This window comes from Lentzea xerophila (genome assembly GCF_051094245.1).
GTDB classification, from domain to species: domain Bacteria; phylum Actinomycetota; class Actinomycetes; order Mycobacteriales; family Pseudonocardiaceae; genus Lentzea; species Lentzea xerophila.
On the sequence record NZ_CP194934.1, the window covers coordinates 1,071,809 to 1,127,475 of the forward strand.

A 55,667-nucleotide genomic window follows, 5' to 3' on the forward strand; every position below is an offset into this window, starting at 1 on the left:
CCGGCGCGGACCATCTCGGCGTTGAGGCTCTCCAGACCCTGCTGCACGGTCGCCTCCTCGCCGATGGTGCCGAAGGCGTTGCGCAGGTCCTGCAGCGTCACGACACCAGCGGTGAGGGCGGGCGAGGTGAGATCGGCCGACGAGACGCCGCTCGCCTGGTCCGTCCACGACGCGTACAGGTCACCCTCCTTCACGACGAAGGAACCGTTGTCGCGCACCACACCCAGCCGGTTGCCCGACAGGGTGACCTCCTTCGCGCCGCCGAGCTGGTTGACCCAGCCGGCGTAGAGGTTGCCCTCCTTGACGGTCACCTCGCCGTTGCCGAACACCACGCCGATGCGGTCCCGGGTGAGCTCGAAGTCCTTCACACCACCGGTTTGCTCGGTCCAGCTCTCGTACAGAGTGCCGTCCTTCACGGCGAGGGTGCCGTCGTTGCGCAGCACGCCGATGCGGCTTCCCGCCAGTTCGACGTCCTTCGCGTTGCCGAGCTGGTTGACCCAGCCGGCGTAGAGGTCGCCCTCCTTGACGGTCACCTCGCCGTTGGCGAAGACGACGCCGATGCGGTTCGAGGTGAGGCTGAAGTCCTTGACGCCACTGGTCTGCTCCGTCCACGGGGCGTACAGCGTGCCGTCCTTCACAGCGAGGCTGTCGTCGTTGCGGAGTACACCGATCCGGTCGCCCGCCAGGTGGAAGTCCTTGACGCCGCCGACCTGGTTGGTCCACCCCGCGTAGAGGTCGCCTTCCTTGACCAGCACGTCACCGCCGGTGGTGAGGACACCGATTCTGTCGCCGTCGATCTCGAACTTGGCGACGCCGCTCATCTGGCCGACCCAGCTCGAGTACAGGTTCCCCTCCTTGACCGAGAGGGTGCCGCCCACGAGGACACCGACGCGGGGGCCGGTCTCCGCGGCCTGTGCGGCGGGGGAGCAGATCATGGTGGTGGCGATCGTCGCGCCGAGCAGCGACGCCGCGATGGTCTTCTTCATTGCGGTTTCCCTTTGCCCTGGGCGCGGATCAGCGGTGGGCGAGGTCGGCGGACGTGACGCCGCTCGCCTGCTCGGTCCAGGAGGAGTAGAGGGTGCCTTCCTTGACCGAAAGGACGTTGTCGTTGCGCAGCAGGCCGACGCGGTCAGCGGAGAGGTCGATCTCCTTGATGCCGCCCATCTGGTTGACCCAGCCCGCGTACAGGTCGCCTTCCTTGACGGTGGCCTCGCCGTTGGTGAACACGACGCCGATGCGGTTGTTCGTCATCTCGAAGTTCGCGACGCCACCGGTCTGCTCGGTCCAGGAGGAGTAGAGGGTGCCGTCCTTCACGGCGAGCGTGTTGTCGTTGCGCAGCACGCCGATCCGGCCACCGGCCAGTTCGACGTCCTTCGCGTTGCCGAGCTGGTTGACCCAGCCCGCGTACAGGTCGCCCTCCTTGACCGTGACCTCGCCGTTGGTGAACACCACACCGATGCGGTTCGGCGTCAGGTCGAAGTCGGCCACGTTGCTCGTCTGCTCGGTCCAGGCCGCGTAGAGGGTGCCGTCCTTGACCGCGAGGCTGTTGTCGCTCCGCACGACCCCGATCCGGTCACCGGCGAGGTGGAAGTCCTTGACGCCGCCGACCTGGTTGGTCCAGCTCGCGTAGAGGTCGCCTTCCTTCACCAGCAGGTCGCCCGTGGTCGTCAGCACACCCACGCGGTCGCCCTCGATCTCGAACTTGGCGACGTTGCTGATCTGGCTCACCCACGGCGCGTAGAGGTTGCCCTCCTTGACCGAGAGCGTGCCGCCCGTGACGACGCCGACGCGGCCGACCTGCTGCGCGGCCTGCGTCCACCACGACGTCTGCTTGTGCGCGCCGGCCCAGCTGAAGCTGATGTGGATGTGGTCCGTGTGCGGGCTGTCGCCGTTGTACGGCTGCCAGCCGAGGTTCGGCCGGTACGACTCCCAGATCCGGTTGTTCCAGATCAGGTACATGACACCCAGCCGGCGGGCCATGGCGTGCGCGTTGCCGTGCTGGTCGGTCGCGAGCAGCCAGGCCAGGAAGTCCTCGGCCTTGGCGCGGTCCGCGGTGTCGTAGTAGTTGAAGTGGTAGTCGAGCGCCCTGCCCTCGTGGTGCTCGCTGACCGTGCCGTTGCAGTTGCGGCTGATGCCGGCCACATGCGTGCCGTAGGTGCTGTTGAGCAGGTCCCGCACTCCGATCGGCCCCGCCTTGGCGGACGCCTCACACGTCGTCTGCCCGTCGTAGGACGAGTACGGGTCGATCCCGGAACCGAAGGCCGGCGTGGCGGGCGCCGCCTGGGCCGGGACCATGCCCAGCGCGATGCTCGCCACCACGGCGGCGAGAACACTCTTCATTCCACGCATGTTCATTCCCCTAAAATTTCCGTTGCGATTGATTCGGCCTGTTCCCGGTCAGCCGCCAGCACGCTGGCGACTAATTGGAAGCCGGATTCGTCGACGCGAACCCTGACGTTCTCGAGCCCTTTTTGCTCGAGTGCGTACTGATTCACGTTCTTCTTCAGGTGTCGTTCGACGAGGAACATCGTGGAATGCAGATTGCCCTCGGTTTGCCGAGGTCACAAGGGTTTCCGGCTGTCCTGAAGCGCCCTGGCCGGATCAGGACACGGGCGTCCAGGTCTCGTCCAGGTCCGGTGCGGATGCCGTGCAGGTCGCGGCGCTAGTTTTTCGGCATGCGAGCAGACGATGTGCAGGAAATGGCGATGCGAGCACAGGCGGGGATCGATCTGTGCATGTCCGGCGGGCCGGCCGACCTAGTCGACCTCCGCTTTCTCCCGCGGGGAGTTCCGGTCCGCGTCCTCTACCCGGACGACGTCGACCGCGACGTGGTGCCCGCGTACCTGCGTGGCGACGACCAGGTACGCGTGTGCGCCGGTCTGCCGACGGGGCTGGTGTTGTGCGACCAGGCGGCTGTGGTGCCCGGTCCCGCCGCGGTCACCTCACCCGAGACCGTCGCCCTGCTGAAGGCATGGTTCGACCACCTCTGGGCAGGCGCCATGAGCGCCGGCGCCCGCCCGGTCGCGGGGCTGACCGACCAGGAACGCACCGTTCTGCGGTTGCTGGCGGCGGGCGCGACGGACGACGCGGCGGCGGCCAGGCTGGGCACGTCCGCCCGCTCGGTCCGGCGGGTGATGTCGGGGGTGATGGGCAGACTCGGGGCCAGAAGCCGTTTCCAGGCAGGGCAACTGGCCGCGCGCCGTGGCTGGCTCTAGAAAACGGCCAGGAGCACTACGGACGCTGGCAGACCAGGTGCAGCGACTCCTCGGGCGTCGCGCCGGGGAACGACGGCGTGAAGACCGGACGGCTCCGGCGCACCACCCGCAGGCCGACGTCACCGAGGTGCTTCTCGAAGTTCTCCTCGGAGAACGAGGACACCTCGATCTCCTGGCCCATCCAGGGCAGAGTGACCTGTTCGACGTCGATCGCCACGGTGGCGAGGAAGAAGTGGCCTCCCGGCCGCAGCCAGGTGGAGATCTGGCCGAGGGTCTGGATGATCTCGGCCTGCGACATCTGCAGCAGCGAGAAGACGGCGCAGATGACGTCCCACGAGCCGGGAGGCGACTCGAAGTCGCGGATGTCGATCTTGTGGAACGTGGCGTCGGGGACCTGGGAGGACGCGATGTCGACCATCACGGGCGAGACGTCCAGGCCGGTGACCTTCATGCCCGCCTTGGTGAGGGTGCGCGCGACCGGGACGCCGGTGCCGCAGCCGATGTCCAGCACGCGCGAGCCCGAGGGCTGCGTCGCGGCGAACCAGGCGAGCGTGCCGTGCAGTGCGGGCTGGTGTGACCAAGCGCGCTGGTACTCAAGCCCGAGCGTGTCGAAGACCTCGGCCGCGTTCATACCCCGCCCCTCATTTCGACCCAACTCACCTGAGTGAAGTGTGGAGAACCTCTCTGCACGGACTCTGGATGGCTTCTGGACGAAAACTGACGGTAGGTTGCTAGCTGACTGCGGACAGCGACGAAGTGAGAAACACGGTGCAGAACGAGTTGCGCGTCAGCTTGCTGGGCGCGCTCGCGGCCACGGTGGACGGCAAGGAGCTCACGCTCGGTCCACCGCGGCAGAGGGCTGTGCTCGCGGTCCTCGCGTTGCGCGCCAACCATGTCGTGTCGCGCAGTGAGCTGATCGACGCGGTCTGGGGCGACGACCCGCCCGCCAGCGCCGACAACGGCATCCACACCTACGTCGCTGGTCTGCGGCGCCTCTTCGAACCGGGCAGGGCCTCGCGGGCACCGAGCTCCGTGCTGCTCTCCACGGACGCTGGATACTTGCTGAGGCTCCCATCCGGCAGTTCCGACGCGGCCGTGTTCCGCACTTATCTGGACGACGCCGGGCGTCTGCGCGCCGAACCGGCCGAGGCCATCGCCGCGTTCGACGCGGCGTTGGGGCTGTGGCGGGGCGTCGCTCTGGAGGGCGTGCCGGGGCCGTTCGCCGCGGTGGAACGCGCGCGCCTGACCGAAATGCGGCTCACGGCCGTGGAGCAACGTGCCGCGTTGATGCTGACGGTCGGGCGTGAGGCCGAGGTGGCCGGGGAGCTCACGACGCTGGTCAGCGCGCATCCGCTGCGGGAGCGGCTGCACGGCCTGCTGATGTCCGCGTTGTTCCGCGGCGGCAGGCAGGCGGAGGCGCTCGCCGTGTACACGGACCTGCGCCGGTTGCTGATCGAGGAGCTCGGCATCGAGCCCGGCCCCGAACTGCGCCAGCTCCACGAGCAGGTCCTCGTCGGCCGGCACGATCCGCAGCCGGCCCCCGCGGCGCCCGCGCTGGTGCCGGTCCAGCTGCCGCACGAGATCCGCGACTTCACCGGCCGCGAGAAGGAGCTGGCGAAGCTCGCCGAGGTCGTGCCGCACGACCACTCGCCGGTGCTCGTCGCGATCACCGGCACCGGTGGCGTCGGCAAGACCGCGCTGGCCGTCCGCTTCGCCCACCAGGTGGCGTCCCGCTTCCCGGATGGCCAGCTGCACGTCGACCTGCGGGGGTTCGACGCGTCCGCGCCGCCGGTGCAGCCCGCCGCCGCGTTGCACCAGTTGCTGCAGAGCCTCGGCGTGCCGGCCGAGCGCATCCCGGACGACCTGCCCGCGAAGTCCGCGCTGTACCGCAGTGTCCTTGCGGGCAAACGGGTTCTGGTGCTGCTCGACAACGCGCGGCTGGCCGAGCAGGTCCGTCCGCTGCTGCCGGGCCGGTCGACGTCGATGGTGCTGGTGACGAGTCGCAACCACCTGGGTGGCCTCGTCGCGCGGGACGGCGCGCATTCGCTGACGTTGTCGATCCTGACGCGCGACGAGGGCCTGGCGCTGCTGACGTCCGCGGTCGGCGCGGACCGTGTCGCCGCCGAACCCGTTGCCGCGGCGAAGCTCGTCGAACTCTGCGGGCACCTGCCGCTGGCGGTCCGGATCGCGGCCGAACGAGTCGTGACCCGGCCGCACCTGACGCTCGCCGACCTGGCCGGTGATCTCGCCGACGAGCGCGACCGGTTGAATGTGCTGGCCACGGGCGATGACGAGGACACGGCGGTGCGGGCGGCCTTCTCGTGGTCGTACCTGGCGCTGAAGCCTGACGCCGCACGGATGTTCCGGCTCATCGGCCTGCATCCGGGTGCCGAGATCAGCCTCGCCGCCGCCGCCGCGCTGGCCGGTGTGCCGGTGTCGCGGGCCCGCACGTTGCTCGACGTGCTGGCGGGCGGGCACATGCTGGAGGAGGTCGCGCGCGGCCGGTTCCGCCTGCACGACCTGCTTCGGTTGTACGCCACGGAGCTCAGCGCCACCGAGGAGTCGTCGGACGGCCGTGACCAGGCTGTGCAGCGGCTGCTGAGGTGGTACTTCGACACCGCGAACGCCGCGGGCACCGTCATCGCGCCGCCCGACCACCCGGCGTTCCTGTTACCCCCACTGTCCACTCAGGACTTCGCCTCGCACGACGAGGCGTTCACCTGGTGCCGCACGGAGTCCTCGAACCTGCTGGCCGTCACGCGGCTCGCCGAGGACGAGCACTCACCCGCCGCGTGGCAGATTCCCGTGGCGCTGTGGAACTACTTCGTCGTGTCGAGCGCTCTGGACGAGTGGACTCGCGCGTACCGCGTCGCCGAACGCACCGCCGCCCGCGACGGCAACCAGGCCGCCCGCGCGTGGGCCGTGCACGGCCAGGGACTCTCGGCGGTCCGCGGCCAGCGCTTCGCCGACGCCCTCGAACTCTTCGACCGCGCGCTGGCGATCCGCCGCGAGATCGGTGACTCCGTCGGTGCCGCGTGGAGCCTCACCGGCCTGGGCATGGCGTACGGCGGCCTGCGCCGGTTCGACCTCGCCGTCGACAGGTTCGGCGAGGCCCTCGACCGGCACGCGGAGGTCGGTTCGTGGTTCGGGGAGGGCGGCACCCGGCTGTTCCTCAGCGACATCCTGCGCTCGGCGGGCCGGTTCGAGGCGTCGCTGGAGTCGGCGCGGACGGCGTTCGAGTTGATGGACGCGCACGACGCCGTGCACGGCAAGGCGATGGCGCTGGTCAGCATCGGCTGGGCACAGCTCAAGCTGGGGCAGCGGGTCGAGTCGCGCGAGGAGTTCCGGCACGCGATCGCGATGCTGCGCGTGCTCGGCGATCGCAAGAGCCTCGCGGAGGCGTTGCACGGGCTGGGGGAGGCGAGCGCGGGCCAGCCAGAGGTCGCGCGGACGCATCTGCTGGAAGCGCTGACGATCTACGAGGACTACGACCACCCGCTCACTCCCGAGGTGCGCGCGAGGCTGCACGAACTTTCCTGAGCGGTCCGAAACGCGGTGCTCACTTCGCTGTGCGGGTGCTGGCCGCGAGGTCGCGGATGCCCGCGAGGAGCAGGCTCAGGCCGAACTCGAACTGTTCGGCTGAACCGGTCGCGGGGAGTTCGGCGCCAGGTGGTGTTCCCGGCAGAGCGGACAACGTGCCGCTGACCTGGTGCCAGCGCTGGTCCCGGGTGCCTGCCTGCACCGTCATGGCGAGAGCGGAGGCGGTGTAGGTGACGAGGGCCTGGCTCGTCCGGACCGCGTTGTCGGGGGAGAGTCCGGCCTGTCTCAGCGCGGTCATCATCGTGGCGCCCAGGCGTCGGCCGTGTTCGGCGAGCGGTGGCCGCGCGGCGACGTGCGGGGCGATGCCGGGGTGGCGGAGCGCGGCGTCGCGGATGCCGGTGATCACCGCGCGCAGCCGCTGGTCCCAGTCCGTGGCGGGGTCGGGGTCGGGGACGTGGGCCATCGCGAGGTCGGCGACGGCGTCCAGGAGTGCCTGCCGGTCGGGGAAATGCCGGTACAGCGCCATCGGGTCGCAGCCGAGTTCGGTGGCGATGCGCCGCATCGTCATCGCCTTGGCGCCGTCGCGGTCGCCGACCCGGAGCGCGGCTTCCGCGATCGTGGACGGTGTCAGTCGCTTGGCTCTCGGCTGTGCCTCCGGCATGTCCACATCGTGCCCTACCCGCAGGGCATGTCTACGCCGTAGACATCGGCGGAGCACGCAGTCTACGGTGTAGACATGACGATGACCTCGCAACCTGTCCGGGCCGCCGCAATCGTGATCAACCTCGGCCGAGTGGTCGCGGTGACGCTGAGCGTCGGGACCTTCGGCTTCCTGTTCGTGTCGGACGCGTGGCGGGCCGGCAACCTGTTCCTGGTGCCGGACCTCGTCCTGTGCACGCTCCTGGTCGCGGCCGCGTCGGTGCGCGGCCGGCTGGTGGTGCCTGCGCTGATCTTCGCGTTGGGTCTGGCCGCCGGTGTGCTCATCACGTCGGTGTCCGCCTACGCGGTCGACGGGCGGCTGGGTGTCGCGAGCCTGGCCGGTGCGCTCGGCGCGGTGGTGGTCGCCGTCGCGCTGGCCCGCGTCAGATCATGACGCGGCGCAGTGGCGCGCTGGTCTTAAGGGACATCCCTGATGCGCCTGCCGTGATGCGTAGGCAAGCTACATGTCATGCAGAAGCGCGCGCGAAACTTGTTGGTGTGGCTGCACGTCATCACGTCCGTCGGCTGGTTGAGCCAGGCCCTGGCGCTGTTCACCCTGCTGCTGTACGGCCTGAACACCGGTGACGTCAACGCGTTCAAGATGGCGCGGGTGCTCGACCATCACGTGCTCGCGTTCATGGGGGCGACCAGCGCGTTCAGCGGCATGATGCTCAGCGCGACGACGCCGTGGGGTTACTACAAGCACTGGTGGGTGCTCACGAAGTTCGCGATCACCGTCGGCCAGCTCTACGTCGGCATCTTCCTGCTGAGCGGCAGACTCGAAGCCGCCGCGAACGGCGACGTGAGCGGGTGGACGCCGGTCGGCACCGCCTGCATGGTCGGTGCGTTCGCGTTCCAGACGTGGCTCAGCGTGGCGAAACCGTGGGGGCGCACGCCGTGGGCGGACCCGAAGGTCAAGCTGCCCACGGCGAGCACCAAGGCGTTCGTGCTGGCGCTGACGATCCCGCTGGTCGATCTCGCGCTCGGGCTCTACCTCGGCCACCCGATGCCCATGACCATGCTGGTCACGGTGATCGCCTACTCGATCAGACGGGCCGCCAGGGGGAGGAACCGGTCGTCGGACGCGTCGGGTCGTGGAACTTCGGCACGTCCGGCTCGTCGAGGCGCAACGGAACCAAGCCCTCGGTGATCGCGAGCATGATCCGCTCGTGGGCGCGGCGGGCGTCGCCCATGGTCTCGGCCCTGAGGTCCGACAGCTCGACCGGCTTGCCGAAGTGGACCTTGAACGTCGGGCGCCTGCGCACCGCGGACAGCCAGGACGTCAGGTACGGCAGGAAGTCCTTCCAGCCGCCGACGCGCAGGTTGCCCCAGTAGACCGCCTCGTGAGCGCCCCACTGGCTGATCGGGATCACCGGGATGCCGCCGCCGAGCGCCATGCGGGCGACGCCGGTCTTGCCGCGCTCCGGCCACATGCCGGGGTCCAGGGTGATCTTGCCCTCGGGGTACACGGCGATCGGGTCGCCGCCCTTGCGCAACGCCTCGACGGCGCGGTGCATCGCCTCGCCGGCGTTCGCCGACCGCCGGTCGACGCGCAGGTGGCCGCACGCCTTCAACGCCGGACCCATGACCGGCGCGTCGAGCAACCCGCCCGCGAGCATGAACCGCGGGTTGATCCCGATCTCGCGGCACGCCGCGATGAGCACCATCGGGTCGAGGTTGCCGATGTGGTTGGAGGCGAGCAGCAACGGCTTGCCGAGCAGCTCCGGTGGGATGTCGCCGGACACCTCGAGCTTGCCGGTCAGCGCGATGAGGCCCCGGTCGATCGCCATGAGCACGCGCCAGAAGAGCGGTGTGGACACGCGGGGCAGCGTACGGCGTGTCGAAACGACACAGTGCCCGATCCGGTGAACCATGAGGTTTCGCACGCGTCCCAGTTGCAAACGGGGCTGGTGAGACGCGAGGGACTACCTTATACACATGGCCGGGCGCACAGGGACTTCGAGAAAGACCACGTCACGCGGCAAAGCACCAGCCAAGCCGCGGGCGCGATCCACCGCGTCCAGAAAGCCCGCCGCACGCAAGAGCGGCGGCGCGATCAGCGCCGTGTGGGGTGCCTTGGGACGCGGTGTCGGCAGTCTCGTGCGCACCGTCAGCCGCACCAAGGATCTCGACCCCGAACACCGCCGTGACGGCCTGGGGCTGCTGCTGATCGCGCTCGCGGTCATCACCGGCGCCGGTGTGTGGTGGCAGGCCGGTGGACCGATCGGGCAGTGGGTCGACGTCGCCGTGCGCAGCTCCGTCGGGTTCCCCGCGGTGATCGTGCCGGTCGTGTTCCTCGGCATCGGCATCACGTTGATGCGCACCGACCCGAAGCCAGAGGCGCGGCCGCGGCTGATCATCGGCTCGTTGCTGATGATGATCGGTGTGCTGGGCATGTTCCACCTCATCGGTGGCCTGCCGATGGACCCGCTGGAACGCCGCAGCGCCGGTGGTGCGCTGGGATACCTGGCCGGAGGGTTCCTCGCCCAGGGCCTGACCCCGTGGGTCGCCGGTCCGCTGCTGTTCCTGATCTTCGCCTACGGCCTGCTCGTCGTGACGCACACGCCGATCCGCCAGGCGCCCGAACGCATTCGCTCGTTGCTGCACCCCGGCACGTCGTCGAAGGACGAGTCAGCGGACGAGGAAGAGCCGGAGGAGGAGCCGAAGCCGGCTCGCCTGCGCCGTCCGTCCCGCCGCCGCCAGGCCGCCGCGCCCGTCGAGGACGAGCCGCAGGCCGAACTGCCGCTGGAGGAGCCCGCGGAGCCCGTCGCCGCGAAGCCCGCCGCGAAGGAGAAGAAGGCCGCCGCTCCGGCGATGGCCGTGCGCGCGGTCGAGGGCGAGTACCAGCTGCCGCCGCCGGACGTCCTCAAGGACGGCGACGCGCCGAAGACCCGCAGCAAGGCCAACGACCTCATGATCGAGGCGATCTCCGGCGTGCTGGACCAGTTCTCGATCGACGCCCAGGTCACCGGCTTCACCCGCGGTCCGACGGTCACCCGCTACGAGGTCGAGCTCGGCCCCGGCGTGAAGGTCGAGAAGATCACCGCGCTGACCAAGAACATCGCGTACGCCGTGGCGACGGACAACGTGCGCCTGCTGGCGCCGATTCCCGGCAAGTCGGCGGTCGGCATCGAGGTCCCGAACAGCGACCGCGAGATGGTGCGGCTGGGCGACGTGCTGCGCGCGCCGTCCACGGTCAAGGACACGCACCCGATGGTGATCGGCCTCGGCAAGGACATCGAGGGCCACATGGTCACCGCGAACCTCACGAAGATGCCGCACCTGCTGGTGGCGGGTTCCACGGGTTCCGGTAAGTCGTCGTTCGTCAACTCGATGCTGGTGTCGCTGCTCGCCCGTGCGACGCCCGACGAGGTTCGCATGATCCTCATCGACCCGAAGATGGTCGAGCTGACGCCGTACGAGGGCATCCCGCACCTGATCACGCCGATCATCACGCAGCCGAAGAAGGCCGCGGCGGCGCTCGCGTGGCTCGTCGAGGAGATGGAGCAGCGCTACCAGGACATGCAGGTCAACCGGGTGCGCCACGTCGACGACTTCAACCGCAAGGTGAAGTCCGGCGAGATCACCGCACCGCCCGGTTCCGAGCGCGTCTACCGGCCGTACCCGTACATCATGGCGATCGTCGACGAGCTCGCCGACCTGATGATGACCGCGCCGCGCGACGTCGAGGACGCGATCGTCCGGATCACGCAGAAGGCGCGTGCGGCGGGCATCCACCTGGTGCTCGCGACCCAGCGACCGTCCGTGGACGTGGTGACCGGCCTGATCAAGACGAACGTGCCGTCACGGCTGGCGTTCGCGACGTCGTCGCTGACGGACTCGCGGGTCATCCTGGACCAGCCGGGCGCCGAGAAGCTGATCGGCATGGGCGACGCCCTGTACCTGCCGATGGGCGCCTCGAAGCCGGTGCGCATCCAGGGCGCGTTCGTGGGCGACGAGGAGATCTCCTCGATCGTCGAGTTCACGAAGAACCAGGCGCAGCCGGAGTACACCGACGGCGTCACCGCGCAGAAGGCCGGCGAGAAGAAAGAGATCGACGCCGACATCGGTGACGACCTGGAGCTGCTCGTGCAGGCGACCGAGCTGATCGTGACGTCGCAGTTCGGCTCGACGTCGATGCTGCAGCGCAAGCTCCGCGTCGGGTTCGCGAAGGCGGGGCGCCTCATGGACCTGCTGGAGACCCGTGGCGTCGTCGGGCCGTCCGAGGGCTCGAAGGCACGTGAGGTGCTGATCAAGCCGGACGAGCTCGAGAACGTGGTCTACCTGATGCGTGGAGGCGGCCCCGCCGACGACGCCTGAAGGGAACGCGGGGGCCCTACGTTTCCCTGAAGGAAACGTAGGGCCCCCGCGTTACTTCCGTCAGGCGGAATCAGAGGCCGGCCTGCTGGATGCTCGTGGCCGTCGAGCTGCCGCTGCCGCCGAACTCGCGCACGGCCGCGTAGTACAGGTCGGCGGTGCGCTTGCACGCCCAGTTGCCGTCGCACTGCCGGTACATGTCGGACTTGAAGTTGTCGTCGATCCGCAGCCGGTTCGCCTCGCTGAACCGCGACTGCCGCTTGTAGTTGCGGTAGCCGAAGTCGTGCCGGTGGCAGGTCGGCAGGAACTTGAACCCGAAGGGGTTGTCCGGCGAGTACGAGCAGCCGTCCGACGACCAGTCGAGCTGGCCCGCGTAGGGCTGCTGCGCGCGCACTGTCGTGAACTGGCTGAGTGTCTTCGTGTAGAGGTAGTCGTCGGTCACCGCGACGATGTCCACGGCGTGCGCGGGAGCACTCGTGAAGATCAGGGCCAGGGACGCGGCGGCACCCACGAATGCCGAACGCAGGGTCTTCGACATGGCGAGCTCCTCGGATGGTGAGCAGGGTCTCGCCCAGTTGTAGCCGGTGATCGACTCCCCTCGGTAGACACGATCCGGTGAACGTCAGGTGAGCGGGTGACCGCACGCGATCGCGGTGGCCACCCGAAGTTCCCGGGGCAGGCCGAGCGCGTGGAGCATCTCGTTGTCCGCCACACCGCCGAGCAGGTAGCCGCCGAGTTCCTGTTCCGCCAGGCGGAGGCAGATGCTCTGTGCCGCCGCGCCAACCTCGATCAGGCCGAAGCGCCCGGCGCGTTCGCCGTACTTCTCGAACGCCTCGTCGTCCTGCAACACGAGCACGATCGCGAGCGGCGGCACCTCGGGCGTGCCGAGGATCTCGGCGAGGTCCGCGGGTGCGGGCCCGATGTCCTGCAGGGCGTGCCGCCGGAGGTCGTAGCGGACCGCGCGACCGTCGAGGAACGCGTAGCAGCGCAAGGGATTCAGCCCGCCGGCGGACGGAAAGCTGTTGTCCGACAACGCGCCGAGGACCGTGCCGAGCTGCTTGGGAGTCAACGGCTTCTCGGCGAACTCGCGCGTGCTCTTCCGGGCCTGGAACAGCTTCTGCAGCCGGTCCTTGGGGCGCGGCAGCGCGACCGGAGCGCTGGGGAGTTCCAGAGGGTCGATCAACGGTGGCCGCGGCCGGAAGTCGCGCAGCCGTTCGCCGAGCCTGCGCTGGTGCAACGGGGAGAACCGGCTCGCCGCCCAGAAGTCGTCGAACATCGGCTTCACCCCAGCGGATGCGGTGCGGGATTGGGGAACACGCCTGGTGAGGCGTGCGGGTAGCGCCAGTCGAGCTCGCGGGCACGGCCGCCGAGGTGGGGCCAGCGGTGGTCGGCGTGCAGCGGCGCGAGGTCGGGGGACAGGACGCGGACGCAGTGCAGGCCGACGGCCGAGAGCTCCGGCGTGGTCAGTTCGCGGTAGGCGAGCCGGATGTCCGCGCGGTCTAGTGCGTGCACCAGTTCGGTCAGTTCCTCGCCGGTGCCACGGGCTTCGGCGTCGGGCGGCGGATCGGTGTCGAAGCCGGTGAACCACGGCAGCGCGTCCCACCTCGACGGGTTCGTCGCGTAGTAGACGGCGTGCTCGTCGAAGTCGGTGGCCTCCTCGACGGGCCGGTCGCCGTTGCGCGCCAGCCACACCTCGATGAACACCGTGCCCTGCACCCACTCCTCGTAGGCCTTCCGCACCGCCTCGGCCACGGTCGCCCGGCACGCGAGACCGAGGGTGGGCCGTGGCCTGCCGGCGATCGGCAGCGAGCCCGCGACGGCGACCACCGGGTGGGGGCTGTAGGCCGGCGTGAGGTCGAACGCCTGGGCGCCGTGCGGGAGGTCCGCGGCGAACCGTTGCGGTGCGATGGAATGCAGCCAGGTCGTGGTGAACGCGTCACGCTCGACCAGTTCCTGGGTGGCCCTCAGCAACGCGCTGGTCGTCGACGGACCGGCCGCGAGCCCCGAGGAGGTCGCGGGCAGCCCGTACGACGCGTCCAGGCCGACGAGTCCGGCGGGCACGCGGATCGGTTCGTTGGTGGGCAACGTCCACGCCCGGGTGTACGGGGTGTCGACGTATCCCTTGCGGTAGCGGTAGTTCGGTGCCACGCGCTGCTCGACCGTGTGCAGGCTGAAGTGCTCCAGCGGCCAGCATTCACCTTCGGTGACGATCTCCAGGGGTGCCCGCGCGGCCGCGTGCCGTTCCAGCGCCTCGGCGATAGCGGCGATCTTGGAGGTACCGCCGGAGGTGCCTCCGGTGGCGAACGGCTCAGGCACCGCGGCCCAGCCCTCGATGTCCACATCGGACAGACTGTGCGGCACGGGGTGCAGTTGCGACACCACACCCTGCCGCCAGCCGACCGCGCGCTCGGCCAGCGCCTCCGCGACGGTCCTCATCGCTTGCCCCGGTAGTGCCGGAAGATCCAGTACCCGAGGCCGAGCGCCCCGGAGATGTAGAGCCCGCCGGCGATCCACGCGGCCGTCCCGCCGGCCGCGGCGATCGGTCCCAGCGTGAACACCACGGCGAACGGCTCGACGCACCACAGCAGGGCCCAGCCGAGCAGCCGGGCCAGGCTCAGCCACGGCCTCGGCGACCGGGCGAGGAACCCGGCCGCGACCGACCACGCCAGCGCGGCACCGAATCCGGCGGCCCACCAGCCCCAGTGCAGGTCGAAAACCGCGCCCATCGTCACGAGCGGCAGGACCACGACGAGCAGTGGGAAGATCGCGGCGGGGAGCACGAGCGCGCCGCGCGGTACGGGCAGCTCTTTGGTGTCCTGGTACAGCGCCGCGGGGATCTGCACGGCCGCACCGACCGAGGAAATCGCGCAACAACAGCAACAACAACAGCAACAGGTGGGCGTCGCGGCGTTCGTGGCGGCCGCACCGGGTGAGAACTGGTCAGGTAACCGGACTGCCGTCGCGTTCATGGTCCCCCCAAGGAAGTGACACGCGCCCGACCTCGACCGTCGGGCAGATCTCGCAGCCGGCGGCGGGCAGCACGCTCTCGCGGGTCGTCGTGAAGTCGTCGAGGTTGACGGTCACGGCCGCGTCCAGCAGTGCCAGCGAGCCGTTTCGGATGTTCTGGATCGCCTGCGCCGCAAGCGAAAGCGGGAAGTCGTGCCGGAGAACTCCCGGCTCCGGCGGAGGCGGCGGATCCCCCCACCGCCGCCCCGCCCGCACCGCGAGGCACGCCAGGCACGCGCCGGCACCGGGCACCACGAAGGGCCCGATCGCGGCGGTGTGGTGGTACGCGAGGTCCAGCAACAGGTGCGGAACCTTCGTCTCGCGCGCCACCTCGACCAGGTCGACCAACGTGCCAGTCGTCCGCACGACGAGCAGGAGGTCCGGATTCTCGTTGTGCGGCAACCGCTCTACCAGCCCGGCGGGTGCCTCCCCGACGACGCGCGTGCCGACCCCCATCGGCTTGGCGTCGTCGGCGGGCAACCCCGCCGGGCGGAGAGCGCCCAGGGTCCTCAGCTGGGCCACGTGCCGGCGTACCGGTTCCCCCAACCGGCTTTCGTCGACCGTTCGAGCCACTCCCCTCAACACTGGCTCGAACAGCCCCGCCAGCGCCACGGCCACCGCCCTGGGCAGGTCTGGAATCAGGTACGCGAGATCGGCTCCCGCGTACACGACAAGGCCTTCGTCCCGTACCTGCGCGTGCCACGCGGGATCAGCGATCAGGCTCATCCTCGTCCCCCTTTTGCAGGAAGCGCTCGATCTCCTGCTCACTCGGCAGATCTCCGGCCGGGTCCATGAGGTTCTCGGCGATCGGCGGCAACGGCTGCTCGGCCCACGCGGGCTGGTAGTCGTCGCTGGGCAGCAACCCGTGCCGTGACGCGAACTCCTCCGCCGCGTCCCGGATCGACTCCCGCAGCGTCCCCACCACCGCGGTCTCCGCCGTGTACGTCAGCTCGACCAGCAACGCCCGCACGTTCTCCAGCTGGTTCTCGTCACCGGCCTTCCTCGCGAGCTCAGGCCAGAACTGCCGTTCGAACAACCGCACGAAGTCCGCCGCCACCGCGTCGGTCGCCGTGCGCAGGCGCGTGAAGCTGTCCATGACGTCATCGCTGGGCACCCGTAGGCCGGCAAGCCTGCCGCCCGCTTCGAGTGCCCAGCGACGCGCGTGCGGCCAGCCGTACTTCCACCGCACCAAGCCCAACCGCATAGCCCGGAGGAGGAGTCGCGGTTGGACGTCTCCCATCGGAACCAGGTGCCGGATGTCGCGCACCTTGATCCGAACCCAGTCGTCGGGCCCCTCGGCCTCACCCATGCCGAGGACCGCGGCGACCGACTCGCCCTTTTCGCGTGCCGAGATGAGCTCAGCGATCGCCGGCAGCGAGAACCCCCGCTGCTGCAACCGCTGCACCAACGTCAACCGCTCGACGTGCGAGGCGTCGTAGTACGCCACGCGCCCCTGCCGTCTCGGCGCGTGCAGCACACCCTTCGTCTGGTACATGCGAATGGTGCTGCTGGGCAGGCCGATCCGGGCAGCGAGCTCGTCGACGGTGAGCGATTCGGGCACGCGCTTGATGTTGGTGCTTGCGGTTCGTTGAGTCAAGACTCTTCGAGTAATTACTCGAAGAGTTACAGCTCCAGGAGCATCCGGCTGTTGCCGAGCGTGTTCGGCTTCACGTAACTCAGGTCGAGGAACTCGGCGACGCCCTCGTCGACGGACCGCATGATCTCCTCGTAGACCTCGGGGCTCACCGGCGTGCCCTCGATCTCCACGAACCCGTGCTTGGTGAAGAACCGCGTCTCGAACGTGAGCACGAAGATCCGCGCGAGCTGCAGCTCCTTGGCGGTCGCGATGAGCTGCGCCACGATCCGGTGGCCGACGCCCTTGCCCAGCGCCATGGGGGAGACCGCGACGCTGCGGATCTCGGCCAGGTCCTCCCACATCACGTGCAGCGCGCCGCAGCCGAGCAGCTCGCCGCCCTCCTCGGCCACCCAGAACTCCTGGACCGCCTCGTACAGCGTGACCAGCGGTTTGGCCAGCAGGACCTTGCCCGCGTACCCGTCGATCAACGCCTTCATGGCGCGCACGTCGCTGGTGCGGGCGCGCCGCACGACTACCCCACTGGTCACAACCGTCAAGTATGAGCCGCGCCTCAGAGAGGCTTGCGGGTGGTGGCCGTGGGGGGATAGGACACGAAACTCGGCTACGACGCGTTCGACCACACGTGGAGCTGCTCTCGCAGCACTGAATTCAAGGTCCTGGACCTGGGGCGGTTACTCTGAGCGCCGTGTCTTCTCCCACCACTCCGCGACGCGTGTCGCTGCTGACCCTGGGCTGCGCCCGCAACGAGGTCGACTCCGAAGAGCTCGCCGGACGGCTCGGCGAGGGCGGCTGGGAGCTGGTGGACGAGGGCGCCGACGTCGTCGTCGTCAACACGTGCGGCTTCGTCGAGCAGGCGAAGAAGGACTCGGTCGACACGCTGCTCGCCGCGTCCGACACCGGCGCCAAGGTCGTCGCTGTCGGGTGCATGGCGGAGCGGTACGGCAAGGAGCTCGCGGACAGCCTTCCCGAGGCGGCCGCGGTCCTCGGCTTCGACCAGTACAACGACCTGGCCGAGCGGCTGCAGGACGTGCTGCACGGCAAGCCGGTCGAGTCGCACGTGCCGGTCGACCGCCGCACGCTGCTGCCGATCACGCCGGTCAAGCGCCAGGAGGCCAAGGACGCCGTCCAGGTTCCCGGGCACGGCTGGGGGCCGACCAAGGTCCAGCGCAAGCGCCTCGACGACGCTCCCGTGGCGCCGTTGAAGATCGCGTCCGGCTGTGACCGCCGGTGCAGCTTCTGCGCCATCCCGAGTTTCCGCGGCGCGTTCGTGTCGCGGCACCCGGACGAGATCGTTTCCGAGGCCATGTGGCTCGCCGAGAACGGCGTCAAGGAGCTGTTCCTCGTCAGCGAGAACTCGACGAGCTACGGCAAGGACCTGCCGCGCGAGCAGGGCGCCCTCGAACAGCTCCTCCCGCGGCTGGCGTCCATCCCCGGCGTCGAGCGGGTGCGGGTCAGCTACCTGCAGCCCGCCGAGACCAAGCCCAGCCTCGTCGCGGCCATCGCGAAGACCGCGAAGGTCGCGAACTACTTCGACATGTCGTTCCAGCACTCCAGCGAGAACGTGCTGCGGCGCATGCGCCGGTTCGGCGACACCGACAGCTTCCTCAAGCTCGTGTGGCAGATCCGCGAGCACGCGCCCGAGGCCGGCATCCGCAGCAACTTCATCGTCGGCTTCCCCGGCGAGACCGAGGCCGACCTGCGGGAGCTGGAGCGCTTCCTCACCGAGGCGCGCCTCGACGCGGTGGGCATCTTCGGTTACTCGGACGAGGACGGCACCGAGGCCGAGGGGCTCGACGGCAAGCTCGACGCGGACACCATCGCCGAACGCGTCCAGCGCATCGGCAACCTCGTCGAGGAGCTGACGAGCCAGCGCGCCGAGGACCGGGTCGGCACCGAGGTCGTCGTGCTCGTCGAGCAGGAGGAGGACGAGGAGAACGACTGCGTCGGCCGCGCCGAGCACCAGGCGCCCGAGGTCGACGGCGAGTGCATCGTGCTCGAGGCCGAGGAACTCAAGCGCGGTGACCTGGTCCGGTGCCGTGTCGTGGACTCCGAGGGCGTCGACCTGGTGGTCGAGGTCATCGAGGTGCTCCCGACATGACCGAGGCCAGGAAGGTGCCGCTGCTCAACGTCGCGAACATCCTCACGATGGCACGGCTGGCGCTCGTCCCGGTCTTCCTGTTCTCCCTGTTCGAAGCGGGTGGCTTCGACACCACGTGGCGCCTCATCGCGTTCGCGATCTTCGCCGTCGCGAGCTTCACCGACCACATCGACGGCACGCTCGCGCGCAAGCACGGGCTGATCACCGACTTCGGCAAGATCGCCGACCCGATCGCGGACAAGGCGTTGACCGGCTCCGCGCTGGTGGGTCTGAGCATCCTCGACGTGCTGCCGTGGTGGATCACGATCGTCATCGCCGTGCGTGAGGTCGGCATCACACTGCTGCGGTTCTGGGTGATCCGCTACGGCGTCATCCCGGCCAGCCGCGGCGGCAAGGCCAAGACGCTGGCCCAGGTCATCGCCATCGGGTTGTTCGTGCTCCCGCAGAACGACGTGCTGCAGCTCGCCGCCTGGGTGATCATGGCGATCGCGCTGGTCCTCACGGTCGTGACGGGAATCGATTACGTCATCCGAGCGTTCAAGTTGAAAGCCCGCGCGGGCAGGGCGGTGGCGTGACGAACGTCGTCGAGCTGCTGAAGGCGCGTGGGCAGACCGTCGCCACCGCCGAGTCGCTGACCGCGGGTCTGCTGTGCGCGACGATCGTCGACACGCCGGGGGCGAGTGCCGTCGTCCGCGGTGGGTTGATCGTCTACGCGACCGAGCTCAAACACGAGCTCGCGGGCGTGAATCAGCAGTTGCTCGACGAGCACGGTGCGGTGCACCCCGACGTCGCGGTCCAACTGGCCGAGGGAGCCCGGAAACGGTGCGAATCGGACTGGGGGATCGGGTTGACCGGGGTCGCCGGACCCGACCCGCAGGACGGAGTCGCTCCGGGGACGGTCCACATCGGCTTGAGCGGGCCTGGAGTGTCCACAGTGCGGACAATCACTGTGAGTGGTGACCGCAGAGCGGTCCGTTCCGCCGCTGTGGAAAAAGCGCTGGTCCTGCTGTCGGATCATCTGCTGATCACCGAGGACGGGAACAAATGATGACTCCGCGTTCGTTCGCCCTGGGCGGACGTGTTCGGAAGTCAGTGCCCGTTGTCGGTGTCGATCGGTAACGTAGGGACACGGCCGGCCGGAAGGAGGCGCGCGATGACCGTGCTGCTACGCGAGGCGATCGGTGATCGACTTCGCCATGCCCGCACCAACCAACGCCGCACGCTGCGCGAGGTCTCTCGGACCGCCCGCGTGAGCCTGGGGTACCTGTCCGAGGTGGAGCGCGGACGCAAAGAGGCGTCCAGCGAGCTCCTCGCGGCCATCTGTGAAGCATTGGAACTGCCGCTGTCCGAGCTGTTGCACCACGTCGCCTCCGACATCGGCGCCGTCCAGCAGACGCCGGACACGGTGCCGGACACCGTCCCGGACGGCCGCACGGAGCGGGGCAAGCTGGAGGGTGGCCGCGTGCTGCCGTCCACGCTCTCGGACGACCTGTCCGACCTGCGCCTGCAGCCGATGCTCAGTCACCGGCTCACGAGCAAGATCGGCGAGAAGGCCAAGGCAGTCGTCGCGGCGTGACCCCCGATGTCGTTCCGGCCCCGTCCACCACCAGGTGGGCGGGGCCGCCGGCGTTCGGGGAACGTGTCGTCTGCTGTGGTCCCCGCCACGTCACGGTCTGCAACAAGAAAGCGCCTTCGTACGTTCAACTGACAACGGCGCCGGCGCGTTGAACGGCAGGCAACGGCTTGGCCACAGCACGCTGGGTCACCGCGTCTCCGGGCGCGGGTGCGGGCAGGATTGGCACGTCGTCAGGCGTGTTCTCCTAAGTCCCGGGGTGGGTCAGGGTGTTCCCGGATATCTCCCCGTGTCGGTGGATACCCCGGCGCACAATTGAGACGATGGATCCAACACCGGCACCGAGAAGGCAGGCGTAGGAGATGGCCAGTCCGTTCGCGAAGTTCTGGAAGTACCTGATGGCATCGTTCTCGTCGAAGATCGACGAGCACGCTGACCCGAAGGTGCAGATCCAGCAGGCCATCGAGGAGGCGCAGCGTCAGCACCAGGCGCTCTCTCAGCAGGCCGCGGCCGTCATCGGCAACCAGCGGCAGCTGGAGATGAAGTTGAACCGGCAGCTCGGCGACGTCGAGAAGCTGCAGGCCTCCGCCCGTCAGGCGCTCGTGCTCGCCGACGAGGCGCGCTCGAAGGGCGACGAGCAGAAGGCCACCCAGTTCGAGAACGCCGCGCAGGGCTTCGCCACCCAGCTCGTCACCGCCGAGCAGGGCATCGAGGACCTCAAGACGCTGCACGACCAGTCGCTGCAGGCCGCCGCACAGGCCAAGCAGGCGGTCGAGCGCAACTCGATGATGCTGCAGCAGAAGCTGGCCGAGCGCACCAAGCTCCTCAGCCAGCTCGAGCAGGCCAAGATGCAGGAGCAGGTCTCCGCGTCGCTGACCCAGATGAGCGAGCTCGCCGCGCCGGGCAACGTGCCGTCGCTGGAAGAGGTCCGCGACAAGATCGAGAAGCGCTACACCACCGCGCTCGGGTCCGCCGAGCTCGCGCAGAACTCGGTGCAGGGCCGGATGCTCGAGGTGCAGGCCTCGACCACCCAGCTCGCCGGGTCGTCGCGCCTCGAGCAGATCCGCGCGTCCATGCACGGCGGTCAGGCGAACACGCCGCAGCAGGTGACGGCGGGCAACAGCGCCGCCGCGCAGATCCAGGCCGAGATCGCGCAGCGCGTCCAGCAGGAGCAGAAGACCACGCAGCAGCAGGTTCCGCCCGCCCAGAACTGACGGGCGGCGGAGCAGGAGGAGTCAGCAGGTGATCATGGAGCCCTGGAGAAACCGTCCCAACAACGAGATCGTCCGCAAGGTCGTCGGTGAGTTGGGTGCGTCGCTCCAGGGCCACCCGCTGGCCGAGCAGGCGCGCTACCGGCTGCAGAAGTGGAACGACCCGGTCGCCAAGCTCGAACGCAGGCGCAAGCGCACCAACGCCGTGCTCACGTTCTGGCTGGCTCTGATCACGATCTTCGGCACGCTCGCCGTCTTCGGCTTCACCGGCGTGCTCGGCACGTGGGCCGCGGTCGGCGGCACCATCGGTGCGGCCGTCCCAGGCCTGCTCGCCGTGCGCAGCGGGTTCAAGCTGCGCGAGCTGGGTGCCGCGCGGCAGCGGCTGGCGTTGTCGCCGCCGCCACCGCCCCGGCCGCCGTTGCCCGCGCACATCTCGGCCGCGCGGGTGCCGATGGAGAAGCTGCACAGCGCCGAGGACGCGATGACCCAGCTGCTCGTGCAGCTCGACTCGCCCGCGCTCACGACGATGCCGGCCGAGTCCGTCCAGCACGCCCGCCAGACCGCCCAGGAGGCCGCTGCGGCCATCCGTGCGGTGTCGGGGCAGCTGCAGGCCGTGGAACGTGCTCGCGACACCGCACCGCCGCTGGAGCGGGCTCCGTTGGTCGAAGGCATCCGGGTGCTCAGGATCCAGCTGGCGGACGGCGTGGACCGCTACTGTGCGTTGGTGGCCGCCGCAGGTCAGGCGCTGGCGGCGAGCACGCAGTTCCAGGACCCGCGCGAGGTCTTGGACGACGCTACGGACCACATGGCCGGCCTGGCTTCGGCAATGCGCGACGTATCAGGCTATTCAGCGCACTGATTGTGACTCTGGGTGATCACATGCGCCTATTAGGCGGTTCTCTCTGGAGATCCTTAGGGCAATCGTGTGATTATCAGACCGTTATCTAGCCGTAGCCACTACATGGCGTGGCAGGATTCCGGGGCCGGTCTGCGGGAAGTCCGGCTGAATTGCCGGGAGGCAGTGCGTTGGCGTTGTGGACCGTGCACGGGGACGGTCGGATCACCGACAGTGAAACCGTCGCGCCCCAGGAACGGGTGAGCTGGCCGCTCACCATCGGGTTCGGAGTGCAGCACCTGGTCGCCATGTTCGGCGCGACCGTGCTCGTTCCCGCCGCCACCGGTCTCCCCGTCGCCACCACGCTGCTGTTCTCCGGCCTGGGCACGCTGCTGTTCCTGGTGATCACCAAGAACCGCGTCCCGAGCTACCTGGGTTCGTCCTTCGCCTTCGTCGCGCCCCTGGTGGCCGCGCGTGAACAGGGCATCTCCGCGCAACTGGGCGGCGTCGTCGCCGCGGGCCTGCTGGTGATCGTCGTCGGCATCGCGGTCAAGGCGCTCGGCGTCCGGCTGCTGGAGTCGGTCATGCCGCCGGTCGTCACCGGCGCCGTCGTGATCATCATCGGCCTGAACCTCTCGCACCAGGCCACCTCGGACTTCGCCGAGCAGCCCCTGCTGGCCGCTCTGACCACCGGGGTGATCCTGCTGGCCGGCGTGCTCGGCCGCGGCCTTGTGTTCCGGTTCTCGGTTCTCATCGGCTTCGTCGCGGTCTGGATGGGCGGCCTCGCGTTCGGCGCCGTGCCCTCCGAGCGGATCGCCGCGCTGCGCGACGCGGCGTGGTTCGGCCTGCCGAAGCTGTACCAGCCGGAGCTGCGGCCGTCCGTCGTGCTGCTGACGCTGCCCGTGGTGATCGTGCTGGTCGCCGAGGTCGTCGGGCACGTGAAGGCGGTCGCGGCGCTGACCGGGCGCAACCTCGACGGCAGCGCGGGCGACGCGATCATCGCGAACGGCCTGTCGACGGCGTTGTCGGGCCTCGGCGGAGGCGCCGGGACGACGACGTACTCCGAGAACATCGGCGTGATGGCGGTGACCCGCGTCTACACGACGGCGGCGTTCGCGTTCGCCGGCGTGTTCGCCGCGGCCCTGGCGTTCTCCCCGAAGGCCATCGCGCTGTTCGGCACCATCCCGCCGGGTGTGCTCGGCGGCTGCACGCTGGTGCTCTACGGCCTGATCGTGCTGATCGGCGTGCGGATCTGGATGGACCGCGGGGTCGACCTCGCGAACCCGGTGAACGCGATGGTCGGCGGCGCGGCGCTGGTGGCCGGCGTCGGTGACCTGACCATCGGGATCGGCGACCTGGAGATGGGCGGCATGGTCTGGGGCTCGCTGCTCGTCGTGATCCTGCATCCGGTGATGCGCTGGCTGCGGGCCGCACGCCGCAACTAGGGCTTCGGTGTCAGTCCACTGTGGATAGAGTCCGGTTGATCCGCGACACCAGCCCTGGCCCTTCGTAGATGAACCCGGTGTAGATCTGCACCAGGCTCGCGCCCGCGTCGACCATGCGCTTGGCGTCGTCGGCGGTCGCGATGCCGCCGACGCCGATGACCGGCAGGTCGCTGTTGCGCGTGATGAACCGGACCACGTCGTTCGCCCGCTGGGTGAGCGGCCTGCCGCTGAGACCGCCGGTCTCGCTCTGGTGGGCGCTCGTGAGGCCCTCACGGCTGAGGGTGGTGTTCGTGGCGATGAGGCCCTTGATGCCGTTGTCGACGCACACCTGGATGACCTCGGCGATGGCGTCCTCGGTGAGGTCCGGCGCGATCTTGACCAGCATCGGCTTGTCCGTGGCGCGCGTGAGCGTTTGAACCAGTTCGGTGAGCGCGCCCTTGTCCTGCAGGCTGCGCAGACCCGGCGTGTTGGGCGAGCTGACGTTGATGGCGTAGTAGTCGCCGTGGTTCTTCAGGGCGTTCAGCGAGTTCAGGTAGTCCTGGACGGCGTCCTCGACCGGCGTGACCTTGGACTTGCCGAGGCTGATGCCCAGCGGGGCCCTGAGCGGCGTCCGGTCGAGCTTCGCGGCGAGTGCCTGCGCGCCCGCGTTGTTGAAGCCCATCCGGTTGATGATCGCCTCGTCCTCGCGGAGCCGGAACAGCCGCGGCTTCGGGTTGCCCGGCTGCGCGTGCCACGTCACGGTGCCGACCTCGACGAACCCGAACCCCAGCGCGGCCCACGCCGGTAGTGCGCGCCCGTCCTTGTCCAGGCCGGCCGCGAGACCCACCGGGTTCGGGAACCGGACGCCGAAGACGGTGCGCGGGTTGTTCTGGTTGCGGGCGAACCGCGCCAGCGGGCTCAGGCGCGCCATGACGTTCAGCGTGGTCTCGTGGACCCGCTCCGCGTCGCCGCCGTGCATTCCGAACAACGCCCTGCGAACCACCTGCTTGTAAACCACGCGCCCACCCTATAACGCCAGCTCAGGGTAGCCGCCGTCACAGGGGCTTCGGCACCTTGATCGTCGCCTGCTCGTCCAGCGGCATCCGGGGCTTGGTCCGGAACGTCACCGGCAGCCCCCGCAGTCCCCGGCTCCCGAGCGACACCCGCCACGCGAGTGGCCGCGAGGTGTCCAGGGCCAGCCCGGAGCAGCGCTCCAGCAGCGTCCGGAACGCGATCTCGCCCTCCAGCCGGGCCAGCGGCGCGCCCAGGCAGAAGTGGATGCCGTGCCCGAACGCCAGGTGCTGCCGGTCCGCCCGTTCGATGTTGAGCTGGCCGGCCCGCGGGTACCGGGTGCCGTCGTGCTCGGCCGAGGCCAGGGACAGCAGCACGACGTCGCCGGCGGGGATCTGCACGCCGCCGATCGTCAGCGGCCGCGTGGCGAACCGCAGCACGTGCGAGACCGGGCCGTCGAACCGCAGGAACTCCTCGATGGCGCCGGGCAGCAGCGACGACGAGCGCTGGAGCAGTTCGAGCTGCTCGGGGTGGCGCAGCAACGCCAGCGCGCCGTTGCCGACGAGGTCGACGGCCGTCGTGTACCCGGCCACGAGCAGCAGGAACGCGAGCGAGGCCAGTTCGCTGTCGGTCAGCGCGGCGTCGCCGGTCGCGCGGGCCAGGCCGCCGATCAGGTCGTCGTCGCCCGACGTCCGTTTGTGCGTCACGAGGTCGCGCAGGTAGCCGGAGGTCTCCTCGCGGGCCGAGGACGCGTCACCGTCGGCCAGACCGGTGACCACGTCCGCCCAGTACCAGAAGTTCTCCTGGTCGACGGCGGGGACACCGAGCAGTTCCATGATCACGGCGATCGGCAGCGGTGCGGCGAAGTCCGAGATCAGGTCGCAGCGCCCGGAGTCCGCGAACCCCTCGGCGAGCTGCGCCGCCAGCTGCTCGATCCGGGGGCGCAGGGCGGCGATGCGGCGGGGCGTGAGCTGGCTCGACACCGCGCGTCGCAGGCGGGTGTGGTCGGGCTCGTCGGTGTTCATCATGTGGTGCGACAGGTCGCCGAACCACCACGACGCGAAGTACGGGTGCCCGCGCAGGGGTTCGGCGAGCGCCGAGCCGTGTGAGGACAGCAGCGGGTCGTCCAGCGCGGCGCGCACGTCGGGGTGGCGGGTCACGAGCCACATCGGCGCTCCGAGGATCTCGACCCGGTGCACGGGGCCCGCGTCGCGCAGGCTCTTCAGCACCGCGTACGGGTCGTCGGTGAAGCCGGGGCGCAACGCATCCAGATTTACCGCCATATTCGAGGACACGGACAGCAGAGCGCTTTGGTTCAACCGGATTGGCATTGTGCGCAGAAGTACACGAATCTACCGTCGATCTCGTCCGATCGGACTCTTGTGCCACAACGCAAACATGGTTTGCCGGTCCGCTCGAAGACGTAGTGCCGCACGCGCGGATCACCGGTGGTGATCTGTTCCGGCCGCCACTGGTTCGCCTGCAACAGCTTCCGTGACAACGCGACCGCACGTGAGGCGTCCACGGATGACACCGGAGCCGTCGGCAGAACGCGCAACAGGAAACAAACTTCCGCGCGGTAGAGATTGCCGACGCCGGCCATGACCCGTTGATCCAACAATGCGAGACCGACGGGTCGGGAAGGGTCGGCGGTCAACCGCCGAACGGCCTCAGCGGCGTCGAATTCCGGTGCAAGAAGATCAGGTCCGAGATGGGAGATCAGTTCGTCCTCCCGCGAGGTCGGAACGAACTCCAGGTCGTGCAACGCGAATCCGATGGCCTGCCGGTCGTCGACCTCGAGCACCGCGCGGGCCTGGTGGCCTGGACGGCGCCAGCGCTCGCCGGGACGGTAGAGGTGCCACGCGCCGTCCATGCGGAAGTGGCTGCGCAGGCTGTTGCCGTCGGAGAAGCGCGTGAACATGTGCTTGCCGTACGTCCGCACGCCCAGCACGTCCAGTCCCGCCAGGTCCAGCGTGGACAGCCGGGGGTGCCGCAGCTCGCCGCGCAGCAGCGTCTTCCCGGCCAGCGCGTCGTTCATCCGGTGGCCGGCCAGGAAGACGGTGTCTCCCTCAGGCATCCACCGCCTCTTCGATCTCGTCGTCGTCGAAGTCGTGGTGCACGGCGCGGCGCCGGCTCCGCGAGATGCGCTGGATGCGGGCGAGCAGCAGGTTGAACGCCAGCGCGACCTCACGCGCGCCCGGAGTGCCCCACTCGTGGATCGGCATGCACGCGCCCTGTGCCTGCTGGACCGCGAGCCGGTCCGGCAGCGCCACCGGCATCACCAGCGGGCCGAAGATGTCGCGCAGCTCCTCGATGCGGAACTGGTGCTCGTGGGAGCGCGGCCGCACCCGGTTCACCACGACGCCCAGCGGCTGCAGGTCGGCGTTGTTGCTCTCCCGCTCGTTCTGCACCGCCTCGAACGCCCGCTGCACGCCCGCCACCGCGAACATCGTCGGTTCGGTGACCAGCAGCGCGCGGTCGGCCGCCACGAGCGCCGAACGGGTCAGCTGACCCAGTGACGGCGGGCAGTCGAGCAGCACGAGGTGGTACGGGAACTCGTCGTACATGTCCCGCAACGTGCGCAACGCGTCTTTCAGCCGGTGCAGCCGAGACTCGTTCGGATCCGGGTGGTTGAGCAGCTCGGCGTCCTCCGACCCGGACAGCACGTCGATGCCGTCACCCCACCTGCTGGGGCGGATCGCCTCTTCCAGGTTCTCCTCGGACGGGTCCTGCAGGACGTCGTAGATGCTCGCCTTGGACTCCTCGGGCTCGAGCGTCGACGTGGCGTTGCACTGCGGATCGAGATCGATCACGAGCGTGCGGACGCCACGGCGGAGAGCGGCTGAGGCGAGGCCGAGCACCACCGTCGTCTTGCCGACGCCTCCCTTGAGGCTGAGCACGGACACCGTATGCACAGACCCACTCTAGGGTCTCCTACTCTGTGAGCCATGCGACCGGACGCCGTACACAGGGTGCTCGACGCCGAACTGGCCGCCGCGCGCGAGCGCAGGGGCGGCGAACCACCGCGCGTGCTCGACGTCGGCGGTGGTAGCGGCGTCTGGGCCGTGCCCCTCGCCGCGGCGGGATGCGCGGTCACGGTGGTGGAACCGTCGCCGAACGCACTGGCCACGCTGAACGCCCGTGCGCGCGAGGCCGGGGTGACGATCGCCGCGGTCCAGGGGGACACGGACTCGTTGGGCGTCGCGGCTGGTGAGGCCGATCTGGTGCTGGCGCACGGCCTGCTGGAGATCGTGGACGACGCGTCGTCCGCGCTGTCCTCGCTGGCCGCGGCGGTGGCGCCGGGCGGAGCGGTGTCGGTGCTGGTCGCGAACAGGTTCGCGGCGATCCTGCACCGCGCGATCGCCGGCCGTATCGTCGACGCGCGAAGGTTGCTGGACGACGACGCCGGTCAGCTCGCGGGCACGCGTGACCCGCTGCAGCGCCGGTTCGACGTCCAGGGTCTCGAGAAGCTCGTTCTCGAGGCGGGGCTGTCCGTCGAGCTCCTGCAGGGTCATGGCATCGTTTCCGAACTCGTGCCCGGTGTGGTGCTGGACACGAATCCGGGTGCCGCCGACGCGCTCGCCGAGCTGGAACTGGCAGCCGCCACGCGGTCGCCGCTGCGGGACGTCGCCGCCCGGCTGCACGTGCTCGCCCGCCGTAGCGCCTGACATCGTTTGCATTCGGGACTTTTATGACCTGGATGAGTGGTCCCAAACAACGCGGCGGCGAAAGATAATGGCTCCGCTGCCGACGTAGGGACCGCGAGATGGAAAGTTCCGACCTGCTGGCCTCCTTGGTCAACGAGGCCGTGGCGGGTGATCGGCAAGCCGCTGAACGGCTGCTGGCCTCCGTGCGTCCACTGGTGGCGCGGTATTGCCGTGCGCGCGTCGGACGCAATGAACGGGCGTACGCGTCGGCGGACGACGTGGCCCAGGAAGTCTGCCTGGCGGTGCTGACGGCGCTGCCGAGCTACCGCGAGCAGGGTCGTCCCTTCCTGGCCTTCGTGTACGGCATCGCCTCGCACAAGGTCGCGGACGCGCACCGGGTGTCGGCGCGCAACCGCTCCGAGCCCGTCGCCGAGGTGCCGGACGGGCCGTCGCTGACCGTCGACCCCGAGGAGAACGCGCTGCTCGGCTCGCTCTCGGTGCGACTGGGGCAGTTGCTGAGGGGACTGCCGGACAAGCAGCGCGAGATCCTGCTGCTGCGTGTGGTGGTCGGTCTGACGGCGGAGGAGACTGCCGAGGCCACCGGGTCGACGCCAGGTGCCGTGCGGGTCGCTCAGCACCGCGCGCTGGCGAAGCTGCGCTCGTCCGTGGGGGTCGAGGAGCTGATTTGACCGGCGCCTTCTACGACGGACTGGCTGGGACGTACGACCTGATGTTCCCGGACTGGGACGCGTCGATGGCCCGGCAGGCGTCGCAACTCGCGGAGTTCGTTCCGCAGGGCGCGCGCGTTCTGGACTGTGCGTGTGGCATCGGCACGCAAGCGATCGGTCTGGCCATGCGCGGCTATGAGGTCGTGGGCACCGATCTGAGCCCTATGGCGGCTTCTCGAGCCGTTGCGGAGGCGTCTGCGCGTGGTGTCGCGTTGACCGTCGCGTCGGCGGACATGCGCTCGTTGCCGTTCGCCGATGGCTCGTTCGACGTCGTGCTCGCCGCGGACAACGCGGTGCCTCACCTGTTGGCCGCGGACGACGTGCTGGCGGCGTTGCGAGAGATGCGGCGGGTGTTGCGGCCCGGTGGGCGCCTCCTCCTTCTCTCGACGCGCGACTACGACGCGATCCGGCACGAACGGCCGTTGTCGACGCCGCCGTCGGTCGGGCCTGGGCGCGTCGTTTGGTTCCAGCTCTGGCACTGGGACGGCGATCAGTACGAATTGGAGATGTTCCGGCTGCATGAAGCCGAGTCGTGGCGCGTTGTGGTGAGCAAGGCACGATATTGGGCGATTACCCGTGATGAAATCACCGAATTGGCGGAACGCGCGGGTTTCGGTTACGTGGAGTGGTCGCTCGACGCCTATTGCCAACCGCTGTTCATTGCTACAAACGGGTGACGTTCGAAGTTTTTGCCTACTTTCCGCATAAGGAGTGACGCGTCGCACGTCTCCTCCACGGGACGTCGACGAGGGGACGCTTCGGATGGAGAGTTCGGCTTTGTCCGCAGAGCTGGTCAGACTGGCCGTGCTGGGCGACCGCAGGGCCGCTGACCAGCTACTTCGCCACATACGACCGCTGGTGGTGAAGTACTGTCGCGCGCGTGTGGGACGCTCCGCGACGACTGCGGACGACGTCGCGCAGGAGGTCTGCGTCGCCGTGCTGACGGCCCTGCCGAACTATCGGGAGCAGGGTAGGCCGTTCCTGGCGTTCGTCTACGGCATCGCGGCGCACAAGGTCGCCGACGCGCATCGGGCGATGGCTCGTAACCGTGCGGAGCCGATGGCGGACGTGCCCGATCAGGCCGTGCGAGGCGCCGGGCCGGAGGAGTTCGTCCTCCAGGACGAGTTGAACGGCACTCTGGGGCGGCTGCTGCACGTTCTGCCCGACAAGCAGCGCGAGATCCTCGTGCTGCGCGTCGTGGTCGGCCTGTCGGCGGAGGAGACTGCGGAGGCCGTGGGCTCGACGCCGGGTGCGGTACGCGTGGCCCAGCACCGCGCGCTCGGTCGTCTGCGCAAGGAAATCGCGGCATTGAGTCTCCCGATCGGGTGACATTCGTTTGCTTTTGTGACCAGTCGTGGGGAGTGCGTGGGGTGGACGTACCCAAACGACATACCTAGAGGCAGGAAGACACCGACATAAGGACCAGGGGGCATGGGAAGTTCGGACTCAGCGCTTGCCGCCGAGCGGCTGCGTGTGGACGGGGTGCTGGTCCAGCACTTCCGCGAGTCTGGGCTGTCCGGCACACGCTGGGACCAGTTCCACCGTCAGCTCCTCGCGTACGGGCTCACGATCGTCACGAAGCTCGTGCGGTCGGGCGCGATGTTCGCGCGCTGCGGGCAACAGGGCCGTTTCCTGCACCGGCAGGAGATCCCGCCGCAGGAGGCGGAGGAGCTGGCGAGCGACGCGGTCTACGACGGGTACGTCTACTTCCGCGACCGGGGGTTGCTCGGCAGGGAGTGGGCGGTCGAGCGCGGCCAGCCGTTGAACGAGTACTTCGTCAACGCCTGCGTGTTCGCGTTCCCGAACGTCTACCGGCGCTGGCAGACGCGGGTGAACGGCTGGCAGGACGTGCGGCTGGTCGACACCCTCGCCTCGCTCGAGAACGTCGTGGCCGAGGGCACGCCCGAGGACGCGGTCATCGAGCAGCAGGCCGTCGACGCGGCGTTCGCCGCGCTGAGCGAGGACAGCAGGCGGTTGCTCTTCCTTCATGACCAGGGCTATTCGCATGCGGAGATCGGTGAGTTGTTGCGACTCACCCCGCGCGCGGTCGAAGGACGGATCCGGCGGGCGCGTCTCGCGGTGCGCCGGCGTCCAGAAGAGGAACGGTGATCTGCGTGGAGTTCACACCCGGCCTGCACCGAAAGGTTCCCGCGGAAGCCGTTCAGCGCTCCTCCGTCGGTGGTCCGGTCTCCGCATCGCCGAGCACTGTCGACGCGCTCGTGGAACGGACCGCCGGTGGCGCTCAGGAGCCGGTCGACCCGCCTGCGCCGACTTACTACTCACGCCGCCCGGACACCGCTGACGAGCACGTCGCGCGCGCTGTGGCCGGTGATCGCGTCGCCATCGAACGGCTGCTCGGCACCATCAGGCCGTTGGTCGTTCGGTACTGCCGTGCGCGCGTTGGATCGTTCGCGTCGGCGGACGACGTTGCGCAGGACGTGTGCCTGGCCGTGCTGACCTCGTTGCCGTCCTACCGTGATCAGGGGCGGCCGTTCCTGGCGTTCGTGTACGGGATCGCGGCGCACAAGGTGGCGGACTCTTTCCGGAACTTCTCCCGCAACCGCGCGGAGGCGGTGCCCGAGCTGCCGGAGTCGATGGACACCGCCGCCGGGCCTGAGCAGCGCGCGATGCAGGGAGAGCTCTCCGCCCAGATGGCGACGCTGCTGCGTGTGTTGCCCGAGAAGCAGCGGGAGATCGTCGTGCTGCGCGTGATGGTGGGGTTGTCGGCGGAGGAGACGGCCGAGGCGGTCGGGTCGACGCCCGGTGCGGTGCGGGTGGCTCAGCACCGGGCGCTGTCGCGGCTGCGCAAGGAGCTCAGTGCCGCCAGCGAGTGACGTTGGCGATCCCCTGCGGGCTCGCGTCCTTGTAGCGCTCCATCTCGCCGCGCCGCACGTCGACGATCGTGCCCGCCAGTTCCTTGCCGAACGCCTCGGTGAGCACGCCGTCCTTCTCGAACTCGTCGACGGCCTCCCTCAGCGACGTGGGCAGGCGGGGGACGCCGTCGAGCAGCGCCGGGTCGACGCTGAGGCCGTCCGGTAGCTCGGCCTGGGTGGCGATGCCGTCGAGGCCGGCCGCGACGACGCCCGCGACGACGAGGTACGGGTTCGCGGTCAGGTCGAAGCACTTGATCTCCAGGTTGTCCTGGATCAGGCGCAGGGCCGTTTCGCGGTTCTCCTCGCCCCACGCCACGAACGGTGCCGACCACGTGTGCGGTACGAGCCTGAGGTAGCTCGCGAGAGAGGGGCAGCCGATCGCGCACAACGCGCGGATGTGGTTGAGCACGCCCGCGCTGAACCGCCTCGCCTCGTCCTGGAAGCCGTCGAAGAGGTTCACACCGTCGCGCCAGAGGCTGAGGTGCAGGTGGCCGCCGTTGCCCACGCCGCCGTTGATGACCTTCGGGGAGAACGACGGGCGCATGCCGTGCCGGATCGTGACGGCGCGGATCGTCTCCTTGACCAGTACCGCGGTGTCCGCCGCCGCGACCGGGTCTTCTGGCGCGGTGGAGACCTCGAACTGGCCCGCCGCGTACTCGGGGTGGAACTGGAGGACCTCGACGTCCTGCTGGTCCAGGGCGTCGAGGAGGTCGACGCAGTAGTCGGACAGCTCGACCTGGCGCGCGTGGCCGTACGCGGAGCCGGACGTCGCCGGGACCCAGTCGTCGGTGTCGGACCTGCCGACGCACCACTCGATCTCGAAGCCCGCCTGGGCGGTGAGGCCCTGGCCGGCGAGGTTCCGCACGGCCTTGCGGGCCTGCAGGCGCTGGTCCATCGGGTAGGGGACACCGCTCTGGAAGTGGCGGTCGGCGGGCGCCCACGCCCAGCCCGGCTGGCCCGCGAGCACCGTGAGGCGATCGAGATCGGGGTGCAGCCGCAGGTCGCCGACCGGGCCGCCGGCAAACCGGCCCTGGATGATCCAGTCGTCGAACAGGAAGACGTCGAACACCGGTGACGCACCCACGCCGTGTGCTGCCGCGTGGGCCAGTCTGCGCAGAGGCACCGACTTCGTGCGGGTGATTCCGCTGTTGTCGACCCAGGTGAGCGCCACCACGCTCACGTCCCTCGCGTTGAGCCCGTCGAAGAGCTCCGTCGCCCGATCGAACCGCTGGTCCCGTTCCGCTGAGTCCACGATCCTAAGGTTATGGGCACATTGCCGTTCGTCGCCGAACTCGGGCTGATCGATCACCACTGTCACGGCGTGCTGCGCACCGACAGCACGCTCGTGGAGTTCGAGTCGTTGTTGTTGGAGGCCGACGGGGTCCCGTCGCTGGGCGGGACCCTCTTCGACTCGGCGGTGGGGTTCGCGGTGCGGCGGTGGTGCGCTCCGCTGCTGGACCTGCCGCGGCACGCCTCCGCCGAGGAGTACCTCGAACGGCGGAACTCGCTGCATATCGCCGAGGTGTCGCGGACGTTCCTGATGGCGTCCGGGATCCACACGTTCCTGGTGGACGGCGGGTTCCAGGCCGACCGGCTGCTGTCCGGCACGGAGCTGGCGTCGCTGGGAGGGGGTGTCGCGCACGAGATCGTGCGGCTGGAGGCGTTGGCCGAGGAGGTGAGGCCCGCGGTCTCGCCCGCGGAGTTCCTTTCCGAGGTGCGGTCGAGGCTGGCTTCCTCGTCGGCGGTGGGGGCCAAGTCCGTCGCGGCCTACCGGATCGGGCTGGGACTACCCGGTGTCCGGCCCGCTGACGCGGACGTGGTCGCGGCGCTGGGGAAGTGGTCGTCGGGGCGGTTGGCGGACCCGGTGGTGATCACGTGGCTGGCGTGGGAGGCGTTGGACGCCGGGCTGCCGTTGCAGTTCCACGTGGGCTACGGCGACTCGGACCTCGATCTGCACTTGTGCGATCCGTCGCTGCTGACGCCGTTCTTGCGTGCGACTTCGGGGTTGGGTGTGCCGGTGCTGCTGTTGCACAACTACCCGTTCCACCGGCAGGCGGGATACCTGGCCCAGGTTTTCCCGCACGTGTTCTGCGATCTGGGGCTGGCGACGCACGGGCTGGGGCATCAGGCGTCGCGGGTGTTCGCCGAGGCGTTGGAGATCGTGCCTTACGGCAAGTTCCTGTTCTCCTCGGACGCCTTCGCCCTGCCCGAGTTGTACTACCTCGGCGCGTTGCTGTTCCGGCAGGCGTTGTCGGACTTCCTGGCGGATGGGCTGCGGCGTGATGCGTTCCTCGAGGAGGACGCGCATCGCATCGCACGGCTCATCGCGTCGGAGAACGCGGCGCGGGTGTACAAACTGTAGGATTTGCCTCGAACTGGCGTTCGAGAGGGGTGTTCATGGGTCGCAGTGCGAGCCTGCCACGCGGCCTGCGCGACCGGTTCCGTGCGCGTGACGGTGTGTGGCCTGACGACACGGGCTGCCGGATGCTGCATGTCGACATGGACGCCTTCTACGCGTCGGTGGAGATCCGCGAACGCCCGGAGCTCGCGTCCGTGCCTGTCGTCGTCGGTGGCGTCAGCGGGCGTGGTGTCGTGTGTTCCGCCAACTACATCGCGCGTGAGTACGGCGTGCGTTCCGCGATGCCTACGGCGCATGCTCGCCGTTTGGCGCCTCATGCCGTGTACCTGTCGCCGCAGTTCGACCTCTACCAGGAGGTCTCGCGCGGGGTCATGGCGATCTTCCGTGACATCACGCCGCTGGTGGAGCCGTTGTCCTTGGACGAGGCTTTTCTCGATGTCGGCGGCGCTCTTCGCCGTCTCGGTCTCACACCGGGCGGCGTGGGGGAGTTGATCCGGTCGCGGGTGTTCGCCGATCACGGCGTGAGTTGTTCCGTCGGTGTGGCGTCGACGAAGTTCCTCGCGAAGCTCGCGTCCGGCATGTGCAAGCCCGACGGCATGATGGTCGTGCCTGCTGCTGCTTCGCTGGAGTTCCTGCACCCGCTGCCGGTGTCGGCGCTGTGGGGTGTGGGTGCGAAAACCGCTGCGCGCCTTGAGGAAAAGGGCCTGGAGACGGTCGGTCAGGTCGCCGCCACGCCGTTGCCGAGGCTGCGTCGCATGATCGGCGTCGCGCTGGCCGAGCACCTTTACGCGTTGGCCAGGGGCGTGGACGACCGCGCGGTGGTGCCGGAGTCGCGGGAGAAGTCCATCGGGGCCGAGGAGACCTTCGAGGTCGACCACCTCGACCGCGCCGTGCTGCGGCTGGAACTGCTGCGGCTGTCCGAACGTTCGGCAGGGTCGTTGCGCGCCAAGGGTTTGCGCGGGCGGACGGTGTCGATCAAGGTCCGCTTCTCCGACTTCTCGACGATCACGCGGTCGCGCACCCTGCCGGTGGCGACCGACGTGACCCAGGAGGTCTACCGGGTCGCCGCCGAGCTGCTCGACACCCAGGTCCCGCCCGGCGCGGTCCGTCTGATCGGCGTCCGGATCGAGGGACTTGACAACGCCGACTCCGCCCAGCAACTGATCTTCGACGCGCCCGAACGCGGCTGGCGCGAAGCCGAACAAGCCGCTGACCAGGCCCGTTCCCGCTTCGGCTCGCTAGCCGTCCGCCCAGCCTCCCTGCTGAGCGACAGTCCGGAAAGGACAGCAGAGTTCGATCCGAAGCCCGAGTGATCGCGACTTGTCCACAACCCGGAACTTGTCCACAGCTTGCGATCACCCGCTGTTCCCCCCAAGCTCCGCCGGCGCACCATGAACCCATGCGCCACCCCATCGACCTCGAAGCCCTGGGCACCCTCTTCGTCCACCGCGTGGCCCCCGTGGCAGCCCTGATCCACATAGGACTGTCGTCGGCCCTGATCGACGAACGCGCCCGCCCAGGCGGCCCCTGGCAACGCCTGTTCCCGAGCATCTTCCTGCTGTCCCGAGCAGGCCCCTCCCGCGAACAACTGGTGCAGGCGGCCCTCCTCTACGCCGGCGAGCGCGCCATGCTCACCGCCTTCGACGCCCTCTACCTGCACGGCATGAGATCCGTCCTGCCCACGGCAGACGCCATCCACGTCCTGGCCCCGCGCCACTCGAAAGCCTGCGGCCACGCCATCCTGCACCTGGAACGAACGGACCGCCTCCCCAAACCGGCCCTGCGCCGAGGCTTCCACGTGGCCCCACTGGAACGCGCCGCGGTCGACGCGATCCGCCGCACCCGCTCCATCGCCGACACCAAAGCCATCCTCGAGGAGGTAGCGCACTTCGTAGGCCTCCCAGCCCTCCGAGCCGAACTGGCCATGGCCCCGCGCAAGGGCACCACCCTGGCCCGCAAACTCCTGGGCGACTCCCCGGCTCGCCAGCTGGAGCTGGCCGTGCTGGACCGCCGCCCACCCTCCGTCCCCCAAGCCCGAACCCCCCAACCAATCGGCTGACCCACCCCGCCAGGCCCAGGCGGGCTCAGCGGCACCGCACCGGGTGCCGCGAGGCGCTGCCATCGTCCGAGCAACAGGGACGGCGGCACGCGCTCAACGCACCCACCGCGGGCCGTGGTCGGGGTCCGCGGCGGTGCGGCTGCGAGCAGTGGTCGCGTCCGGAGGCGGCGGGTGGGCTGGCGCGCTTACTCCTTGGCAGCCAACCCGCCCGCTGCCGCTGGTCCGTGCCCGCTGGCCGCCGCTGGCCAGCGCCCGCGGTTCCGCGGCCGTCCCGTCCCGCCAGTCCTCGATCCCGCCCGCCCAAGGCCGGGCCGCCCCGGCAAGCACCTCGCCGGTACGCAGCCCAGCCATCCCAACGGAAAGGAGCCATCCCACGCGATAGCGCAGCGCGGTGCCGGAAAGCCCGCAACGGGCCACGACCACGGGCCACGACCACGGACCCGGCGAGCAACACCGGCCAGGCAACGATTCTTCATGCCGACAACACCTCGAGCTGATCGCCCGCACGCGACCAGCTCACCCACGTGCGGGCAAGGAGCAAACCCCGCCCGCACCCCGAGTCAAGGCCGCCGATACTGCGCAGGAGACCCCACAGTCGCCGGATCCTCGTAGCTACCGGCCTTCCCCCGGTCAACGTGGAAGGTAGTCAACGTCGACACCGGCGAAGAAGCGTCACGCCGGTCCCCGATCACCCTCATGTGCGTGGTGAACCGCCGCGGCGTCACCTCGTACACGTCGTACCCGTACCTGTTGCCCTCGAAATACTTCAGGTGTGGGTTCGCCGCCCCCATCACCGGTCCGTTCACCGCGTTCCACTCCGGCGAGTACGCGCCGGACGTGATCGAGTGCGCGGTGAACTCCGTCCCGATCACCGGAGAGGAGAGATCGTCGAAGTCGGGCCGGATGTCGTCCACGAACGCCGAGTGCCAGTCGCCGGTCAGCACGACGAGGTCCTTCATGCCCTCAGCGGCGACATGGCCGAGCACCTCGGCACGCTCGGCACGGAAGCCGTCCCACTGGTCCGTGAAGTAGTAGCCGCCGCCTGGCCGCGCGAGCTGCGACAGCATGATCGAGTTGATCCACACCTGCCACGCCTCGCGCGACGACGAGATGCCGTCCAGCAGCCACTGCTTCTGCGCGGACCCCAGGATCGTGCCGTCGGGCAGGTTCTGAGCGGACCGGAACTGCCGTAGGTCCAGGACGGTCAGGTCGATCAGGGAACCCCACTGGCGGCGCCGGTGGATCTGTGGCTCGAGAGCGCTCCCAGACCGGATCGGCAGGTGCTCGTACCAGGCCTGGTAGGCGGCCGCACGGCGCTTCACGAACGGTGCCGCGCCCTCCGAGCCGCTGTAGTCGTTCACGACCTCGTGGTCGTCCCAGGTGAGATAAAAGGGATGGGCCGCATGGGCGTCGCGCAACGACGGATCGCCCTTGTACAGGGCGTGGCGGCGGCGGTAGTCCGCAAGGGACAGCACGGCGGGACCCTCGTGATCACGCACGTGTGCGCCGCCGACTTGGCCGTGTTCGTAGATGTAGTCGCCGAGGTGCACGACGAAGTCGAGGTTCTCGGAGGCGATTCCGCGATGCGCGGCGTAGAAGCCGTCGTGGAACGCCTGGCAGTTCGCTGTCGCGAACCGCACGCGCGACACCGGGCCGACAGGGGCCGTGCGCGTGCGGCCGATGCGGCTCCGCTTGCCGAGCGCCGAGAACTGGTAATAGTAGGTGCGACCGGGACGCAGGCCGTGCACCGGCACATGCACGCTGTGCCCCAACAGGTTTGACGCGGCGACAGTGCCGTTCGCGACGCACGAACGCATCGACCGGTCCAGCGCTACGGACCACTTGACCTCGACGATCTCGGGCAGCGGCTGCTCGAACGCCAAGGGCTCCGGTGCGAGCCTCGTCCACAGGATCACGCTGTCCGGCAACGGATCCCCGGATCCGACGCCCAGGCAGAAGGGCGCGGCGTCCCAGGACGCGCCCAGGTCCAGGGCGGCCGCGTGGGCCTCGGCGGGCGACAAGCCGGCGGACAGGGGCCACACGGTGCCGAGGGCGCCGGCGGCGGCCGCGGCACGCAGCAGATCACGTCGGTTCAGCATCAGCGGGCCTCCACCGTGAACGAGATGTTGTCGGCGTAGCCGTCGTTCGACGTGCCGCCACCGGATCGCGTCATCTGCAGCGTCACGACCGCGGTCCGGCTGCCCGGCGGGACGGTGCCGCGCGCGGAACGCTCGAACAGGCCGGTGCGGCCGGAGCGTTCCTCGGCGGTCACCGGGCCGAGCACCACGAGACCGCGCGGTGTGCCGCCCGCGTCGAGGAACTCGACCGACAGCCGGGCGCCGTCCTGCTGCGAGGCGTAGCCGCCGAGCCACGCGGAGACCGCGAACTGAGACGGCCGGCGCGGCAACGTCACGCTCTGTCGCAGGGTGCTCAGCGGGGTGTCGCCGCCACCGAAGAATGCCGCGCCACGCCGTTCCGGACCGGGATCGCCGGGTCCCGGATACCCCTGGCCGGTGTCGTACCGCAGCACGACAGGGGCGCCCGCGACCACGAGCCAGCCGGTCAGGCCCTGCTCGGCGGCGCCGTTGACGATGAGATCGGTCATGGACTGATCCGAGCAAGCCGGGCTGTCCCGCACGGATCACGCGGCCGAACTCGGTGTGAACGGAAGGCCACAAGGGCTGTTGAGATGCCTCACGAGGGCCTCACCACTGCCCCAGGAGGATGATGGTGACAGAACAGACCGTATGAGAAGGCCCACTGGGTAGTCGCCGGGGCGCGCGGATCGTATCCTGGAAGGTGACGTCCCCAGGGCGGGTCGTCCGCCGGGTTCGGCGGAAACCGAAAACACCCGGCGCCCGCGACCGCTGTGCCGGAGGAGGAACGATGCCACTCTCCGAGCACGAGCAGCGATTGCTCGACCAGATCGAGCGCGCGCTCTACGCCGAAGACCCGAAGTTCGCATCCACCGTACGAGGCGCCAAGTTGCGACGGCCGTCCAAGCGGCGCCGCGTACAAGGCATCGTGTTGTTCGTGGTCGGCGTGGCCGCGCTCGTCACCGGCGTGATGCTGCCGCAGCTCGCGATCGCCAGCATCCCCGTGGTCAGCGTCTTCGGCTTCCTGCTCATGTTCTTCGGTGCGCTCATCACCCTGACGACACTGCGTCGTGGTGACCAGGTCGCCGAGGGAGCGCAGGAGGACGGCAAGCCGACGCGCAGCCGCAGCTCGTTCTCCGAACGGATGGAAGAGCGCTTCCGCCGTCGCTTCGACGAAGAGCGGTAAGCGAACCGAGAGCTCCAAAGCGATGGGCCCGCCCCCGGCAGGGGAGCGGGCCCATCGCTTTGCCGCAGGACGTTCTAGACCCCGGCGGGCTCCCGCTCGGGCGTCTCGGCCATCGGCGCGGGCGCCGGCTTCAGCACCGACTTCGGGAACAGCCTCGCCCGCAACGACAGCGGAGCGTTCTGTCGCAACGACTGCCGCACCGCCGCCAGCGCACCGGGCAGCGCGGGGTCGGAATACGGGTTCGCGCTGTACCAGGACCGCTCGATCGACCCGATCACGACTCGCAGCCCGTCCTTGCCCGCGTCGTCGAGGTTGTGCTCGCGCGCGAGCCGCCGGGCAGCCGCCCGGATCGTCTCGGCGGGCGGCACCGGCGCGCCGCGGTCGATTGACTCCGCCATGAGCTCGCTCCAGGCCGCGGTCGCCGCCCTCGGACCGAGCCCGACGACCTCGCGCAACCGGTTACGGCGCCGCAACGCGCGGATCGCCGCGGGAGTAGCCGCGACGAGGAGCAGCAGCACGACAACCATGAGGATGTACGACAGCCAAGCCACCGCGAGCAGCAGCACGACGGCCCACGTCACCACCGAGGCCGGGCCGCTCCAGCGCCGCAACGACGCCATCAGCCTGCTCTGGTTCGGCCCATCCCGCTGCGAACCGCCCGAGCTCGGATCGCCGGGTCCATCCGGCCAGGCGCCGGTACGGGTCGAAGTGCGGAGCACCTGGACGAGCGCCGCGAGGAGGACGGCGGCGAGGAGTGCCCACGGAATCCAGTTCTTCGACGTGTCCTGCGGCGTGGCGTTCCCGAGGGTGCCAGGGGTGTCCTCACCGTCAGGCGAGCCCGAAGCCTGAGCCGACGCGGACGCGGACGGCGCCACCGACTCGGTCGTCGTCTCGGCGGTCGGCTGCTCCTCACCCGCCGGGCCGGTCTCGCGCAGGTACGGCGGGACGACGCCGCGGCCGCCGGAGATCGGGGTCGGGTCGAAGGTCATCCAGCCGTGGTTCGGGAAGAAGATCTCGACCCACGCGTGCGCGTCGTCGGTGCTGATCACGCGGCGCTCGGGGTCCTCCGCGGGCGCGAAACCGGCGGTGAAGCCGATCGCCACGCGCGACGGCAGGCCGACCAGACGCGCCATGACGGCCATCGCGGAGGCGTACTGCTCGCAGTAGCCGACCTTGCTCCTCAGCACGAAGTCGGTCAGCGCGTCGCGGGTGACGTCGCCCTGCGTCTTGAGCTCGTACTTGAAGTCGCTGGTGGGGCCGTTGAAGAACTCGGTCAGCTTCGCGGCCTTGTCGAAGTCGTTGGTGGCGCCCTCCACGATCCCCTTCGCGAGGTCGACCACCTCCTGCTCGACGCCGTTGACCTTGTAGTACTCCGGGTCGACCGCGTTCTGCGGGATCCTCGCCATCCGCAGGTCCTGCTTGGTCGGCGCCGACAGCACCGTCTCGATCTCGTAGGACTTCGGCTCCTGCTCCTTCTCGGTGTAGATCACGCCCTTCTTCGAGTCGAAGCGGTAGTTGTCGTCCGGGGTGTCGATGCGGCGGACGGCGCCGTAGGTCGGCAGCCAGAAGCTCCGCCAGTCGCGCGGCTCGATGCCGATCCGCGTGATCTTGCCGTCGCCGGGGTCGCCCGCCTGCAGCGGTAGCTCGCCGTTCGCCGGGTCGCCGCCGACAGGACTGCCGCGTTCCCAGCCCTTGTTCGGCACGTACAGGTCCAGTGTGGACGCCCTCATGTACGCCGGTTCCTTCAAACCGCGCACGTAGAACACCTCGGCGGTCCGGCCGCGGTTGAGCATGCCGCGCAACGAGGTGATCTCGCTCATCCCGATGCCGCCCTTGCCGGCGCCACCGCCGTTACCGGGCAGCCTGCCGACGGTGCCGACGATCGTGACCCCCGCCCCGACGACCAGCGCGATCACCATCGCGATGCTCGCCACCGTGGTCGCGGAACCGCCGGAACCGCTCGCTGATCCGGAACCGAGCCGGCCGCGCCACGCCTCGTGCCGGTGCTGGCCGTCGACCGCGAGCAGCATCGCGAACGCCGCCGCGCCCAGCACGAACGTCCAGAACGGCAGCATCTCGTCGGCGAGCGACGCGGGCACCGCGAACACGCACAGCAGCACCAGCCCGGACGCCGCCGGAGCCGCCGCCGCCACGGCCAGCGTGTCGACCAGCACCGCGACCAGGCCGATCGCCAGCACCACGAGCGCCTGGATCGCCGGCGTCGCGTGCACCGGCGGAACCCCGGTCTGCACCTGCGCGACGGAGTCCGCGAGCACGTCGCCGAGATCGCCCAGCGCCTCGGGGCCGGGGATGAACAGGAAGATGCCCGACCGCGTGTGCAACGCCGTGAGCAGGCACAGCAGCACGAAGACCTGGGCGATCGCGACCAGCGGCGGTGTAAGCCGGGTCGCCCGCAGGAACGCGCCGGTCACGGTGATCGCGACGATCACCACGCCGATGCGCACCAGCCACAGGTCGCCCTCGATCACGCCGGCCAGCGCCGTGGAGGCGCAGAGCACGGCCAGCGCGGCGATCCACGGCGTCGCCGAGGTGAACCACTCGGGCTCGGTGCCCTTCGCAGGAGCGGAACGGTTCCCCATCTCAGCCCACCTCCGAGCGCACCGTCGGACCCCGGTTGCCGGCCGAGGCGCACAACTCCTGCCACACCTGCTGCATCGACGCGGCGGGCTTCGCGATCGCCACGCCCCAGCCCGCGCCGTTCAGCAACCGCCGGGCGTCCTCGGGGTCGGGCGCGGCCGCCGACTCGTTCTTGCCGCCGGCCCAGGCGTTCACGTCCAGCAGCACGGCCAGGCTGCGCATGCCGCGCGGCCGGTACCGGATCAGCTCCTCGAGCGAGGCCGGGGACACGGCGCCGAGGACCGCGATGACCTCCTGGCCGGCACCGGGGTCCATCCCGCCGCTGAGCTCACGCCGGTGCGAGCCCTGCAGGGCCGCGAGCGAGTCCAGCACCACGTGGTCGCTGTGCCCGCCGTCCGACGACCCGCCCGCGAGCACCCGCCCGTCCTCGGAGACCAGGCGCACCTGGTGGCCGAAGCGGTGCAGGTGCAGGCAGATCGACGCCACGAACGAGATGGCCCACTCCATCGACGCCGAGGGCCCGCTGCCGCGGTGCGCGTGCACGCGGTGGTCGAGCAGCACCGTCGTGCCGCCGCGCCACGGACGTTCCTCGACGCGCACCATCAGCTCGTCGCGCCGGGCGGTGGACCGCCAGTGGACCTTCCGCAGGTCATCGCCCTGGCGGTACGGCCGCACGACCGCGTCGTCCTCACCCTGACCGGCCCGCAACCGGACCGAGCCGTCGTCGCCCGCGCCCATGCCGGAACCGCCCGGCAGGCCCGCCAGCCGCACGACGCGCGGCACCACGACCAGGCGCGACCGGCCGGCGAGCTCGCGGTCGAACTCGGCCAGCCCGAACGGGTCGGTGATCCGCGCCATCAGCGGGCCGACCTGCTGGACGCCGCGCATCACCGGCTTGAGCGGGTAGCGCAACGTCGTCGGCGTGTTGCGGGGCAGCCGCTCCACCAGGAACCGCGGCCGCGCGCCCAGGGCGTACGGGACGGTGTCCTCCAGCATCAGCCCGCCCGTGGGCAACCGGCCGGTGCTGCGCAGGTCGAGCTTCACCTCCGACGCCGCCCCGACCGGCACCCGGCTCGGCGCGAGGAACCGGGCAGCGCGCAGCCCCACCCGGGCCCTCGTCGCGAGCCACGCGGCCAGCAGGGGCAGCGCGATCACGAAGGCGGCGACCCTGAGCAGGTCGCGTTCGTTCAACACGGCGGCGCACACTCCGGCGGCGAACCCCGCGGCCAGCAAGCATCTTCCGCGCGTTGTCAGACCGGAGAGTGCGGTGCGCATCGTTAGCGTGGCGTCCCTGCGTTGTTGTTGTTCATGCTGCGGACGAACGCCGCGCTCGGGTCGAGTGCCGCCGTCGGCACCGGCACCCGCTGCAGCAGCGCCCTGATCAGCTCGGCGGGGGACCGGCGGGCGGCCTGCGCCTCGGCGGTCAGCACCAGCCGGTGGGCCAGTACCGGGATCGACACCGCGTGGATGTCGTCCGGCACCACGAAGTCACGACCGGCCAGCGCGGCCTGCGCGCGGGCGGCCCGGACGAGGTGCAGCGTCGACCGAGGCGAGGCGCCCAGCCGCAGCTCCGGCAGCCGGCGCGTGGCCGACACCAGCTCGACGGCGTACCGGCGTACCTCGGGGGAGAGGTGCACCCGGCGGACGGACTCGACCAGCCGCAGGATCTGCGCCGCGTCCGAGACGGGACGCAGGTCGTCGAGCGGGTTGTGGCCCGCGTGCTCGTCGACCATCGCGAGCTCGGCCTGCGGGTCGGGGTACCCGATCGACACCCGCGCGGTGAACCTGTCGCGCTGCGCCTCCGGCAGGGCGTACGTGCCCTCCATCTCGATCGGGTTCTGCGTCGCGATCACCATGAACGGCGAGCCGAGCGGATAGGTGTGCGCGTCGACCGTGACCTGGTGTTCCTCCATGCACTCCAGCAGCGCGGACTGGGTCTTGGGGGAGGCGCGGTTGATCTCGTCGCCCACCACGATGTTCGCGAAGATCGGTCCCGGCCGGAACTCGAAGTCGTTCTCCTGCCGGTTGTAGATCGACGAGCCGGTGATGTCGCTCGGCAACAGGTCCGGCGTGAACTGCACGCGGCTCACCGTGCAGTCGATCGAACGGGCAAGCGCTTTCGCCAGCGAGGTCTTGCCGACCCCCGGCACGTCCTCGACCAGCAGGTGCCCTTCGGCGAGCAGCGTCACGAGGGCGAGGCGGACCACGTCGGGTTTACCGACGAGCACCCGCTCGACGTTGGCGGCGATCCGCTGGACGGCGCCGTGCAGCTCACCCAGACCCTGATCGACAGGCGCGTGACTGTTCGCGCTTGGGCTTCCCGGCGTCACTAAACCTCCAGCAGCCGTGTCCGGAACACGGACGTGTGAGCGTTTCACGCAGTGTGTCAAACCACGGCTAAGTGACCTACACCTGCGGGCCAGATCGGGTTCGCTCCACCACTTTCCACCTTCCCCCACCAACGCGGTCCAACCCGATGTTTCGGCCGAAATTTCTAGGCCGTTCGAGTGGCAAATTCCAGCCGGAACCTCACCCGCGAAGGTGGAGCCTGAGGAGCTCCCCCACCGTCCCCCCACGCTGGCCCACAGCGTCTACCTGGGAAAATGAGTGGCGACATGGTGTGTAAACACCTGTTTCAACGTTGACTGTGGTGAAAAGTGGGGTACTGTGGCGGCCGGTGGGGCAGACGGGGGCTCCACTGCCGGTCTCGTCGCCCGGCAAGGGAGGTGGCTGCCGTGTTCCTCGGCACTCACTACCCGCGCCTGGACGACAAAGGTCGGCTGACACTGCCTGCGAAGTTCCGGGACGAACTGGCGGGAGGTCTCATGGTCACCAAAGGCCAGGACCACTGCCTGTACGTGTTCCCCCGGGCTGAGTTCGAGCAGATGGCGAGGAAGGTCGCCGAGGCGCCGTTCACCAACGACGCCGTACGCGCCTATCAGCGCTACCTGTTCGCGGGCACGGACGAGCAGCGTCCGGACGGTCAGGGCCGCGTTCTGATCGCCCCGGAACTGCGCCGGTATGCCGGGCTGACCAAGGAGTGCGTGGTCGTCGGCGCGTTCACCAGGTTGGAGATCTGGGACGCGGCGGCCTGGCAGACCTATCTCGACGAGCACGAGGACGGCTACGCCACCGCTCGCGAGGAGGTCATTCCGGGCGTCTTCTGATGGCGGTCAGCCGAGCAACAGGCCGGAGTTCCACACGCGATTCGGGTGCCGTGAGGCCTCGGTCCGCTCGACTATCGGCCCTGGCGCACCTTCCCCGGCGCCAGGTTCGACGGGCGGGCGGGGACCTGACGTCACCCGAAACGCGCATCAGGGGAGTAGAGGGACGATGGATCAGCCGCGGCACGTTCCGGTGCTGCTGGACCGCGTCCTGGAACTCTTCGCTCCAGCGCTCGAAGGCAAGCCCGCTGTCGTTGTCGACACGACGCTCGGCATGGGCGGCCACTCCGACGCGCTGTTGAGCGCCCACCCGGAGCTCACCCTCATCGGGCTGGACCGCGATCCGCAGGCCATCGAGATGGCGGGCAGGCGCCTCGCGCGCCACGGCGACCGGGTTCATCTCGTCAACGTCACCTACGACCACATCGACGAAGCCGTGGAAGACCTCGGTTACTCGCATGTGGACGGTGTGCTGATGGACCTCGGCGTGTCCTCGTTGCAGCTGGACGAGGAGGAGCGCGGGTTCGCGTACTCGAAGGACGCGCCGCTCGACATGCGGATGTCCAAGGGCACCGGCATGACGGCGGCGGACGTGCTGAACACGTACTCGCACGGCGACCTGGCGCGGATCCTCTCCACCTACGGTGAGGAGCGGTTCGCCGGCAAGATCGCCTCCGCGGTGCTCAAGGCGCGCGAGAAGGAGCCCTTCACGAACTCGGGCAGGCTCGTCGAGCTGCTCTACGCTGTCGTGCCCGCGGCGTCGCGGCGCACCGGCGGGCATCCGGCGAAGCGCACGTTCCAGGCGTTGCGGATCGAGGTCAACGGCGAGCTGGAGTCGTTGCGGCTCGCGCTGCCGGCCGCGCTGGGTGTGCTGGGTATGGGTGGCCGGATCGTCGTGGAGTCGTACCAGTCCCTTGAGGACCGGATGGTGAAGCACGCGTTCGCGGAGCTGGCGAAGTCGAAGACGCCGCCGGGGCTTCCGGTCGAGCTGCCGGGCCACGGGCCGGAGATCAAGTTGCTCACGAAGGGCGCGGAGCTCGCGTCGGAGCGGGAAATCGAGGACAACCCGCGCGCGGCGCCGGTGCGCCTGCGTGCGGCGGAGCGGATCGGAGAGCCGAGATGACGGCACCCGCACGGGTCGGCGGGCCGTCGCCCCGCGACCCCTCCAGGAGCAAGCGGCAGGAGAACGACAAGGCCCGGCGGCGGTCCGCGGGTGCCGAACGCGCCTACGCCCGCCGTGCGCAGCGTGCCCAGAACGTGCGCAACGGCAGTGCGTCGCCGCAGCAGAAGGCCGTGTCGAAGGCGCCGTTCGTCGTGCTGGTGATGCTCGTGCTCGGCGCGGGCGTCGCCGGGATCCTCTACTTCTCCACCCAGGCCGCCGCCGACACCTATCGGCTGCAGGAGGCGCGGGCGGAGGCCGAGAAGCTGACGTTGCAGATGGAGCAGCTGCGCCGGGAGGTGGCGCTGCTCGAGTCGCCGACCGACCTCGCGCGCCGGGCCACCGAGATGGGCCTCGTGGAGCCGTCGAACCCGGCACGGCTGCGGCAGAATCCGGACGGCTCGATCGAGGAGTTCGGCAAGCCGAGCGCGCCGACCAAGTCGACGCCCGCGCCCCCGCCGTCCTCCGAGACGCCCCCGCCGCCGGCTTCCGGTCAGCCGCCCGCCGGTCAGACTCCTCCGGCGGGTGGCTGATGCCCGGTCCGCAGTCGAGGGGGCCGCGCCGCCCGTTGTCGGTGCGCGGTTCCCGCCCGGCCGCGCGGCTGGGTGGCAACAGCAGGGTGCGCATCGCGGTCGGCCGCGTTCTGCTGATCGGCGCGCTGGTGGTCGCCGGGGTGAAGCTCGTGCAGGTGCAGGGCATCCAGGCCGAGGAGCTCTCGCAGCTGGCGCAGAAGCAGCGCACGACGCGGCTGGACATCCCCGCCGAGCGCGGCTCCATTCTGGACCGCAACGGCAACCAGCTCGCGTTCTCGATCGAGGTGCGCGCGCTCTACATCCTTCCGCAGCGCGCCCGCAAGACCTGGGACGACGCCCGCGCCGCGAATCCGGCGGACTACCCGCTCTCCTACGAGGACCACTCGCGCGAGGTCGCCCGGTTCATCTCGTCGACCCTCGGTCCCGAGGTCAACGGCGAGAAGACCGACGAGGAGGCGATCTACCAGCAGCTCGTGCAGGACATCAGCTACGAGGTCCTGGTGAGCGAGGCGGAGCCGGCCAAGGCCGCGAAGATCGTCGAGAAGTACCCGGCGGAGATCGGCTCGGAGTACCGCTCCAAGCGCATCTACCCCAACGGCGAACTGGCGTCGAACATCATCGGCGCCGCGAACTGGCGCCAGGACGAGAAGCCGCCGACCACCCAGGGCATCCTCGGCCTGGAGAGCGCGCAGGACAACCTGCTGGCCGGTCGCATGGGCCGCCGCGTGGTCGACACGATGTCCGGCGACGACACCCTCGTCATCCCGAACACCGAACGCGAGCTCGTGAAGCCGCAGCCGGGCAAGAGCCTCGAGCTGACGATCGACATCGACACCCAGTACGCCGTGCAGCGGATGGTCACCGACTACGCGAAGAAGTCGGGTGCCAAGAACGCTTCCGCGGTCGTGCTGGACAGCCGGACCGGCGAGATCGTCGCGATGGCCAACGACAAGACCTACGACCCGGCCGACTTCGGCAGGTCCTCAGAGGACCAGCGCCGCAACGGCGCGGTCTCGGCGAGCTTCGAACCGGGCTCGGTGCACAAGATCGTGACGGCCGCGGCCGCCGTCGAGATGGGCCTGTTCAAGCCGGACGACGTGCTGCAGGTGCCGGGCTCGTTGAAGGTCGCGGACCGGATCATCAGGGACGCGTGGCCGCACGGCACGGTGCCCATGTCGTTCACCGGCGTCTTCGCCAAGTCCTCCAACGTCGGCACGCTGCTGGCCGCCCAGGAGGTGGGCCAGGAGCGCTACGCCGAGATGCTGCAGAAGTTCGGCCTCGGCCGCCGCACCCAGTCCGGCGTGCCCGCGGAGGAGGCCGGGGTCGTGCCGCCGCTGGGCCAGTGGTCCGGCTCGACCTTCGGCAACCTGCCGATCGGCCAGGGCCTCTCGATGACGTTGCTGCAGATGACGGGCATGTATCAGGCCATCGCCAACGACGGCGTGCGCATCCCGCCGCGGCTGATCCGCGCCGAGATCGGCCAGGAGGGCGCGCGGTCGGAGAAGCAACGCCCCGAAGGCGTGCGGGTGGTGTCGGCCGAGACCGCGAAGACCGTCCGCGACATGTTCCGCTCGGTCACCCAGACCGATCCGCGCGACCCGGACCAGAACGGCACGGGCCGCCAGGCCGCGCTGCCCGGCTACCAGGTCGCGGGCAAGACCGGCACGGCGCAGCAGATCGACCAGGTCTGCAAGTGCTACTCCCAGTCCCAGTACTGGATCACGTTCGCCGGCATCCTTCCCGCCGACAACCCGCGCTACGTCGTCGGCATCATGCTCGACGCGCCGCAGGGCACCCAGTTCAGCACGTCGGCCGCGCCGTTGTTCCACGACATCGCGACCTATCTCACACAGCGGTTCCAGGTGCCGATGTCGGTGGAGCAGACGCCGTACGTCCAGCTGCAGATGTAGATCATTTCGCGGGGATCGCGCATCCTTGGTCACGAGTGCGCGATTCGCAAGTGACCCGAGTCACGCCAGGCGTGAAAACGGGGATTCCACTAATTCACTGTGAAGAATCATTCCTGATGAGACGCGTTTCGTCACGTCTAATACTCCGAAATCGGAGTGGCAAGGCGAGATGGAGTTTGGCGTGCGTTTCTTCAGGTATTCGATCTTGGCGGGTGTCCTGGCGGTGACGATGGTTCCCGCAGCTCAGGGCGGAGAAGAGGAGTGGAAGGCCCAGTCCTACTGGCTGCACATGAACAGCACCCCCACCACTGATCAAATGATCAGCACCGAGGCGCAGCGGCGTTCCTACGTCGTTCTCAATGCCTGGGAAGCCGATCTTGCCGCGAAGTTCAAGGCGGCGAACCCGAAGATCCAGACCTTCGTCTACAAAGACCTCTCCTCGACGCGCAGCTACGCCTGCTCGAACGGCGTCGACGATTCCGACCTCCCCACCGGCGTCGGTTACTGCTTGGCCGACCCCGAATGGTTCCTCCTCGGTCCGGACGGTCAGCGCTTCGAGTACGACGGTTACGCGGGCCATTGGCAGATGGACGTCGGCAACACCGAATACCAGAACGCCTGGGCCGACAACGTGATCGCGTCCAGCAAGGCCTTCGACGGCGTGTTCATGGACAACGCCCTGTTCGCCTGCGACACCTACCACGACGGTGTCTGCCCGGCGGCGTACCGGACCGACGCGGAGATGCGCGAGGCGTACCGCTCGATGCTTGCCAACACGAGGCAGAAGTTCATCGACGCGGGCCTCAAGACCGTCGCGAACCTGTCCAATGCCCGCCTGCACGACGGCGCCTGGGACAGCTACGTCGAGCACCTCGACGGCGGCTTCGACGAGTGGTGGCTGACCTTCGGCGACCACGACCTGCTCTCCGAGTACCCGCAGGGCTGGAGCCGCCAGGTCGCCCAGATCACCGCCAACGAGGCGAAGGGCAAGATCACCTGGGTGCAGCCGCACCACAGCGGCGCCGAGCAGCCGTTCCGCTACGCGTTCGCGAGCTACCTGCTCGCCAAGGGCGACCACGCGGCGATCTCCGAGATCGACCAGACCGACCGCTACGACAACGCCTCCCCGTGGCGCCCCGAGTACGACTGGAACCTCGGCACGCCGCTGGGCCCGCACCACGAGGTGGCGCCGAACGTGCACCAGCGCGACTTCGCGTGCGGCACCGTGATCGTCAACGCGAACCGGACCGGCAGCGCTCCCGTCACCGTGCGCCTCGCGTCGAGCCACACCGACGAGAAGGGCGCGCAGGTCAGCTCCGTGGCCTTGCCGGGCACCAGCGGTTCGGTGCTGCGCAAGTCCTGTTAGGTCAGCGCGCGGTCATCGTGCGCTGACTCGGGCCGAGCCACGAGCACCGGACACGAGGAGTGGTACAGCGCGGCACGCGTGATCAGTCCGACGCCGTCGTGCTGTCCACCGCGCCCGACGACCACGACGTCGGAGTCCAGCGCGGCCAGGGTCTCGTGCGGATGACGTGACTCCACCACGACCTCGGGCGTCAGCTCGGGAGCGGTGGTGCGCAGGAACAACACCGCGCGGCGCACGGCGGCTTCGTCGCGCGGCACGGCGACGTCGTGCTGGGCCGGCGGGTGGACGTGCAGCAACCGCAGCGACGCCCGGCGGGTGCGGCAGAGCTCGACCGCGCGCCGCAGCACGACCGGATCCTCGCACCCGCCGACGGCGGCGGTGACCCAGCCGTACTCGCCGCGGATCGCCTGGGGTCGTCCGCGCACCACCACGACCCCGCACCGCGCGCGGCGCAACACCGGGAGGACGAGGGAGCCCAGACCCAGGCTGCGGTGCTGTTCTCCCTTGCACCCCAAGACCAAGGTCGCGCTGGAGTCCGACGCCCTCACCAGTGCGGCCACCGGGTCGTCACCACTCGGGCGGAAGTGGGCGGTGAGCATGGGTAGTCGCTCCAGGACCCGCTGGACCGTCGTGTCGCCGGGGTCCGCGAGGTACACCTGAAGGTCCGTCCTGAGCGACCACGCGTGCCGCGCCGCCCACTCGAAAGCGTGATACGCGGATTCCGACGTGTCGACCCCGACCGTCACGGACCGACTGAAATCCGGTGCCCAGAAGGAGAACCTCCTGGGCTGCACCGCCGTGCTCATTCTCATCGCCGCCTCCTGCCGCCGTCTACCTCACCGCGCCCGCACACCAGGTCACAGGGCCAGAAGTCACAAAGCGGGCAGGAACTTGTTCCGCCGGACGGGCGCGGGCCCGTCGTGGCGCCGGGGAACGCGGGGCCCCCGCGTTCCCCGTAAGGAAACGCGGGGCCCCCGCGTTCCCTGCGAGGCCACTCGAACGGCCCATGACGGCTGATTATCACCCGATTGCCAACGCGCCGCTCGGCCACTCCGCGCCCGCCGGTAGCCTCTTGCCCGTGCCTGCCAAGCTCGAGGGCAAGGTCGCGACCGCCCCGCCCCGCCCCAACGCCATTCGCCCTGCTTCCGTGGCTGCTCTCGCCGCGGTCGCCGACGTGCACCTGACCAGGCCAGCGCATGCCGACGTCCAGGTGACGGGGGTGACCCTGCGTGCACAGCACGTGGTCCCCGGCGACCTGTACGCCGCGCTGCCCGGTGCTCGCGCGCACGGCGCCGACTTCGCCGCCACGGCGATCGCGAACGGCGCCGTCGCCGTGCTGACGGACGAGGCCGGAGCCGCGCGCGACTCGCTCAAGGACGTGCCCGTGCTGATCCACCCGCGCCCCCGTGAGGTCGTGGGTCTGCTCGCCGCACACGTCTACGGACGGCCGTCGACCAAGATCAGGCTGTGGGGGGTCACCGGCACGTCGGGCAAGACCACCACCACGTACATGATCGAGTCCGTGCTCCGCGCGGCCGGGAGGAACACCGGTCTGATCGGCACCGTCGGCACCCGCATCGGCGACGAGCAGCTCGGCAGCTCGCACACCACGCCCGAGGCGCCGGACCTGCAGGCGCTGTTCGCGGTGATGGCCGAACGCGGCGTCACCGACGTGGCGATGGAGGTGTCGAGCCACGCGCTGCACATGGGCCGCGTCGCCGCCACCGAGTTCGAGATCGGCGCCTTCACGAACCTCAGCCAGGACCACCTCGACTTCCACGCGGACATGGAGGAGTACTTCCAGGTCAAGGCGCAGCTGTTCGACGGCCGCGCGCGCAAGGAGGTCGTCTGCGTCGACGGCGAGTGGGGTGAGCGGCTGGTCAAGGACACGACGATCACCGTCGCCACCACCAAGCCCGCCACCTGGACCGCGAGCGGCGTCGAGGTGAGCCCGACCGGCGAGCAGACGTTCACCGCGCACGGCCCGGACGGCGACATCGAGATCCACCTCCCGCTCGCCGGCAGCTTCAACGTCGCGAACGCGCTGCTCGCCATCGCCTGCCTGCGCGTCGAGGGCATCAGCGACGCGGCGATCGTCGAGGGCCTGGGGAACGTCCAGGTGCCCGGCCGCATGCAGCGCGTCGACGAGGGCCAGGAGTTCACCGCCGTCGTCGACTACTCGCACAAGCCCGCCGCCGTCGCGCTCGCGCTCGACGCCGTGCGCGCCAAGACCGACGGCCGGGTGATCGTCGTGCTGGGCTGCGGTGGCGACCGGGACCGGGCCAAGCGGCCGCTGATGGGCGAGGCCGCCGCGCAGCGAGCCGAAGTGTTGATCATCACCGATGACAACCCGAGGACCGAGGACGCGTCCTCTATTCGGGCCGCCATGCTCGAAGGGGCTCTCGCCACCGAGAACCGGGGCGAGGTCCTCGAGATCGGCGACCGGAGGCTCGCGATCCGCAAGGCCGTCGAGCTGGCACTTCCGGGTGACGTCGTCGTCGTGGCGGGCAAGGGACATGAGACGGGACAGGAGATCGCGGGCGTGATCCACCCGTTCTCGGACGTCGAGACGCTGACCGCCGCGATCAGGGAGGCACACCGTTGATCGCACTCACGCTCGCCGAGATCGCAGAGATCGTCGGCGGACGGTTGCACGCGACCGATGGCAGTCCGGTGATCACCGGCTCCATCGAGTTCGACACCCGCAAGGTCACCGAGGGGGGTCTTTTCCTGGCGTTGCCCGGTGAACGGGTGGACGGCCACGACTTCGCCGCGCAGGCCGTGGCGGCCGGTGCCGCCGGCGTGCTGGCAGGCCGCGAGGTCGACGCCCCCGCGGTGATCGCGCCGCCGGTGGAGACCAAGCACGCCAACGCCTACGTGCTCGCGGGCGACAGGACGGGCGAGGGTGCCGCGGTGCTCGCGGCGCTGGCCAAGCTCGCCCGCCACGTCACGGACAGCCTGAAGGACCTCACGATCGTCGGCGTCACCGGCTCGGCGGGCAAGACGTCCACCAAGGACCTCATCGCCCAGGTGCTGAGCCCTGCCGGGGAGACCATCGCGCCGCCGGGTTCGTTCAACAACGAGCTCGGCCACCCGTGGACCGCGCTCAGGGCCACCGAGGACACCAGGTTCCTGGTGCTGGAGCTGTCCGCGCGCGGCATCGGCCACATCGCGAACCTCTGCGAGATCGCTCCGCCGAAGTTCGGCGCCGTCCTCAACGTCGGCACCGCGCACCTCAGCGAGTTCGGCTCGCGCGAGGGCATCGCGCAGGGCAAGGGCGAGCTGGTCGAGTCGCTGCCGGAGGACGGCGTCGCCATCCTCAACGCCGACGACCCGCTGGTCGCGGGCATGGCGAGCCGCACGAGGGCCAAGGTCGTCCTGGTCGGCGAAAACCCGGCCGCGGACGTCCGCGCCGAGAACATCGAGCTGGACGACCAGGCCCGCGCGAGCTTCACGCTGAAGACGGCGCAGGGCGACGCCCAGGTCAAGCTCGCGCTCAGCGGCACGCACCAGGTCGGCAACGCGCTGGTCGCCGCCGCGATCGCCCTCGAGCTGGGCGCCTCGCCCGCCGAGGTGGCGCAACGGCTCGGTGGCGCGCAAAGGGTGTCGGCGCACCGCATGGTCATCACCGACCGGGCGGACGGCGTGACGGTCATCGACGACGCGTACAACGCGAACCCGGACTCGGTGCGGGCGGCGTTGAAGGCGCTCGCGACGATCTCGCGCGCCACTGCGTCTTCACCGACCCCCGGAGGGGGTCCCGCCCCCTCCAGGCCCGCCCGCCGCAGCTGGGCCGTGCTCGGACCGATGGCGGAACTGGGCGACGACGCGGTGCTCGCGCACGACGAGATCGGCCGCCTGGCGGTGCGCCTGGACATCAGCAGGCTGGTCGTCGTCGGTGACGCGGCCCGCGCGATGCACCAGGGTGCGCACCTGGAAGGATCTTGGGGAGACGAATCCGTCCTGGTGCCGGACGCGGACGCGGCGATCGCGTTGCTGGGGGCGGAAATCCGGCCTGGTGACGTCGTGCTGGTCAAGGCATCCAACGCCTACCGCCTGTGGCGCATCGCCGAGGCCCTGCTGGAGGCAGGAACCAAGTGAAGAGCATCCTGATCGCGGCAGCGATCGCACTAGCGGTGTCGATCCTGCTGACGCCCTACCTGATCAAGGTTTTCTCCCGTCAGGGCTTCGGCCAGGAGATCCGCGAGGACGGTCCGCAGCACCACAAGACCAAGCGCGGCACGCCGACCATGGGTGGTCTCGCCATCCTGGTCGCCATGTGGGCCGGTTACCTCGGCACGCACCTCGTGAACTCGATGTCGGCCTCGGCGTCGGGGCAGACCCCGACGGCGTCCGGCCTGCTCGTGCTGATGCTGACGACCTCGCTGGGACTCGTCGGCTTCCTCGACGACTTCATCAAGATCCGCAAGGCCCGCAACCTGGGCCTCAACAAGACGGCGAAGCTGGTCGGCCAGTTCATCGCGACCATCACGTTCGCGATCCTCGTGCTGCAGTTCCCGAACAAGGACGGCCTGACGCCCGCGTCGGTCAACCTGTCGTTCGTCCGCGACATCACCGTGGTCTCGTTCGGCACGATCGGGTTCATCGTCTTCTGCTACGGCATGGTCGCCGCGTGGTCGAACGCGGTGAACCTGACCGACGGTCTCGACGGCCTCGCCGGTGGTTCGTCGGCGATGGTGTTCGGCACCTACGTGGTGATCTCGTTCTGGCAGTTCCGCTACAACTGCTCCAGCTACGCCGTCGCCGGGTGTTACGACGTGCGCGACCCGCTGGACCTCGCGGTGATCGCCGCGGCCGCGATGGCGGGCTGCATCGGCTTCCTGTGGTGGAACGCCGCTCCCGCCAAGATCTTCATGGGTGACACCGGGTCGCTCGCGCTCGGCGGCCTCGTCGCCGGTCTCGCGATCGCGACCCGCACCGAGCTGCTGATGATCGTCATCGGCGGTCTGTTCGTGGTCGAGGCCCTGTCGGTGGCGCTGCAGGTCGCGGTCTTCCGCACCTCGCGACGGCGCCTGTTCCGGATGGCACCGTTCCACCACCACTTCGAGCTAGCGGGCTGGGCGGAAACCACGGTCATCATCCGGTTCTGGTTGATGGCCGGCATCTGCTGCATGTTCGGGCTCGGCGTCTTCTACAGCGAGTGGCTGACGGGCGGTTTCTAGGACGATGACCAAGCTGGCTGGTTCCAAAGTGCTGGTCGCCGGTGCTGGGGTGACCGGCCGGTCCGCCGCGGAGGCGTTGCTCGCCGCGGGCGCCGAGGTCGTGGTGACGGACTCGTCGAAGGAACGACTCGCGGCACTGGAGACGCTGCTCGAAGGCGTCGAGCTGGTGCCCGGGTTGACGGAACCCCCGGCCGGCACGTCGCTGGTGGTCACGAGCCCCGGCTGGCAGCCGTCGAGCCCGCTGCTCGCGGCCGCCGCGTCGGCGGGCGTCGATGTGATC

General features: G+C 69.6%; 55 protein-coding genes (2 of these 55 running past the window's edge). 31 read left to right on the top strand and 24 right to left on the bottom strand.

What is annotated here, in order from left to right; translation table 11 throughout:
• The 3 genes in view from ACRSBM_RS05320 to ACRSBM_RS05330 are tightly spaced (at most 28 nt apart) and all read right to left on the bottom strand, a layout consistent with a single transcriptional unit that may run on beyond the window.
• Window positions 1-986, bottom strand: partial view of a glycoside hydrolase family 19 protein gene (locus tag ACRSBM_RS05320; protein ID WP_434440271.1) — the 5' portion only. Its footprint begins 427 nt before the window's first position; 986 of the gene's 1,413 nt are visible here — the first part of the coding sequence; the start codon lies at window positions 984-986; its stop codon lies off the left edge, out of view.
• Window positions 987-1,014: 28 nt separating this feature from the next.
• Complete coding sequence (locus ACRSBM_RS05325; protein WP_434440273.1) at window positions 1,015-2,340, bottom strand: hypothetical protein; 1,326 nt, start codon at window positions 2,338-2,340, stop codon at window positions 1,015-1,017.
• Window positions 2,341-2,351: 11 nt separating this feature from the next.
• Window positions 2,352-2,528, bottom strand: coding sequence for a hypothetical protein (locus ACRSBM_RS05330; protein WP_434440275.1), 177 nt, complete (start codon window positions 2,526-2,528; stop codon window positions 2,352-2,354).
• Window positions 2,529-2,675: 147 nt separating this feature from the next.
• Here ACRSBM_RS05330 and ACRSBM_RS05335 point away from each other — a divergent pair, with 147 nt between their 5' ends.
• Window positions 2,676-3,215: a LuxR C-terminal-related transcriptional regulator gene (locus ACRSBM_RS05335; protein WP_434440277.1), complete on the top strand. Its 540-nt coding sequence runs from the start codon at window positions 2,676-2,678 to the stop codon at window positions 3,213-3,215.
• Between the two features lie 16 nt (window positions 3,216-3,231).
• Here the strand turns inward: ACRSBM_RS05335 and ACRSBM_RS05340 are convergent, their stop codons facing one another.
• On the bottom strand, window positions 3,232-3,846 hold the full coding sequence (locus ACRSBM_RS05340; RefSeq protein WP_434440279.1) for a class I SAM-dependent methyltransferase: 615 nt from the start codon (window positions 3,844-3,846) through the stop codon (window positions 3,232-3,234).
• Window positions 3,847-3,983: 137 nt separating this feature from the next.
• Between ACRSBM_RS05340 and ACRSBM_RS05345 the strand changes: the two genes are divergently transcribed.
• Window positions 3,984-6,755, top strand: a complete 2,772-nt coding sequence (locus ACRSBM_RS05345; protein ID WP_434440281.1) for a BTAD domain-containing putative transcriptional regulator — start codon at window positions 3,984-3,986, stop codon at window positions 6,753-6,755.
• Between the two features lie 19 nt (window positions 6,756-6,774).
• Here the strand turns inward: ACRSBM_RS05345 and ACRSBM_RS05350 are convergent, their stop codons facing one another.
• The gene (locus ACRSBM_RS05350) at window positions 6,775-7,416 is read right to left on the bottom strand and encodes a TetR/AcrR family transcriptional regulator (protein WP_434440283.1); all 642 of its coding nucleotides are present in this window, start codon (window positions 7,414-7,416) and stop codon (window positions 6,775-6,777) included.
• Between the two features lie 75 nt (window positions 7,417-7,491).
• Here ACRSBM_RS05350 and ACRSBM_RS05355 point away from each other — a divergent pair, with 75 nt between their 5' ends.
• On the top strand, window positions 7,492-7,848 hold the full coding sequence (locus tag ACRSBM_RS05355) for a hypothetical protein (protein ID WP_434440285.1): 357 nt from the start codon (window positions 7,492-7,494) through the stop codon (window positions 7,846-7,848).
• A gap of 75 nt (window positions 7,849-7,923) precedes the next feature.
• On the top strand, window positions 7,924-8,604 hold the full coding sequence (locus ACRSBM_RS05360; RefSeq protein WP_434440287.1) for a hypothetical protein: 681 nt from the start codon (window positions 7,924-7,926) through the stop codon (window positions 8,602-8,604).
• On the opposite strand, the gene ACRSBM_RS05365 is transcribed toward ACRSBM_RS05360, so the two are convergent.
• Window positions 8,501-9,244 carry a lysophospholipid acyltransferase family protein gene (locus ACRSBM_RS05365; protein WP_434452974.1) on the bottom strand — a complete coding sequence of 248 codons (744 nt, stop codon included), beginning with the start codon at window positions 9,242-9,244 and terminating at the stop codon, window positions 8,501-8,503. The genes ACRSBM_RS05360 and ACRSBM_RS05365 overlap by 104 nt on opposite strands.
• Before the next feature lie 148 nt (window positions 9,245-9,392).
• Between ACRSBM_RS05365 and ACRSBM_RS05370 the strand changes: the two genes are divergently transcribed.
• The gene (locus ACRSBM_RS05370; protein ID WP_434440290.1) at window positions 9,393-11,774 is read left to right on the top strand and encodes a DNA translocase FtsK 4TM domain-containing protein; all 2,382 of its coding nucleotides are present in this window, start codon (window positions 9,393-9,395) and stop codon (window positions 11,772-11,774) included.
• Window positions 11,775-11,844: 70 nt separating this feature from the next.
• On the opposite strand, the gene ACRSBM_RS05375 is transcribed toward ACRSBM_RS05370, so the two are convergent.
• The 7 genes from ACRSBM_RS05375 to ACRSBM_RS05405 form a co-directional block, all read right to left on the bottom strand.
• Complete coding sequence (locus ACRSBM_RS05375; RefSeq protein WP_434440291.1) at window positions 11,845-12,309, bottom strand: phospholipase; 465 nt, start codon at window positions 12,307-12,309, stop codon at window positions 11,845-11,847.
• Window positions 12,310-12,393: 84 nt separating this feature from the next.
• Complete coding sequence (locus ACRSBM_RS05380) at window positions 12,394-13,047, bottom strand: nitroreductase family protein (protein WP_434440293.1); 654 nt, start codon at window positions 13,045-13,047, stop codon at window positions 12,394-12,396.
• A 5-nt stretch (window positions 13,048-13,052) separates the two neighbouring features.
• Complete coding sequence (locus tag ACRSBM_RS05385; RefSeq protein WP_434440295.1) at window positions 13,053-14,207, bottom strand: YcaO-like family protein; 1,155 nt, start codon at window positions 14,205-14,207, stop codon at window positions 13,053-13,055.
• Window positions 14,204-14,614 (bottom strand): hypothetical protein, encoded by a 411-nt coding sequence (locus ACRSBM_RS05390; RefSeq protein ID WP_434440297.1) that lies wholly within the window; start codon window positions 14,612-14,614, stop codon window positions 14,204-14,206. Before ACRSBM_RS05390 ends, ACRSBM_RS05385 begins: the two co-directional genes overlap by 4 nt.
• A 97-nt stretch (window positions 14,615-14,711) precedes the next feature.
• Window positions 14,712-15,503, bottom strand: a complete 792-nt coding sequence (locus tag ACRSBM_RS05395) for a hypothetical protein (protein ID WP_434440299.1) — start codon at window positions 15,501-15,503, stop codon at window positions 14,712-14,714.
• Entirely contained in the window at window positions 15,487-16,338 is an 852-nt protein-coding gene (locus ACRSBM_RS05400) for a MerR family transcriptional regulator (protein WP_434440301.1), read from the bottom strand. The genes ACRSBM_RS05395 and ACRSBM_RS05400 overlap by 17 nt, the downstream gene beginning before the upstream one ends.
• A 62-nt stretch (window positions 16,339-16,400) precedes the next feature.
• Window positions 16,401-16,901 (bottom strand): amino-acid N-acetyltransferase, encoded by a 501-nt coding sequence (locus ACRSBM_RS05405; protein ID WP_434440303.1) that lies wholly within the window; start codon window positions 16,899-16,901, stop codon window positions 16,401-16,403.
• Window positions 16,902-17,059: 158 nt separating this feature from the next.
• Between ACRSBM_RS05405 and rimO the strand changes: the two genes are divergently transcribed.
• The 7 genes from rimO to ACRSBM_RS05440 all read left to right on the top strand — a co-directional run bounded on the left by rimO (window position 17,060) and on the right by ACRSBM_RS05440 (window position 23,536).
• Entirely contained in the window at window positions 17,060-18,472 is a 1,413-nt protein-coding gene (gene rimO / locus ACRSBM_RS05410) for a 30S ribosomal protein S12 methylthiotransferase RimO (RefSeq protein WP_434440305.1), read from the top strand.
• The gene (gene pgsA / locus ACRSBM_RS05415) at window positions 18,469-19,047 is read left to right on the top strand and encodes a CDP-diacylglycerol--glycerol-3-phosphate 3-phosphatidyltransferase (protein WP_434440307.1); all 579 of its coding nucleotides are present in this window, start codon (window positions 18,469-18,471) and stop codon (window positions 19,045-19,047) included. Before rimO ends, pgsA begins: the two co-directional genes overlap by 4 nt.
• On the top strand, window positions 19,044-19,520 hold the full coding sequence (locus tag ACRSBM_RS05420) for a CinA family protein (RefSeq protein WP_434440309.1): 477 nt from the start codon (window positions 19,044-19,046) through the stop codon (window positions 19,518-19,520). Before pgsA ends, ACRSBM_RS05420 begins: the two co-directional genes overlap by 4 nt.
• Window positions 19,521-19,625: 105 nt before the next feature.
• A complete protein-coding gene (locus tag ACRSBM_RS05425) occupies window positions 19,626-20,048 on the top strand; it encodes a helix-turn-helix domain-containing protein (protein WP_434440311.1) in 423 nt (140 codons plus the stop codon).
• A gap of 359 nt (window positions 20,049-20,407) precedes the next feature.
• On the top strand, window positions 20,408-21,259 hold the full coding sequence (locus ACRSBM_RS05430) for a PspA/IM30 family protein (protein WP_434440312.1): 852 nt from the start codon (window positions 20,408-20,410) through the stop codon (window positions 21,257-21,259).
• Between the two features lie 34 nt (window positions 21,260-21,293).
• The gene (gene pspM / locus ACRSBM_RS05435; RefSeq protein WP_434440314.1) at window positions 21,294-22,115 is read left to right on the top strand and encodes a phage shock envelope stress response protein PspM; all 822 of its coding nucleotides are present in this window, start codon (window positions 21,294-21,296) and stop codon (window positions 22,113-22,115) included.
• Between the two features lie 182 nt (window positions 22,116-22,297).
• The gene (locus ACRSBM_RS05440) at window positions 22,298-23,536 is read left to right on the top strand and encodes a uracil-xanthine permease family protein (protein WP_434440316.1); all 1,239 of its coding nucleotides are present in this window, start codon (window positions 22,298-22,300) and stop codon (window positions 23,534-23,536) included.
• A gap of 10 nt (window positions 23,537-23,546) precedes the next feature.
• Here ACRSBM_RS05440 and ACRSBM_RS05445 read toward each other — a convergent pair whose 3' ends face one another.
• From ACRSBM_RS05445 to ACRSBM_RS05460, 4 genes are read right to left on the bottom strand one after another with little or no spacing between them, the layout of a single operon-like run.
• Window positions 23,547-24,533: a quinone-dependent dihydroorotate dehydrogenase gene (locus ACRSBM_RS05445; protein WP_434440318.1), complete on the bottom strand. Its 987-nt coding sequence runs from the start codon at window positions 24,531-24,533 to the stop codon at window positions 23,547-23,549.
• A gap of 37 nt (window positions 24,534-24,570) precedes the next feature.
• Window positions 24,571-25,809, bottom strand: a complete 1,239-nt coding sequence (locus ACRSBM_RS05450; RefSeq protein WP_434440320.1) for a cytochrome P450 family protein — start codon at window positions 25,807-25,809, stop codon at window positions 24,571-24,573.
• 32 nt (window positions 25,810-25,841) lie between these two features.
• Window positions 25,842-26,603: a DNA-formamidopyrimidine glycosylase family protein gene (locus ACRSBM_RS05455; protein WP_434440322.1), complete on the bottom strand. Its 762-nt coding sequence runs from the start codon at window positions 26,601-26,603 to the stop codon at window positions 25,842-25,844.
• Window positions 26,596-27,441, bottom strand: coding sequence for a ParA family protein (locus ACRSBM_RS05460; RefSeq protein WP_434440324.1), 846 nt, complete (start codon window positions 27,439-27,441; stop codon window positions 26,596-26,598). The genes ACRSBM_RS05455 and ACRSBM_RS05460 overlap by 8 nt, the downstream gene beginning before the upstream one ends.
• Before the next feature lie 33 nt (window positions 27,442-27,474).
• Here ACRSBM_RS05460 and ACRSBM_RS05465 point away from each other — a divergent pair, with 33 nt between their 5' ends.
• From ACRSBM_RS05465 to ACRSBM_RS05490, 6 genes are all read left to right on the top strand, one after another.
• Window positions 27,475-28,194, top strand: coding sequence for a class I SAM-dependent methyltransferase (locus ACRSBM_RS05465; protein ID WP_434440326.1), 720 nt, complete (start codon window positions 27,475-27,477; stop codon window positions 28,192-28,194).
• 98 nt (window positions 28,195-28,292) lie between these two features.
• Window positions 28,293-28,862, top strand: coding sequence for a sigma-70 family RNA polymerase sigma factor (locus ACRSBM_RS05470; RefSeq protein ID WP_434440328.1), 570 nt, complete (start codon window positions 28,293-28,295; stop codon window positions 28,860-28,862).
• Window positions 28,859-29,578 carry a class I SAM-dependent methyltransferase gene (locus tag ACRSBM_RS05475; protein WP_434440330.1) on the top strand — a complete coding sequence of 240 codons (720 nt, stop codon included), beginning with the start codon at window positions 28,859-28,861 and terminating at the stop codon, window positions 29,576-29,578. Before ACRSBM_RS05470 ends, ACRSBM_RS05475 begins: the two co-directional genes overlap by 4 nt.
• 85 nt (window positions 29,579-29,663) lie before the next feature.
• Complete coding sequence (locus tag ACRSBM_RS05480; protein WP_434440332.1) at window positions 29,664-30,230, top strand: sigma-70 family RNA polymerase sigma factor; 567 nt, start codon at window positions 29,664-29,666, stop codon at window positions 30,228-30,230.
• Window positions 30,231-30,332: 102 nt separating this feature from the next.
• A complete protein-coding gene (locus ACRSBM_RS05485; protein ID WP_434440333.1) occupies window positions 30,333-31,010 on the top strand; it encodes an RNA polymerase sigma factor in 678 nt (225 codons plus the stop codon).
• Between the two features lie 212 nt (window positions 31,011-31,222).
• Entirely contained in the window at window positions 31,223-31,735 is a 513-nt protein-coding gene (locus ACRSBM_RS05490; protein WP_434452975.1) for a sigma-70 family RNA polymerase sigma factor, read from the top strand.
• Here the strand turns inward: ACRSBM_RS05490 and ACRSBM_RS05495 are convergent.
• On the bottom strand, window positions 31,716-33,026 hold the full coding sequence (locus ACRSBM_RS05495; RefSeq protein ID WP_434440334.1) for a glutamine synthetase: 1,311 nt from the start codon (window positions 33,024-33,026) through the stop codon (window positions 31,716-31,718). The two genes, ACRSBM_RS05490 and ACRSBM_RS05495, sit on opposite strands and share 20 nt — an antisense overlap.
• A gap of 12 nt (window positions 33,027-33,038) precedes the next feature.
• Here ACRSBM_RS05495 and ACRSBM_RS05500 point away from each other — a divergent pair, with 12 nt between their 5' ends.
• The 3 genes from ACRSBM_RS05500 to ACRSBM_RS05510 all read left to right on the top strand — a co-directional run bounded on the left by ACRSBM_RS05500 (window position 33,039) and on the right by ACRSBM_RS05510 (window position 36,192).
• On the top strand, window positions 33,039-34,136 hold the full coding sequence (locus ACRSBM_RS05500; protein WP_434440336.1) for an amidohydrolase family protein: 1,098 nt from the start codon (window positions 33,039-33,041) through the stop codon (window positions 34,134-34,136).
• 35 nt (window positions 34,137-34,171) lie between these two features.
• Entirely contained in the window at window positions 34,172-35,446 is a 1,275-nt protein-coding gene (locus ACRSBM_RS05505; protein WP_434440337.1) for a DNA polymerase IV, read from the top strand.
• Between the two features lie 86 nt (window positions 35,447-35,532).
• Window positions 35,533-36,192, top strand: coding sequence for a hypothetical protein (locus tag ACRSBM_RS05510; protein ID WP_434440338.1), 660 nt, complete (start codon window positions 35,533-35,535; stop codon window positions 36,190-36,192).
• 560 nt (window positions 36,193-36,752) lie between these two features.
• Here the strand turns inward: ACRSBM_RS05510 and ACRSBM_RS05515 are convergent.
• Entirely contained in the window at window positions 36,753-38,291 is a 1,539-nt protein-coding gene (locus ACRSBM_RS05515; RefSeq protein WP_434440339.1) for an alkaline phosphatase D family protein, read from the bottom strand.
• Entirely contained in the window at window positions 38,291-38,797 is a 507-nt protein-coding gene (locus ACRSBM_RS05520; protein WP_434440341.1) for a hypothetical protein, read from the bottom strand. The genes ACRSBM_RS05515 and ACRSBM_RS05520 overlap by 1 nt, the downstream gene beginning before the upstream one ends.
• A gap of 281 nt (window positions 38,798-39,078) precedes the next feature.
• Between ACRSBM_RS05520 and ACRSBM_RS05525 the strand changes: the two genes are divergently transcribed.
• Window positions 39,079-39,474: a DUF3040 domain-containing protein gene (locus tag ACRSBM_RS05525; protein WP_434440343.1), complete on the top strand. Its 396-nt coding sequence runs from the start codon at window positions 39,079-39,081 to the stop codon at window positions 39,472-39,474.
• A gap of 74 nt (window positions 39,475-39,548) precedes the next feature.
• Here the strand turns inward: ACRSBM_RS05525 and ACRSBM_RS05530 are convergent, their stop codons facing one another.
• The 3 genes from ACRSBM_RS05530 to ACRSBM_RS05540 are packed head-to-tail and all read right to left on the bottom strand — an operon-like array spanning window position 39,549 to window position 44,402.
• The gene (locus ACRSBM_RS05530; RefSeq protein ID WP_434440345.1) at window positions 39,549-42,074 is read right to left on the bottom strand and encodes a transglutaminaseTgpA domain-containing protein; all 2,526 of its coding nucleotides are present in this window, start codon (window positions 42,072-42,074) and stop codon (window positions 39,549-39,551) included.
• A 1-nt stretch (window position 42,075) separates the two neighbouring features.
• The gene (locus ACRSBM_RS05535) at window positions 42,076-43,347 is read right to left on the bottom strand and encodes a DUF58 domain-containing protein (protein ID WP_434440346.1); all 1,272 of its coding nucleotides are present in this window, start codon (window positions 43,345-43,347) and stop codon (window positions 42,076-42,078) included.
• Window positions 43,348-43,349: 2 nt separating this feature from the next.
• On the bottom strand, window positions 43,350-44,402 hold the full coding sequence (locus tag ACRSBM_RS05540; protein WP_434440347.1) for an AAA family ATPase: 1,053 nt from the start codon (window positions 44,400-44,402) through the stop codon (window positions 43,350-43,352).
• A gap of 405 nt (window positions 44,403-44,807) precedes the next feature.
• On the opposite strand from ACRSBM_RS05540, the gene mraZ reads away from it, so the two are divergent.
• From mraZ to ACRSBM_RS05565, 5 genes are all read left to right on the top strand, one after another.
• Window positions 44,808-45,239: a division/cell wall cluster transcriptional repressor MraZ gene (gene mraZ, locus ACRSBM_RS05545; RefSeq protein WP_053733094.1), complete on the top strand. Its 432-nt coding sequence runs from the start codon at window positions 44,808-44,810 to the stop codon at window positions 45,237-45,239.
• A gap of 166 nt (window positions 45,240-45,405) precedes the next feature.
• Complete coding sequence (gene rsmH / locus ACRSBM_RS05550) at window positions 45,406-46,359, top strand: 16S rRNA (cytosine(1402)-N(4))-methyltransferase RsmH (protein ID WP_434440349.1); 954 nt, start codon at window positions 45,406-45,408, stop codon at window positions 46,357-46,359.
• Entirely contained in the window at window positions 46,356-46,928 is a 573-nt protein-coding gene (locus tag ACRSBM_RS05555) for a hypothetical protein (RefSeq protein WP_434440351.1), read from the top strand. Before rsmH ends, ACRSBM_RS05555 begins: the two co-directional genes overlap by 4 nt.
• On the top strand, window positions 46,928-48,838 hold the full coding sequence (locus ACRSBM_RS05560; RefSeq protein WP_434440353.1) for a peptidoglycan D,D-transpeptidase FtsI family protein: 1,911 nt from the start codon (window positions 46,928-46,930) through the stop codon (window positions 48,836-48,838). Before ACRSBM_RS05555 ends, ACRSBM_RS05560 begins: the two co-directional genes overlap by 1 nt.
• Window positions 48,839-49,019: 181 nt before the next feature.
• Window positions 49,020-50,204, top strand: a complete 1,185-nt coding sequence (locus ACRSBM_RS05565) for a putative glycoside hydrolase (RefSeq protein WP_434440354.1) — start codon at window positions 49,020-49,022, stop codon at window positions 50,202-50,204.
• Here ACRSBM_RS05565 and ACRSBM_RS05570 read toward each other — a convergent pair.
• Window positions 50,201-50,950, bottom strand: coding sequence for a universal stress protein (locus ACRSBM_RS05570; RefSeq protein ID WP_434440356.1), 750 nt, complete (start codon window positions 50,948-50,950; stop codon window positions 50,201-50,203). The genes ACRSBM_RS05565 and ACRSBM_RS05570 overlap by 4 nt on opposite strands.
• A 260-nt stretch (window positions 50,951-51,210) precedes the next feature.
• Here ACRSBM_RS05570 and ACRSBM_RS05575 point away from each other — a divergent pair, with 260 nt between their 5' ends.
• The 4 genes in view from ACRSBM_RS05575 to murD are tightly spaced (at most 4 nt apart) and all read left to right on the top strand, a layout consistent with a single transcriptional unit that may run on beyond the window.
• On the top strand, window positions 51,211-52,809 hold the full coding sequence (locus ACRSBM_RS05575; RefSeq protein WP_434440358.1) for a UDP-N-acetylmuramoyl-L-alanyl-D-glutamate--2,6-diaminopimelate ligase: 1,599 nt from the start codon (window positions 51,211-51,213) through the stop codon (window positions 52,807-52,809).
• The gene (locus ACRSBM_RS05580; protein WP_434440360.1) at window positions 52,806-54,305 is read left to right on the top strand and encodes a UDP-N-acetylmuramoyl-tripeptide--D-alanyl-D-alanine ligase; all 1,500 of its coding nucleotides are present in this window, start codon (window positions 52,806-52,808) and stop codon (window positions 54,303-54,305) included. Before ACRSBM_RS05575 ends, ACRSBM_RS05580 begins: the two co-directional genes overlap by 4 nt.
• Window positions 54,302-55,387, top strand: coding sequence for a phospho-N-acetylmuramoyl-pentapeptide-transferase (mraY, locus tag ACRSBM_RS05585; RefSeq protein WP_434440362.1), 1,086 nt, complete (start codon window positions 54,302-54,304; stop codon window positions 55,385-55,387). Before ACRSBM_RS05580 ends, mraY begins: the two co-directional genes overlap by 4 nt.
• Window positions 55,388-55,391: 4 nt before the next feature.
• Window positions 55,392-55,667: the start of a UDP-N-acetylmuramoyl-L-alanine--D-glutamate ligase gene (murD, locus tag ACRSBM_RS05590; protein WP_434440364.1), read on the top strand. Its footprint extends 1,098 nt past the window's final position; only the first 276 of its 1,374 coding nucleotides appear in the window; its start codon is at window positions 55,392-55,394; its stop codon lies off the right edge, out of view.

Bases quoted from the DNA above. Each gene is read 5' to 3' on its own strand.
- ACRSBM_RS05325 (WP_434440273.1), bottom strand. From the start codon at position 2,340: ATGAAGAGTGTTCTCGCCGCCGTGGTGGCGAGCATCGCGCTGGGCATG.
- ACRSBM_RS05330 (WP_434440275.1), bottom strand. From the start codon at position 2,528: ATGTTCCTCGTCGAACGACACCTGAAGAAGAACGTGAATCAGTACGCA.
- ACRSBM_RS05335 (WP_434440277.1), top strand. From the start codon at position 2,676: ATGCGAGCAGACGATGTGCAGGAAATGGCGATGCGAGCACAGGCGGGG.
- ACRSBM_RS05340 (WP_434440279.1), bottom strand. From the start codon at position 3,846: ATGAACGCGGCCGAGGTCTTCGACACGCTCGGGCTTGAGTACCAGCGC.
- ACRSBM_RS05350 (WP_434440283.1), bottom strand. From the start codon at position 7,416: ATGCCGGAGGCACAGCCGAGAGCCAAGCGACTGACACCGTCCACGATC.
- ACRSBM_RS05355 (WP_434440285.1), top strand. From the start codon at position 7,492: ATGACGATGACCTCGCAACCTGTCCGGGCCGCCGCAATCGTGATCAAC.
- ACRSBM_RS05360 (WP_434440287.1), top strand. From the start codon at position 7,924: ATGCAGAAGCGCGCGCGAAACTTGTTGGTGTGGCTGCACGTCATCACG.
- ACRSBM_RS05365 (WP_434452974.1), bottom strand. From the start codon at position 9,244: ATGGCGATCGACCGGGGCCTCATCGCGCTGACCGGCAAGCTCGAGGTG.
- ACRSBM_RS05370 (WP_434440290.1), top strand. From the start codon at position 9,393: ATGGCCGGGCGCACAGGGACTTCGAGAAAGACCACGTCACGCGGCAAA.
- ACRSBM_RS05375 (WP_434440291.1), bottom strand. From the start codon at position 12,309: ATGTCGAAGACCCTGCGTTCGGCATTCGTGGGTGCCGCCGCGTCCCTG.
- ACRSBM_RS05380 (WP_434440293.1), bottom strand. From the start codon at position 13,047: ATGTTCGACGACTTCTGGGCGGCGAGCCGGTTCTCCCCGTTGCACCAG.
- ACRSBM_RS05385 (WP_434440295.1), bottom strand. From the start codon at position 14,207: ATGAGGACCGTCGCGGAGGCGCTGGCCGAGCGCGCGGTCGGCTGGCGG.
- ACRSBM_RS05395 (WP_434440299.1), bottom strand. From the start codon at position 15,503: ATGAGCCTGATCGCTGATCCCGCGTGGCACGCGCAGGTACGGGACGAA.
- pgsA (WP_434440307.1), top strand. From the start codon at position 18,469: ATGACCGAGGCCAGGAAGGTGCCGCTGCTCAACGTCGCGAACATCCTC.
- ACRSBM_RS05425 (WP_434440311.1), top strand. From the start codon at position 19,626: ATGACCGTGCTGCTACGCGAGGCGATCGGTGATCGACTTCGCCATGCC.
- ACRSBM_RS05430 (WP_434440312.1), top strand. From the start codon at position 20,408: ATGGCCAGTCCGTTCGCGAAGTTCTGGAAGTACCTGATGGCATCGTTC.
- pspM (WP_434440314.1), top strand. From the start codon at position 21,294: ATGGAGCCCTGGAGAAACCGTCCCAACAACGAGATCGTCCGCAAGGTC.
- ACRSBM_RS05450 (WP_434440320.1), bottom strand. From the start codon at position 25,809: ATGGCGGTAAATCTGGATGCGTTGCGCCCCGGCTTCACCGACGACCCG.
- ACRSBM_RS05455 (WP_434440322.1), bottom strand. From the start codon at position 26,603: ATGCCTGAGGGAGACACCGTCTTCCTGGCCGGCCACCGGATGAACGAC.
- ACRSBM_RS05465 (WP_434440326.1), top strand. From the start codon at position 27,475: ATGCGACCGGACGCCGTACACAGGGTGCTCGACGCCGAACTGGCCGCC.
- ACRSBM_RS05470 (WP_434440328.1), top strand. From the start codon at position 28,293: ATGGAAAGTTCCGACCTGCTGGCCTCCTTGGTCAACGAGGCCGTGGCG.
- ACRSBM_RS05480 (WP_434440332.1), top strand. From the start codon at position 29,664: ATGGAGAGTTCGGCTTTGTCCGCAGAGCTGGTCAGACTGGCCGTGCTG.
- ACRSBM_RS05485 (WP_434440333.1), top strand. From the start codon at position 30,333: ATGGGAAGTTCGGACTCAGCGCTTGCCGCCGAGCGGCTGCGTGTGGAC.
- ACRSBM_RS05500 (WP_434440336.1), top strand. From the start codon at position 33,039: ATGGGCACATTGCCGTTCGTCGCCGAACTCGGGCTGATCGATCACCAC.
- ACRSBM_RS05505 (WP_434440337.1), top strand. From the start codon at position 34,172: ATGGGTCGCAGTGCGAGCCTGCCACGCGGCCTGCGCGACCGGTTCCGT.
- ACRSBM_RS05510 (WP_434440338.1), top strand. From the start codon at position 35,533: ATGCGCCACCCCATCGACCTCGAAGCCCTGGGCACCCTCTTCGTCCAC.
- ACRSBM_RS05515 (WP_434440339.1), bottom strand. From the start codon at position 38,291: ATGCTGAACCGACGTGATCTGCTGCGTGCCGCGGCCGCCGCCGGCGCC.
- ACRSBM_RS05520 (WP_434440341.1), bottom strand. From the start codon at position 38,797: ATGACCGATCTCATCGTCAACGGCGCCGCCGAGCAGGGCCTGACCGGC.
- ACRSBM_RS05525 (WP_434440343.1), top strand. From the start codon at position 39,079: ATGCCACTCTCCGAGCACGAGCAGCGATTGCTCGACCAGATCGAGCGC.
- ACRSBM_RS05530 (WP_434440345.1), bottom strand. From the start codon at position 42,074: ATGGGGAACCGTTCCGCTCCTGCGAAGGGCACCGAGCCCGAGTGGTTC.
- ACRSBM_RS05535 (WP_434440346.1), bottom strand. From the start codon at position 43,347: ATGCGCACCGCACTCTCCGGTCTGACAACGCGCGGAAGATGCTTGCTG.
- rsmH (WP_434440349.1), top strand. From the start codon at position 45,406: ATGGATCAGCCGCGGCACGTTCCGGTGCTGCTGGACCGCGTCCTGGAA.
- ACRSBM_RS05555 (WP_434440351.1), top strand. From the start codon at position 46,356: ATGACGGCACCCGCACGGGTCGGCGGGCCGTCGCCCCGCGACCCCTCC.
- ACRSBM_RS05560 (WP_434440353.1), top strand. From the start codon at position 46,928: ATGCCCGGTCCGCAGTCGAGGGGGCCGCGCCGCCCGTTGTCGGTGCGC.
- ACRSBM_RS05575 (WP_434440358.1), top strand. From the start codon at position 51,211: ATGACGGCTGATTATCACCCGATTGCCAACGCGCCGCTCGGCCACTCC.